Raw genomic sequence first — 57671 nt, 5'->3', positions numbered from 1 at the left:
CGCGAGCGACCACGCCCACAGCCAGCCCGACGCGTCGGTCTCCTTGACCGGGGCGACCGCGTAGCCGTTCTGGCCCTTGACCGGGCTGTCGTCGGCCTCGAGCAGGCCCGCCGCGACTGTGGCGTCGTACCACATCGCCACGCTGCCCTGCTGGTACTGGTTGAGGCACTCGTTGAAGCTGGAGTTGGCGGCGTCGTCCTGGCCGGCGTCCTGGATGAGGTCGACGTAGAAGTTCAGGGCCTCCGTGAAGCCGGGGTCCGTGATCTTCGCCTCGCCGATGGAGCCGTCCTCGTTGGCCGCCCACCACGTGCCGCCGAAGGTGTTGACGACGGTCGTCAGCGACGCGCCGAGGTCACCCCAGCCGGGCTTGCCGCGCAGGCAGATGCCGGCCATCTCGTCGCTGTCGACGGTGCGGGCGATCTCGGCGACCTCGTCCCACGTCGGCTGGTCCGGCATCGTGATGCCGGCCTCGTCGAGGACGTCCTGCCGGTACATGAGGAACGAGGACTCGGCGTAGAACGGTGAGGCCCAGTAGCCGTTCTCGGTCGACAGGCCGGTGCGGACGGCCGGGATGATGTCGTCGACGTCGTACGCCTCGTCGTTCTCGGCGTACTCCGTGAGGTCGAGCAGCCAGCCGTTCTCGCCGAACTGCGGGGCCTCGTACAGGCCGGTCATGACGACGTCGAACTGCCCGCCGCCCGCGCCGACGTCGCGCGTCGTGATCTCGCGGAGCTGCTGCTCCTCGAGGATCGTGAACTCGACGTCGATGCCCGTCTCCGCCGTGAAGTACTCGGGGGTGAGGCTCGCGATGTCCTCCATCTGCGGGTTGCCGACGACGGCGACGCTGATCGAGCGGTCGCCACCGCCGTCGCCGGCCGCGCCGGTGGCGCCGTCGGTCCCGCCGGCGTCGTCGGAGCCGCAGGCCGCGAGGCCGAGCGCCAGGACGACGGGTGCGGTGAGCGCCACGGCACCGACGTGCCGCTTCCTGTGGACGGTCATGTGTCTCCTCGGTGTCTCGCGCCGGGAGCCGGTGGGTCCCGGTCGGTAGGGGGTGCTCGGTTCCGGTGCTCGGTCCCGGGCCCGGAGGCCGAGCCCGCGTCGGTGCCGCGTGCCAGGGGCTCGGGACGGGCCGGCGGTCGTCCGCGACCGCGCCCGGCCCCGTCGCCTCGTCCGCGAGGCTCCTGCGCCGCCGCCCGGCCACCTTCGGCCCGACGCCACCGCCGGAACCCCGGCACGGGTGCACGCTAGACCCGAGTCGGTGGGATGCCAACCCCTGTTCCCACACTTTCGCAGGACCGTGACCTTCCGGACCGCCCGAGTCTGTGGCTACAGTGACCCGCGCCGCCGTGCGGTGGCCGACCAGACAGCCTGTGAGCAGCGACGCCGGGCACCTCCCGCGTGTTGGGCTCCCACGGGCGTGCAGCGACGTACGGAAGGAAACGGGCATGACGGGGACGACCGAGGCCGAGGTCGGGACGCCGGACGGGGCCGCCGTGACGCGGCTGCCGGACGTGCCGCCCGGCGTGCCCGCACCGCCGTACGACCGGTCCCGGGTGACGGCGGGGATCGTGCACCTGGGGGTGGGCGGCTTCCACCGCGCGCACCAGGCCGTGTACCTCGACGACCTGCTCGCCCGCGGCGGCGACGCCCTCGGCTGGGGCGTGTGCGGCGTGGGGATCCTCCCCGCCGACGCCGCCATGCGCGACGCGCTGCGCGCCCAGGACTGCCTCTACACCGTCGTGGTGAAGCACGCCGACGACCGGCTCGAGCCGCGCGTCGTCGGCTCGCTCGTGGAGTACCTGCTGCTGCCGGACGACCCGCACGCCGTCGTCGAGCGGATGGCCGACCCGGCCGTCCGCATCGTGTCGCTGACCGTGACCGAGGGCGGCTACCACGTGCACCAGGTGACCGGTGAGCTCGACGCGTCCGACCCGGCCCTGCAGGCCGACCTCGTGCCCGGGGCCGCCCCGACGACGACGTTCGGGCTGCTGCTCGCGGCGCTGCGCCTGCGCCGCGAGCGCGGGGTGCCGCCCTTCACGGTGCTCTCGTGCGACAACCTGCAGGGCAACGGCGACATCGCCCGGCGCATGGTCGCCGCGTACGCCCGGCTCGCCGACCCCGCGCTGGGGGAGTGGGTGGCCTCCGAGGTCGCCTTCCCCAACTGCATGGTCGACCGCATCACGCCCGTCACCCGCGACGGCGACCGCGAGGCGCTGGCCGCTACCGCCGGCCTGGCGGACCGCTGGCCCGTCGTGTGCGAGCCGTTCACCCAGTGGGTCGTGGAGGAGCGGTTCCCGCTCGGCCGGCCCGCGTGGGAGGAGGTCGGCGTCCAGATGGCCGACAGCGTCGAGCCGTACGAGCTCATCAAGCTGCGCTTGCTCAACGCGAGCCACCAGGCGATCGCCTACCTCGGGCACCTCGCGGGGCACACCTACGCCCACGAGGTGCTCGACCGCGACGACTTCCGGCGCCTGCTGCGCGGCTACATGGACCTGGAGGCGACCCCGACGCTTCACGAGGTGCCGGGCATGGACCTCGAGGAGTACAAGGCGACGCTGCTCGAGCGGTTCGCCAACCCGCAGATCGCCGACACCCTCGCGCGGCTGTGCGCCTTCAGCTCCGACCGGATCCCGAAGTGGCTGCTGCCGGTCGTGCGCGAGCGGCTCGCCGCGGGCGGGTCGGTCGACCACGCGGCCCTCGTCGTCGCGGCGTGGGCGCGCTACGCGGAGGGCGTCGACGAGCAGGGGCGGCCCATCGAGGTGGTCGACCGGCTGCGGGGGCGGGTCATGGCCGCCGCGGCGCGCCACGAGGAGGACGAGCTCGCCTTCCTCCGCGACCCGGACCTGTTCGGCGGCCTCGTCGACGAGCCGGCCTTCACCGAGCCGTACCTGCGCTCGCTGCGGACGCTGCGCTCCACCGGCGCCGACGCCGCGCTGCGGGAGGTCGTCGGCTGACGGTCAGCGGGCGAGCCTCGTGACCACGGCGGAGCCCTGCCGGAGCGCGCCCTCCATGTACGACGGCCACTCCTCGTCGAGGTCGGCGGAGGCGAGCACGACGCGGCCGTCGTGCCACGGCTCGCGCAGCAGCGTGGCGAGCGCGACGGGGTCCGTGCCGGGCAGCACGAGCGGGCCGTAGCCGCCGCGCGTCCACTCCTCGCCCACCCAGTCGCCCTCCACGTACCCGACGGGCTCTCCGAGGGCGTCGGCGACCGCATCGCCGAGGGCCCGCCGGACGCCGGCGAGGAGCGCGGCGCGGCGGGCGTCCGGGCCTGCTCCAGAGAGCCGGCGTGCCTGCGCGCCGACCGCGAAGCCGGTGAGCACGCCGGCGCCGGGCCGGTCCGTGGCGGGGGAGGAGTCGACGAAGGTGCACCACGGCTCGCCGTCCCCGACGACGAGGCCCGAGCGGTCGTGCTCGCGCCAGACCGGGCGCTCCCACACCAGCGCCGCCTTCACGACGGAGGCCATGGGCAGCCGCTGCAGCGCGGCGTCGACGGGTCCCGGCAACGGCGGGTCGAGGTGCAGGCGGACCACGAGGGACAGCGGGACGGCGAGCACGACCGCGCCCGCCGTGGTGACGTCGGGGCGGGCGGGGTCGCCGCTCACGACCTCGACGGCGCCGTCGCGCAGCCGCACGGCCCGTACCGGCTGACCCAGGTGGAGCGTGCCGGGGGGCAGCCGGCCGGCCAGACCCGTGGCGAGCTGCTGCGGCCCGCCGCGCAGCCGGAAGGCCTCGACGTCGGCGAGGGGGCCGTCGCCGTCGAGGTAGCCGTCGAGGACGTCGACGAGCAGCGCCGCGCTCACCTCGCCGGGGTCCGCGCTCGCCTCGTTCGCCAGCGCCTGGTGCAGGAACCCCCGCACGAGCGGGTCCTCGACGTGCGCGGTCGTCCACGAGGCGACGGTCGCGTCGCGCAACGCCGCCGCCGCGACGGGGTCGCGGGTCGCCGCCTCCGCGGAGTCCGCGAGCAGCCGCGCGGCCGCCTGCAGCGCCTCGCCCCGCGCGCCGTCGAACGGCCGGCGCCCGCGGAAGAGCCCGCCACCGCGCTGCTCGACGGCCCAGCCGTCCCGGTGGTGGCCCGCGACGGTCGCCACCCCCAGCTCACGGGCGAGCCCGAGGACCCGGGCGTGCTCCGTGCCGACCCACTGCGCGCCCAGCTCGACCCAGCCGCCGTCCGGCAGTGCGGCGTCGTGGACGCGGCCACCGACCCGGTCGCGTGCCTCGAGGACGGCGACCTCCGCGCCGTCCCGCACGAGGGCCTCGGCCGCGGCGAGTCCCGCGAGCCCGGCCCCGACGACCACGACGTCGATCACGACGACAGTGTCGGGCACCGGCCCGGGGCTCCGGTAGCGGTGAGGTGACGCCCGGTCCGCACGCACGACCGTGTCGTGCGCGACCGTCCTGAGGGAGGTGCGTGTGCTGTCGCTGACGCGCGACCGTGTCGTGCACGACCGTGTCGTGCACGACCTCTCGCGCACGACTGCGTCGCGCACGACTCTGTCGCGCGTGACTCAGTCGTGCATGACCGATGCAGCCCGGGGTGTCCCCCCAGGTGGTCGTGCACGACCGACCCGCGGGCCGGGTCGTCAGACCGGGTGCTCGCGCGGCGGGGCCACGGACTCCCGGACGCGCAGGGGCATGGGCAGGCGCACGTGCGCGGGGCCGTCACCGTGTCCGTCGTGGGCACCGCCGTCACCGCTGCCACCGCCGACCAGGTCGACGAGCACGTCGATGGCGGCGCGACCGAGCGCGTGGTGCGGCAGGGCGACGGTCGTGAGCGCCGGGCGGAGCCAGCCGGCGAGCGGGACGTCGTCGAAGGCGACGACCGACACGTCGTCGGGCACGCGGAGCCCGGCCTCCGCGAGCGCCTGGTACGCCCCGAGCGCGAGGTGGTCGTTGAAGCACAGCAGCGCCGTCGGCCGGTCGTGGGCGAGCAGCGCGCGCGTCGCCTCGTAGCCGTCCGGCGGCTGCCACGCCGTGCACAGCATGCCGCCGGCGGGCCGCTCGCCGACCTCCGCGAGCGCCTCGGTGATCCCGCGCAGGCGCTCGAGGCCGGCGACGGTCCCGGGCGGCACCTCCTCGGCGGTCACGCCGACCCCGACGAGGTGGATGCCGTCGCGGTGACCGGCCGCCAGCAGGGTCCGCGCGGCGGCTCGTCCGGCCCCGAGCTCGTCGGGCACGACCGTCGGCACGCCGGACCCGGCCGGCGCCGCCGCGTTGAGGAGCACCACCGGGACGTGGACGCCCGGGGTCGGGTCGTCACGCTCGCGCGTGTACATGCTCGCGAGGACCAGGCCGTCGACCTGCCGGTCGCCCATCGCGGCCAGGAGGCGGCGCTCGTCGTCGGGGTCGCCGCCGGACTCCGCGATGAGCAGCATGAGGTCGCGCTCGCGCGCCCGCTCGAGCGCCCCCTTGATCATGTTGCCCGCGAGCTGCGACGTGGCGACGGTGTCGGAGACGAAGCCGAGCGTGCCCGTGCGGCCCGTCCGCAGCCCCACCGACACGAAGTTGCGGCGGTACGACAGCTCGCCCGCCGCGCGCACGACCCGCTCCTCCACGTCGCGGGAGATGCGCATCTCCCGCGCGCGCCCGGACAGCACGAGCGAGGCCGCGGTGGACGACACCCCGGCGGCCCGGGCCACGTCCGCGAGGGTCGCCCGCGTCCTCGGCATGCCCACCTCCTCGGGGGCGACCGCCTCGCCCAGCGGTTGACGGTAGTACAACCCGGGTGTCAGCATCGCCGTGCTAACGCGATTTAGCACCGACGGTCGGCCGTCGGCCCAAGACTCGACGACGAGAGGAAGGCCCACATGCGCCCTCTGAGGACGCACCGCCACCCCGTACTCATCCCCGCCGCCGTCCTCGCCGGCCTGCTGCCCCTCGCGGCGTGCTCCGCGCCGGGCGGGTCCACGACCGACGCGGCCGCGCCGGACGACGCGAGCGCCCCCGCCGCGGAGGGCTCCGCGGACCCCAGCGGGGCCGCCGTGGCCTCCGACGTCGACTGCGGCGACGACCCGATCACCATGGAGGCGTACTTCGAGACGGGCTTCCCCGTCGCGACCGCGCTCACCGACGCCTTCATGGAGGAGTACCCCAACGTGACGTGGGAGGTGCGCGAGGACCAGTTCGCCGTCCTCACGCAGAACGCCCCCCGCGTGCTCGCCGACGACCCGCCGGACCTCATGCGCCTGCCGCAGGTGTCCGAGCTCGCCGCCGACGGGCTGCTGCTCAACATGGACCCCTACGCGGAGGCGTTCGGCTGGGACGAGTGGCCGGAGTCCCAGCTGGAGCAGATGCGCGTCGACGACGAGGGGCGCCGCGGCGACGGGCCGCTCTACGCCATGGGCATCAACTCCTCGATGACCGGCATCTTCTACAACCGCGAGCTCGCGGAGCAGGTCGGCATGACGGAGCCGCCCGCCACGCTCGCCGAGCTCGACGAGGTCATGCAGGCCGCGGTCGACGCGGGCATCACGCCGCTCGTGCAGTTCAACGGCGGCGCGACGGGCGGCCTCGCCTTCCCGTTGCAGAACCTCATGGCCGCCTACGGCGACCCGGGGGCGATCAACTCGTGGATCTACCAGCAGCCGGACGCCACCATCGACACCCCGGAGAACCTCGAGGCGGTCGAGCACCTGCAGGGCTGGATCGACGCGGGCTACTTCGCCGACGACGTCAACTCCCTCGACTACTCGATGATGATGGCCCGCTTCATCGAGGGCGACAGCCTCTTCATCTTCAACGGCGACTGGGAGTCGGGGAACCTCGACGAGCAGATGCCGGGCAACGTCGGCTTCTTCCTCATGCCGCCGCTGGAGGAGGGCGGCCCACAGGCCGCCATGTCCGCGCCGCTCACGTTCGGTGTCAGCGCGAACGCGGCGAACCCCGACTGCGCGGCGTTCTTCCTCGACTGGACCGCGACGTCGGAGACGGCCCGCGACATCCTCGTCGAGGTCGGCGGCTCGCGGCCCATGGGTCCCGCCGACGCCTACATGCCGCCGGTCGACGAGGGCAGCGTGACCGCCGAGACGCTCGAGGCGGGCGCGACCATCGCCGAGGACGACGGTGCGATGGACTTCATCGCCAACGCGACCGGGTCCATCTACGCGCAGAGCTGGACGCCGCAGCTGCAGCAGCTGGTCGCGGGGCAGGTCGAGCCCGCCGACCTGCTCGCGACGGTGCAGGCGGACTACGAGAGCCAGGTCGCCGGCCGGTGATCGCGGAGACCCGTCCACCGGCGGCGCGGCGAACGGCCGCGGCCGCGACCGACCGTCCCCCGGTGGACGGGTCGGACCGCACGAGGCGTCGCGCCGCCCGTCGGCGCCGCGACGACCTCGTCGGCTGGCTCCTCGTCCTGCCCGCCGCGGCCTTCTACGGCGTCTTCGTGCTCCGGCCGCTCGCCATCACGGCGCAGTACTCGCTGTACGAGTGGAACGGCGTCGGTCCCTCGACGCCCGTCGGGCTCGACAACTACGTGCGCGTGGTCACCGACCCGACGCTGTACGGCTCCCTGCTCAACGCCGTCACCCTCATCCTGTTCTTCAGCGGCGTGCCGGTGCTGCTCGGGCTCGTGACCGCCGCGACCATCCGGCGCATCGCCACGAGCCGGCTCGCGACGGTCGCCCGGACCGTCGTGTTCCTCCCGCAGGTCATCCCGCTCGTCGCGGCCGGCATCACGTGGAGCTGGCTTCTGTCGTCGACCGGCGCCGTCAACCAGCTCCTGCGGGCGGTGGGCCTCGGCTCGGTGGCCCGGGCGTGGCTCGGTGACTTCGACTGGGCCCTGCCGGCGGTCGGCGTCATCGGCGCGTGGGTGCTGCTCGGCCTGTGCACCCTGCTGCTGCTGTCCGGCATGACGAAGATCGACACGTCGCTGTACGAGGCGGCGCGGATCGACGGGGCCGGGCCGGTGCGGGAGTTCCTCGCCGTCACGGTGCCCGGCGTGCGTCAGGAGATCGCCGTCTGCGTGACCGTGACGGTCATCGCGGCCCTCGCGAGCTTCGACATCGTCTACATCTCGACCCAGGGCGGTCCGGGCGGGCAGACGCTCGTACCAGGGCTGCAGATCTACTACCTCGCCTTCGCCTCGCGCGAGATCGGGCTCGCCTCCGCGCTCGCGGTCGTCCTCGTGGCGCTCGTGCTGCTGTGCGTCCTGCCGGTGCAGTACCTCGTCCGGAAGGGGGACTCGTGATCGTCGGTCGCGGCGAGGCGCTGCTCGGCCGGCTCGTCCTCGTGCTGCTCATGGCCGTGACGGTGCTGCCGTTCGTCAGCCTGCTCGCCACGGCGCTGCACCCGTCCGGCACCTACCCGCAGGGCCTGTCGTGGCCGGCGGACCCGCAGTGGCAGAACTTCGCCCGGGCGTTCACGTCCGCGGACATGGGCCGCCTGCTGTGGTCGAGCTGTCTCATCGTGGTGGGGGTCGTGCCGCTCGCCCTCGTGCTCGGCACGCTCGCCGGCTACGCCTTCGGCCAGCTGCGCATGCGGGGCAGCGGTGTCGTGTTCCTGCTGTTCGTGCTCGGGCTCACGCTGCCCTTCGAGGGCATCGTCATCCCGCTGTACTACCAGATGCGCGACCTCGGGCTGCTCAACACGAGGTGGGCCATCGTGCTGCCGCTCATCGGGCTGTTCATGCCGTTCGCGGTGCTGTGGATGCGCGCCCACTTCGTCACCATGCCGAAGGAGCTCGTGGAGGCGGCCCAGATCGACGGCGCGAGCACGTGGCAGCAGCTGTGGCGGATCCACGTGCCGCTCGCGGCGCCGGCGCTGTCGTCGCTGGCGATCCTGCTGTTCCTGTGGACGTGGAACCAGTTCCTCCTCGCCATCGTGCTCGTCGACGACCCCGGCAAGCGGACGATGGCCGGCGCGCTCGGTGCGTTCCAGGGGCAGTGGGGCACCGACATCCCGCTGCTGTGCGCGGGGTCGCTGCTCATCCTCACGCCCACGCTGCTGGTGTTCCTCGTCTTCCAGCGCCAGTTCGTGTCCGCGCTGCTGCAGGGGTCGGTGAAGGGATGAGCCTGCCCGCCCCGCGCACCGACGTCGTGCGCCCGCCTTTCGACCCGGACGTCGCCCGGGCGCTCGAGCTGCACGCCGACGAGCTCGTGACCGCGATGCTGCCGGAGGAGGTCGTCGCGGTCCGCGAGCGCCCGCCCGCCGACCCGGACCCCGACGACGAGGCGCTGTCGCGCGGCGGCCGCTTCGCGGTGCGCGACGTGGTCGTGCCGGGGGAAGGGGACCAGCCGGACGTCCCGCTCGTCGTCTGCCTGCCGACCGACGCCGACCTGCCCGGCCCCGTGCCGGTCCTGTACTTCGTGCACGGCGGCGGCCTCGTCGCCGGCAACGCACGACGCGACCTCATGCCGGTCCTCGCGCTCGCCGAGGCGCTGCGGCTCGCGGTGGTGTCGGTGGAGTACCGGCTCGCCCCGGAGACGCGCTACCCCGGTCCGCTCGACGACTGCTTGCGCGGGCTCACGTGGCTCGTTGCCGAGGCGCCCGCGCTCGGCATCGACCCCGCGCAGGTGGTGGTCATGGGCGCGAGCGCCGGCGGGGGCCTCGCGGCGGCGCTCGCGCTCCGTGCGCGCGACCGGGGCGCCCCGGCGCTGCGCGGGCAGCTGCTCGTCTACCCCATGCTCGACGACCGGAACTCGACGCCGTCCTCGTTCCAGATGGCAGGCGTGGGGGTGTGGGACCGGACGGCCAACGCCACCGGCTGGGGGGCCATGCTCGGCGAGGCCGCGGGCGGACCGGACGTGCCCGCGTACGCGGCGCCCGCCCGTGCGCGCGACCTGTCGGGTCTGCCGCCGGCGTACGTCGACGTCGGGTCCGCCGACACCTTCCGCGACGAGGACGTGGCCTACGCCTCGGCCATCTGGGCCGCGGGCGGCGACGCCGAGCTGCACGTGTGGCCCGGCGGCTGCCACGGCTTCGACGGGCTCGTGCCGGGCTCGCTGCTCGCCTCGGACGCCTTCGAGGCGCGCTACGCGTGGTTGCGGCGGCTGCTGCGACGCTGATGCCTGACGGGGTCGTCCGTCGTCTCCCCGCGCACGACTGTGTCGTGCGCGACCGTCCTGAGGTGGGGTCGTCCGTCGTCTCTTCACGCACGACCGTGTCGTGCGCGACCGTCCTGGGGTGGGGTCGTCCGTCGTCTCCTCACGCACGACTGCATCGCGCAGGACTGCATCGCGCAGGACTGCATCGCGCACGACTGCATCGCGCACGACTGCATCGCACACGACTGTGTCGGCCGCGACTGAGTCGTGCGTGACACGGTCGTGCGCGACACGGTCGTGCGTAACCGTCACGAGGACAGGACCCTCCTGAGGTGGTCGTGCACGACCTATCCGGCCGCGTCAGGACCGCCGTGGTCGGAGCGAGCGACGGGCTCGTCAGACGCCGTGCTCAGCGGCCACCCGACCCGAGCGGACCGCGGCGGCGAGGGCGGCGTGGTCGGCCTCGGTCTGGTCGGCGTAGGCGCGGGAGAAGCGGCACATCGCCTCGTCGAGGACCTCGCCCTTGCCCACGTAGCCGGCGATCATCGAGGCGCCGCTGGTCCGGGCGTGGCCCTTGGCGAGCAGGCGCCCGCAGATGCCGACGTAGTCCGCGAAGGCGGCAGCGCCGATCCGGTCCAGGGCGAGCGTGCCCTTCATGTTGCGGAACTGCCGGACGTAGAACTGCCGGCCCTCGACCGTCGTCCAGCCCAGCAGCGGGTCACTGACCGTCTGCAGCGCCTGCTGGTACTCCACGACACGCTGGCCCTGGTGGTCGTGCCAGGCGGAGTCGCCGTGGACGTACGGCGCGACCACCGAGCGCCGCGCCTGCTTGAGCTGCAGGAACAGCACGTCGTCGGGGCTGCTGCCCTCGCACAGCGCGACGTACGCGCGCAGCCCGACGCTGCCGACGCCCACGACCTTGTGCGCCATGTCGAGCACTGTGTAGCCGCCGAGCAGGCGCCGCCAGTGCGACGGCAGCGTCTCCAGGTAGTCGTCGAGGCCGACGGCGAGCGCCTCGGCGTGCAGCGCGTCGAGCCGCGTGATGAGCGGCGGCTCCTCGACTATCCGCCGCTCGCCGGCCTCGTCCTCCTGCGTGAACCGCGGCAGCGCGCGGTCGCTCGTGCGGCTGCGCGCCTTGCCGGCGGCGTGCTCGATGGCGCGGGCGAGCTCGTCGTCGTTCGTCGCGGCGAGCAGGTGCTCGAGGTCGAGGCGCTCGAAGGACCGCGACAGCAGCGGCTCCTCCGCCAGGCGCCGGACCTGCGCCCGGTAGGCCGCCGAGCACGACGTGACCGCGGCGGCGCAGTCGTCCTCCGAGTGCCCGTTCTGGCGCCCCGCGACCCACGTGCTCGCGCACAGCCGCCGCAGGTCCCACTCCCACGGGCCGGGGTGCGCCTCGTCGAAGTCGTTGAGGTCGAGGACGAGCTCGCGCTCCGGCGAGCCGTAGAAGCCGAAGTTGCCGACGTGGGAGTCGCCGCAGATGACGGGCGTGATGCCCGTCGAGGGCAGGCCCGCGCAGTCCGCGGCCATGACGATCGCGCTGCCCCGCAGGAAGCCGTACGGCGAGGCGACCATGCGCCCCACCCGCGCCGGCACGAGCCACTCCTCGCGGCCCTCGTGCGAGCGCTCGACGAGGTCGACGGGGTCGGCCCGGTCGTCGGCGACGCCCCACTCGCCGAGGCTCCGGCGCCGCACCCGCTTCCGCAGCGCCTTGCCCATGGCGTGGCGCTCGGCCCGCGGCGTCGGCCGGTCCCGCAGCGTGAGGTACGGCTGCGCGGGGGCGTCGGCGTGCACGGTGTGGGACGGGGCGCTCACGACTCGCCATCCTGTCGTGCCCGGCCGGGGCCGCGCCATGGTGCGCGGCGCGGCCCCCGGTCACCCGCGGCGACGCCTCACGCGTAGCCGAACGCGCGCCGCTCCTTGCGCTCGTAGCCGATGCGCGCGAGGCGGAGGGCGAGGCCGTACCCGGGCGGGGCGTCTGCCAGGACGCGACGCAGGACGGGCTCCGGCAGCTCGTCGGCCATCCACGGCAGCATGAAGCCGAACATGAGCGACGCCGGGTAGCCGGACCGCGCGGCGCGCTCCGTCGTCTCGTGGTCCGCGGCGGTGAACAGCCGCTGCCACAGCGGCAGCGCGTCCGTCTCCTCGTGCGCGAGGTGGGCGAGCAGGGCGGCGCGGGCCGAGGCGATGGTCACGGCGAGGGCGTTGCGGTGGTCGGAGCACGGGTGCTCGACCATGTCCCGCAGCGCCGACCCGCACGCGTGCAGCGCGGGGTCGATCTGGTCGTGCTCGGCCTCCATGGCGTCGAGCACCTCCACCGCCGCCGGCTCGCCGGCCTCGGTCGCCCGCGTCTTCATGAGCGGCCACGCCGTGTCGTCCTCGACGGTGTGGTGGTGGTGCAGCACCTCGCCGAAGCGGTGCCAGCGCTGCTCCAGCGCCCGCCACGTCGCGGCCGCCTCGACGGGGGTCGCCCGGGCGGCAGCCTCGAAGCGGCCGAGGTCGCGGCGGAAGGCGTGGTGCATGAGGTACATGCCGGTCTGGTCGTGCGGGCCGTCGGCGACGTGGGCCTGGCCGGGCAGGTCGACCTGAGTCGTGCCGGAGGTGGTGGTCATGGCTGCTCTCCTCGTGGGGGCCGCCCGGTGTCCGGCGGCCTGGTGGGGCGTCCCGGCCGTCCGCCGGGCGTCGGGACGAGCCTGACCGGCGCCCCTTGGGTCGGGCTTGGGCCGGGCTTGCACGTTGCCGGGTACGACGGCCGGGTCGCCGCCTACCGTGTGCGCGTGCGCCTCCTCGTGCTCGGGTCCACGCGGGTCCCCGGCCCCTCGGGCGACGGGGGAGCGGCGGCCGCACCGGTCGGCGCGCGCAAGCCTCGGGCGCTGCTGGCGGCCCTGGCGATGACGCCGGGGCGTCCCGTGTCCCTCGACGCGCTCGCCGACCTCGTCTGGGACGGTGCGCCGCCGCGCGCGGTCCGCTCCGCCGTCCACGCGTACGTGTCGGGCCTGCGGACGGTGCTGCGCGGGTCCGCGGCCGACGGCGGCGCCGCCATCGTCACCACCGACCACGGCTACGTCCTCGACGTGGCGCCCGACGAGGTCGACGCACACGCCTTCGCGCGCGAGGTCGACGACTGCCTGCGCGTGCTCGACCCGCTGCCGGCCCGGCTGCCGGGCGGTGCCGGCCCGCCGCTGCCCGGTCGCGACGTGGTGCTGGGGACGGTCGAGCGGCTCGAGGCCGTCGACGCGTGGTGGGGCGGGACGCCCTACGCCGACCTGCCCGCCCACCTCGACGTCGAGCAGGAGCGCGCGGGGCTGGAGCGCCGCCGCGCCGAGGGCCGGCTCGCCCGGGCGACGGCGCTGCTCGCCACCGGCGACGCGTCCGGCGCCCTCGCGTGGACGGCGGACGCGACGGCCGAGCAGCCGCTGTCGGAGCAGGTGTGGGCCCTGCACGCGCTCGCCCTCTACCGCTCGGGACGCCAGGTCGAGGCGCTCGACGCGCTACGGACCCTGCGCGAGGCGCTCGCCGACCAGCTCGGCCTCGACCCCACCCCGCGCGTGCAGGACCTCGAGCGGCGCGTGCTCCGGCAGGAGGCCGCCCTCCTCGTCCCTCTGCTGCCCCCGCCGCCCGTCGCCGCGCCGGCCCCGCCGGCCCCGCCGGCCCGGCAGAGTGAGCCGGCGAGCGCGCCGTCGAGCGAGGTACCGGGTGAGCCGTCGGGCGAGGCGCCGGGCGACCTGCCGAGCGGGCCCTCGAGCGAGCCGTCGAGCGAGCCGGCGTCCGTGCCGGGACCACCGGCTCTCGTCGGACGGGCCGAGGAGCAGGCCGCGCTCTCAGGCCTGCTCGACGCGGCGCTCGCAGGCCGTACCGCCGTCGGCGTGGTCGTGGGGGAGCCAGGCATCGGCAAGAGCGCGCTGCTCGGCGACCTCGCCGCCGCGGCCCGGGCCCGGGGCGTGACGGTCGCGACCGGGCGCTGCTCGCAGGACGACGGCGCGCCCCCGCTCTGGCCGTTCCTGCAGGTGCTGCGCGACCTCGGCGCCGGCGCCGCCTCACCGCTCGAGCTCGTCCCCACCGGCGACGCACCCGCCTTCGGCACGTGGGAGCGCGTCGCCCGCGGGGTGCTCGACGCGGCGGCCGAGCGCCCCGTCCTGCTCGTGCTCGACGACCTGCACTGGGCCGACGAGGCGACGCACCGGGCGCTCGCGCACCTGCTCGGCAGCGCCCCCGACGACGCCCGCCTCGCCCTCGTCGTGTCCCGCCGCGCGCACCCCGAGCCGTCGGGCACGCTCGCGCTCGCCGCCGACGCCCTCGCGCGGCGCCAGAGCGTGCGCCTCGACCTGCGCGGCCTCGGCGTCGCCGCCGCGGCCGAGCTCGTGCGCCCGCTCGCGCACGCCGACGTGCCCGACGGCGAGGTCGCCGCCTGGCACCAGCGCTGCGGCGGCAACCCGTTCTACCTCGCCGAGCTCGCCCGGGTCACCGCCACCGGCGGCAGCGCGGACGCCGTGCCCGGAGGCGTCCTCGACGTCGTACGACGCCGGCTCGGGGACCTGCCCGAGGTCACGCAGGAGCTGCTTCGCACGGCCGCGGTCGTCGGACGCTCCTTCGGCTCCGCCCTCGTGGCCGCCGCGAGCGACGCCGAGGAGGACGCGGCCGAGGACGCGCTCGCCGTCGCCGTCGCGCAGGGGCTCGTCGCGGAGACCGGCACCGGCACGTGGGCCTTCGCGCACGCGCTGACACGGGACGCGGTGCTCCGCACGCTCGGAGCGTCGCAGCAGGCACGTCGCCACGCCCGGCTCGCGCGGCTGCTCGAGGAGGCGGACGCCCGCTACGTGGAGCCCGACGAGCGCACCACGGAGCTCGCGCGGCACTGGACCGCGGCCGGCCCGTCGCACGCCGACCGGGCGTGGCCCGCGGCGCGCGCGGCGGCCGACCAGGCCCGAGCCCTGTCGGCGCACCTGGAGGCGTTCAAGTGGCGGGAGGCGGCCGTGGCCGCGCAGCGCCGCAGCTCGCGCTCGGACCCGATCGACCGCTACCGGCTCCTGCTCGACCTCGCCCAGGACGCCGCCCTCGCCGCGGTGTGGCCGCCGGTCGTGGAGGCGTGCACGGAGGCAGTCGCGATCGCGCGGGGGGTCGGCGACCCCGAGCTCGCCGCCACGGCCGCGGCGGGCCTCAACCGGTACGCGCTGTGGACACCGCAGGAGTGGGACGTCGTCGACGGGCCGACCTGCTCGAGGACCTGCGCTGGGCGCTCGAGGCGCTGCCGAGCGGCGACAGCCCCGCGCGGTGCCGCCTCCTGCTCTCCCTCGCGGTGCAGCTGTACTACGACCGAGGGGCCGCGGCGGAGCGCGCCGCCCTCGTCGAGGCGGGTCTCGCGACCGCCCGTCGCCTCGACGACCCCTGGCTGCTGTGGTGGGCGTACCGGGCCGCCTGGCACGCGACGTGGTTCCCGGCGCGCCTCGACGAGCAGCTCGGGTACGCCGAGGAGGCCCTGCGCGCGGCGGAGCGGGCGGGCGACCCCGCCGCGGAGTCGGTGGCGGCACTCGCTCTCGCCGGCAACCGGCTGGAGCGCGAGGGGCCCGACGGGTGGGCGGAGCTCGCCGAGCGCGCCGACGCCCTCGCCCGCCGCCACCGGCTGCCCTACGTGCGCATGGCGCGCCACCTCGTCGAGTCGAACCTCGCGACGCTGCGCGGCGACGCCGCGGCCCTGCAGGAGTCGGTGACGCTGTACTACGACGCGCTGCGCGACGTCGCCGTCCCGGGGCCGCAGCGTGAGGCGAACATGGACGCGCTGCTGCTCCACATGTGGGACGAGTCCCTCGCCGAGCACAGCGCCGTCATCGACGCGGCGGCCGACCTGCACCCCATGCTGTGGCCGATCCTGCACGCCGCTCTCGCCCGGTCCGACCGGCCCGACCAGCTGCGCGTGGCGCTGGCGCACCACCCGCTGCCGGACCTCGCCGGGCTGTGGTCGAGCACGTGGACGCACTGCTGGGAGGCCGAGGCGGCGGCCGCCGCCGGCGACGCCGCACGGGCGGCGCGCGTGCTGCCGCTGCTGCGGCCGCTCGCCGGACGCATGTGCGTCGCCGGCATCGCCATCGCGCAGGGGCCGGTCGACGGGTACCTCGCGCTCGCCGCCGCGACGGCGGGGGAGCGGGACGAGGCACGGCGGCACGGTGACGTGGCGGAGCGCCTCGCGCGGGACTGGGGGCTGGACCGCTACCTGGACTGGCTGCGCGAGCGTCGCGCCGACCTCGGCTTCTGAAGCCGGATCGGCTTCGAGGGCGGCCCGTCCGCCGGCCGGTCGAAGCCGGTCGAAGCCGGTCGAGGCCGGTCATGGTCGGTCGTGCACGACCTGCGGAGGGAGTGGTGTGTCCCGCTCCGCTCACGCACGACTGTGTCGCGCACGACTGTGTCGCGCACGACTGTGTCGCGCACCACACAGTCGTGCGCGACACAGTCGTGCGTCGACGGTGCTCGGAAGGACCCGCTCTCAGGTGGTCGTGCACGACTGTTGTGAGTCGCCGTCCGCTGGGTCCGACCCGTCACATCGCGCACGCGTGACCGTCCGGGGCCGCGGGCTCACCCGTCGTGGTCGGGCACGTCCGTCCGGCTCGCCCGACGGACGAGCCCGCTCAGGCGGTGCCGGCTCCTGCGCCGGCCGGCACGGCTCCGGCGTCGGCACGCTCGTCCTGCTCCTCGGCCCGCCAGGCGGTCACGGTGTCGCGCACGTAGGTGGCGAAGTCGCGCGGCTCGCGGCCGAGCAGCTCCCGGGTGGCGGCGACGTCGCGCGGCTTCGTCGGCATCGAGATGCGACGGAGGACACGGAAGGACGCCGTCCAGTCCGCGAGGCGGTGCCCGGACAGGTACCGCGCGAAGGTCCGAGCCATGAGCTCGTCGTCGTCGCCGAGGTAGGCGACCGGGTGCCCGAGCTCCGCCGCCCACACGGCCGCGGACTCGGCGCCGCCGATCGACGCTGGGCCCGACACGTCGTACGCGCCGGGCGCGAGGTCGCCGTCGACGAGCGCGCGCGCCACCACGTCGCCCACGTCTCGCAGGTCGACCCGGTTGACGCCCTTCGCGCTGAGCGGCGTCACGTAGCGGCCGGCGCGGATCTCGTCGGCGAAGACCTCGTCGTTCTGCATGAAGTTGCCGGGCACGACGAGGACCGGGCGCAGCGGGTGCCGGGCGACCTCGCGCGCGAGGGCGATCTTGCCCCGGTAGTGGGGGAGCACCCGGCCCATGACGACGCGCATCACGGCCTCCGTCACCGGGTTCCGGGCGTGGACGTGGACGCCGGTGAAGACGAGCCGTACGCGCTCCGCCTCGCACGCCGCGAGGACGGTCCGCGCGAGCTCCCGCTCGTCCGTCTCGTGCGGGGTCACGTAGAAGGCGGCGCCGGCGCCGCGCAGGGCCGCGCGCAGCGAGGCGACGTCGCGCAGGTCGCCGCGGACCCGCTCGACGCCGGCGGGCACGTCGGCGCGGTCGGGGTCGCGCAGGAGGGCGCGGACGCGCGCCCCGCGGGCGAGCAGTGAGGCGACGACGTGCCGGCCGACCTGGCCGGTCGCGCCGATGACGAGGACAGGCGCGCCCGCGGGCAGCGGGCCCTGCAGGACGGGGACGGTGGGGCGGGACGGTGCCACGGGAGTGCCTCTCGTTCGGGGGCCGGGCTCGTCCCGGCGCTGCACCGAGCCTCGCCCCGCCCCCTTGCGCCGGCCTTGGCTGGTGCTTGGGCCCGGCCGTCAGCCCCAGGCGTCCGCGGGCTCGCGCACCTTCGGCACGTACCGGTCGAAGTACACGCGGGCGATGAGCTCGCGCCGGCTGCGGACGCCCGCCTTGTCGAAGACCGACTTGAGGTGGTCCTGCACCGTCCACGCCGACAGGTGCAGGCTCGTGGCGATCTCCTTGGTGTCGAGGCCCTGCAGCACGAGCTGGGTGACGTCGCGCTCGCGCGGGGTCAGGTCGTACGCCGCCACGACGAGCGGGACGACGTCGGGCGGACGCGCGTCGTCGATGGTCACGACGACGTCGCCGACGAGGCCGCCGGAGCCGTACATGGGCGAGGCGTGGAGCACGTGCCACATGCCGGTGCGCGAGCGGACCCGGGCGCGCGGTGGCAGGTCCACCTCGCCGCGGGCGTAGCGGCGGGCCGCGCCGACCAGCGACGTGATCATGCCGTCGGCCTCGGGCGTCGAGATGACGCCGAGGAGCTGCGAGACCCGCTCGGCGGCGCCGGCGCTGAACTGCTTCACCTGCCCATCGGGTCCCACGATGATGACCGCCGGCCCGCTCGCGACCGACGTGGTCTCCTCACCGGCGGACAGCAGCAGCCCCGTGCGGATGCCGAGGCACAGCGACGACGACAGCGCGTCCATCGTCGCGACGTCGTCCTCGTCGAAGCGCCCGCTCTCCGGGTCGCGGAACAGGGCGATGCCGCCCCACGCCTGGCCACGGTCCTTGGCGACGACCCGCAGCTCGTCGGTGTAGCCGTAGTGGGGCCGCATGAAGTCCTCGACCCGCCGGGTCGCCGCCTGCTCGTCGCGGCGCACGAGGCCGACGGCGACCGCAGGGTCCGGGCGCCGGGCGAGGTCGCGGAACGACGTCGCGTCCTCGGTGCCGTACTCGCGCAGGCCCCACTCGTGGTCGTGGTCGTCCCTGCCCCGCAGGTCGCCGAACTTCCACGTGCCGGTGAGCAGCAGGGTCGCCGGGTCGACGGACGCGACGCACGCCGCGACGAAGGGCACGGCGCGCGAGAAGGAGTCGAGCGCCTCGCCGAGGAAGGTCTCCAGGTCGAGCCCGGCGCGCGCGAGCACGTCGACGTCGCGCAGGACCCGCTGGGTGGTCAGGCCACGTGCCACGGAGGGAGTGTGGACCTCGCGGGCGCGCGAGCACCATCCCCAGTTCGCTGGGGGGTCGCCCGTTCCCACGGGAGCCCGGAGGGAGGTCCCCTCGCCCGGGGGACTGACGCATGTACGTGAACCGGCCCACGCTCCTCCTCGAGACGGCCCGCCCACCGGCGGGCACCAGACAGCAGGAGGAAGCACCGTGTCCGTCAGCACCCCGTCCGTCCCCGTCCCCGCCGAGCCGCCGGCCGCCGAGTCCGTCGAGACCAGCGAGACCGCCGAGACCGCCGAGACCGCCGAGGCCGTCGCCGTCGCGTCGGTGCTGGCGCTGCGCCACGAGCTCGGCGAGCTCGTGCGGCTGCCGAGCGACGACGACTTCGACGCCGCCCGCACGCCGTGGAACGTCGCCGTCGCCCAGCACCCGGCCGCCGTCGCGCTGCCGCAGACCGCCGAGGACGTCGTCCGCGTGGTCCGCGCGGCCGCCCGGCACGGCCTGCGCGTCGCCCCGCAGGGCACCGGCCACGGCGCCGGTCCCCTCGGGGAGCAGGACCTGAGCCGCACCGTCCTGCTGCGCACCACCGCCCTGCGGGACGTGACGGTCGACCCGGTCGCGCGCACGGCGCGCGTCGGCGCCGGAGCGGTGTGGGACGACGTCGTGCCGCTCGCGGCCGAGCACGCCCTCGCGGCGCTGCACGGGTCCTCGCCCGACGTCGGCGTCGCCGGGTTCTGCCTGGGCGGCGGCATCGGCTGGTACGCGCGCGCCCACGGCCTCGCGACCAACGCCGTCCGGGCACTGGAGGTCGTGACGGCCGGCGGCGACCTCGTGCGCTGCGACGCCGACACGGAGCCCGACCTCTTCTGGGCGCTGCGCGGCGGGGGCGGTGGTCTCGCGGTCGTGACGGCGCTCGAGATCGGGCTGCTGCCCGTCGCCGACGCGTACGCCGGCATGCTCCTGTGGGACGGCGAGCGGGCTCCCGACGTCGTGCGCGCGTGGGCGCGCTGGACCGCCGACCTGCCGGAGGACACGACGACGTCGTGCCGCGTCCTGCGCCTGCCGCCGCTGCCGGAGCTGCCGCCGTTCCTGTCCGGGCGCACCGTCGTCGTCGTCGACGGTGCCGTGCTGGCCGACGACGCCACCGGCACGGAACGCCTCGCTGCGCTGCGCGCCCTGGCCCCGGAGATCGACACCTTCGCGCGGACGCCCGCGACCGCGGTCACCAGGATCCACATGGACCCGGAGGGTCCGACGCCCTCCGTCGGCGGCTCGCGCCCGCTCCGCGCCCTGGAGGCGGACACGGTCGAGGCGTTCCTCGCGGCCGTGGGGCCGGGTGCGCCGACGTCCCTGCTCGTCGCGGAGCTGCGCCACCTCGGTGGCGCCCTGGCCCGTCCCGCGGCGGGCGGCGGGGTGCTCGACCACCTGCCGTTCGGCTACGTCGCGTTCTTCGCGGCCGTCACGCCGTTCCCGGAGGCGGTCACCGCCGGGCGCGCCGACGTCGCCGCCGCGCGCGACGCGCTGGCCCCGTGGGACGCCGACCGCGTGCTGCTCAACTTCGTCGAGGACGCGGGCGACACGTCGAAGGGCTACGCGCCGGCGGCGTGGCAGCGGCTGCAGGCGGTGCGGGCCGCGGTCGACCCGACCGGTCTGCTGCAGCCGAACCACGTCGCGCGCTGAGGCCCGGTCGGCCCCGCTCGAGCGGTGGACCGGTCGTGCGCGACCTTCCTCGGCGGGACGGGGTCATGGTGCCGCTCACGCACGACCGTGTCGCACACGACACGGTCGTGCGTGAGGCGTCTCCGCTGCACCCGTCCTCCGGACGGTCGTGCACGACGGTCCGGGCGGCGGTTCGGAACCGTCACCGGAGGTCGCGCCGCATGACGAGGCGCGGCAGCTTCGACGCGACCGCGTCGGTCTGCCCGACCACCTCGAACCCGGCGGCGGCGAACATCGCGCGCGTGCCGACGAACGCCATCGTCGTGTCCATCCGGCCCGGCGGGTCGACGGGGTACGCCTCGACGGCGGGGGCACCGTGGTCGGCGGCGTACGCGACGGCGCCCTCGAGCAACGGCGTCGTGACGCCCTGCCGTCGGTGGCCGCCGCGCACGACCACGCAGATGACCGACCACACCGGCACGTCGTCGACCGGGCGGATGAGGCGGCTGCTCACCAGCCGCGGGATCTCCGTGCGCGGTGAGATGCTCGCCCAGCCGACGGGCACGCCGTCGCGGTAGGTGACGACGCCGGGCGGGTGCTCGCGCTCGCACAGTCGGCGCATCGCCTGCTCGCGGCTGCCGCCGCCGAGCTGCGCGATGTCGCGCTGCGGCAGGCGGTGCGACAGGCACCAGCAGTGCGTCGCACGTCGGTTGGGGTTGATGACGTCGGCGAGGTCCTCGAAGCGGTCCGGCGTCACCGGGTGGGTCTCCCACGTCATGCCGGCCAGCATGCTGCGGGGCGCCGACAGCCGCTGCGCTGTCGGTGCCGCGTGGCACGGTAGGGGCGTGGCGGACAAGGTCGCGGCCGGCAGGCCGCAGGAGCAGGAGCTGACCGTCCCCGACGTCGAGGCGTGGCGGGCCTGGCTCGCGGCCAACGTCGACGACGAGGTCGGCGTGTGGCTCACGCTGGCGAAGAAGGGCACGACGAGCCCGACGAGCCTCACGTACGCGCAGGCGCTGCAGGAGGCGCTGTGCCAGGGGTGGATCGACGGTCAGACGAAGAGCGTCGACGAGCGCGTCTACCGGCAGCGCTTCACCCGCCGGCGCGCGCGGAGCCTGTGGTCCAAGCGCAACGTCGGATACGTCGCCGAGCTCACCGCGGCCGGTCGCATGCAGCCCAACGGTCTCGCCGAGGTCGAGCGGGCCAAGGCCGACGGCCGCTGGGACGCCGCCTACGCCGGGCCGGCGACGATCGAGGTGCCGCCCGAGCTGACGGCCGCGCTCGACGCGGAACCCGCCGCGCGGGCCGCCTTCGACGGGCTCAGTGGCCAGAACCGCTACGCCGTCCTGTTCCGCGTCACGACCGCAGCGAAGCCGGAGACGCGGGCGCGGCGGATCGAGACGCTGGTCGCCATGCTCGCGCGGGGCGAGACGCCGCACTGAGCGCACCGTCCGGCGCGGCCGGCGTCTGCGGGCACGTGGCTACTCTCGTCGTCGTGAGACGTGCCGAGGCGGTACCGCTCCCGGCGGGGTTGTCGGCAGACGACCTGCGGGCGCACCTCCGCGCCGCGGGTGCGGTCGTCGCCTTCCTGCACGGCAGCAGGGTCGCCGGGACCGCGCGCCCGGACTCCGACGTCGACGTCGCCGCCTGGTTCGGTCGGTCGGTCCCGGGCTGGGACGTGCCGTTGCCCACGGGCGTCGACCTCCTCGTCCTCGACGACGCAGGGCTCGAGCTGGCCGGCCGCGTCGCGCAGTACGGAGCGCTGCTCCTCGACGACGACCCGCCCACGCGCGTGGCGTGGCAGGCCGACCGCGCCAAGCGGTACCTCGACGAGGCCCACCGGCGCCGGGAGATCGCGGACACGGTCTTCGGGCGCCGACGCTGATGGTCGACGAGGGCCGCCTGGCGCGGCTGCTGCAGCGCCTCGGTGAGCAGACGGCCCACCTGCGCGCACGAGCCTCGCAGGACCGGGCGGCGTTGCTGCACGACCCACGGGCGGCAAGGTGACGATCAACCAGGTGTACCGGAGCGCGTTCACGGGTGGTGGCGTGGGGGCGGGGCTGGACTTCTTCACCAGGGAGGTTCCCGGCTCCTACGACCGTCTCGTCCGGCGCAATGAGAAGTAGGTCGGCCGCCCCTCGAGACCGCGGTCGAGTGGCACGACCAGCCCTGGCCCTCGCGGCCGTGATGCTTCTGGCCGCGTTGCTCCCGGCGTCTCGGGCGGACTCGACCCCGGCTGCGGTCGTCGTGCTGCTGACGGCGGCCGTGGTGACCGCCGCCGTCACGACGCTGCGTCGACCCACGCCCCGGGCCGTGGGTGTGGGCGTCTGCTTCCTTGCGGGCGGTGTCGCCGTGCGGCTCGTGAGTGGTGACACCGACCTGGCCGCCACCTGGTTCCTCGCGGCGCTCGGTGGAATCGGCCTCGGGGCGATCGTGAGCGCCCGCCGCGGAGCGCGGTGACGACCCTCAGTACGTCTCGCCCACGGTGTTGCTCGGCCGCTCCCCGCGCGCGAGCTGCAGCAGCTGCTCGCGGGCGACCGCCCACGCGCGCTCGTCGGAGCCGGCGGTATGCCCACCGACGTGCGGGGTGAGCAGCAGGCCGGGCGCGTCCCACAGCGGGTGCTCCGCCGGCAGCGGCTCGGGGTCGGTGACGTCGAGCGCGGCGAGCAGGCGTCCGGCGCGCAGCTCGGCGAGGAGCGCGTCGGTGTCGACGACCGGGCCGCGGGCGCCGTTGACGAGCACCGCGCCGTCCTTCATGCGGGCGAGGAACGCGGCGTCGACCAGCCCGCGCGTGGCGTCGGTGAGCGGCACGACGAGCACGACGGCGTCGGCGCCGGGCAGCAGGTCCGGCAGGTCGTCGACCCCGCGGACGCCGTCGCGGGCGGTGCGGGCGACGAGGGTGACGGTGCAGCCGAACCCGTCGAGGCGGGCCCGCGTCTGCTCGCCGAGGTCGCCCGCGCCGACGACGACCACGTGCGCGCCCTGCAGGCCGGGGCTGCCCACCTCGCGCCACTCGCGGCGGTCCTGCTGCCGGACGAAGCCGGGGACGGCGCGGCGCACCGCGAGCAGGACGGTGACCGCCCACTCCGCGGTCGACCCGCCGTGCGCGCCGCGCCCGTTGACGAGCGCGACGCCGTCGGGCAGCCGCCCGAGCCACGCCTCGACGCCGGCCGAGAGCGTCTGCACGACCTCGACGCCGTCGACGGCCTGCACCACGTCGAGCACGCCGTCGGTGGACTCCCCGGCCGTCACGACGGCGCGGGCCCGCTCGGGCCACGTGCTGCGGTCGGCGGTGTCGACGAGCACGGGCTCGAGGTCGTCGAGCCCGCTCAGCTCCTCGAGGCCGCGCTGGGTGAAGACGATGACGGTGGAGGGCACCCGTCGACCGTACGCGGGGACGGGGACGGTGGTCCGACGGGCCGGTCGGGCCGGTGCGGTGCGGGCGGCCGGTCAGCCGGCGCAGTCGACCCGCGGGTTCCACGGCGCGAAGACGCCGTCGGGGTTGGTCTCGTACAGCCACACGTGCATGTCGTAGTGGATCGGCATGCCGGGCGCGTGGCCGAGCATCGGGCCGTCGAACCCGCGGCCGAACAGCGACGGCCGGTCCTCGTCGGTGTCGAGGTCCTGGTCGGCGTCGACCGACAGCCACTCGACGCCCAGCAGCCGGGCGCCGCCGTCCGCCGTGGGCTCGTAGAGCACGACCGTCGGTGCCGAGGGGTCCGTGCTGCCGACCAGGTCCAGGTTCGTGTAGTGCACGCCCATGCCGCCGGCGTCCGACGTCTCGCACGGCGACGCCGGCACGTAGCCCTCGGCGAGCGCGACCTCGACGTCGGCGAAGCGCGCGAAGCGCTTGCGCGCCGCGGCGAGGTCCGCGCCGTTCCCGGCGCGGCTGTGCGTGCCGTCGGCCCGGTGGCCCTCGTGCCCGGCGTGCTCGCCGGTCGCGTTCCGGCCGAAGACGGCCGCGGTGGCGCTCGCCGCCTCGGTGCTGCCCTGCCCGGAGGCCGGACCGGCGAGCGCGACCGTGCCGGCTGCGAGCAGCGCGGTGGCGAGGAGCGGCAGGGCGACGGCGTGGGCGGACGTCGTGCGGCGGGCGGTGCGACGGGTGGTGCGGGCGGTGGTGCGGTGGGAACGGGTGCGGAGCACGTGGCTCTCCTCGGGTGCGGCGCCGGTCGCGGCGCGGTCGGTACGGGCGGTCGCCCGTCTGCCGAGGAGCCTCCGGGGCCCGGCTTGAGCACGGCTTGCATGCCGCTTGCCGGACGCTTGGGTGGTGCGGCCGCGGCCGACAGGATCCGTACGGGGGACCCGACCACACGACCCCGTCGCGGACCGAGCCCGACGTCTACGGTGCACCCGTGGGCCTCGCGAGGCGGTCGACGCCGCCCGGTCACCCGGACGTCTCGCGGCGCGAGGCCCTCAACCGCAGCATGCTGCGGGTGCGCGACGCGATCGACCGCCGCTACGCCGAGGAGCTCGACGTCACGGCCCTGGCCGCGCTCGCGCACGTGTCGCCGGACCACCTCATCCGCTCCTTCCGCACCGTCTTCGGGGAGACCCCGCACCGCTACCTGCAGCGGCGCCGGGTCGAGCGGGCGATGCACCTGCTGCGCACGACGACGACGCCCGTCACCGAGGTCTGCCTGCACGTCGGGTTCACGAGCCTCGGCACCTTCAGCCGCACGTTCCGCTCTGTCGTGGGGGAGTCCCCGACGGCGTACCGCTCGCGCGGGCGGGTGCCGGCGGTCCCGTCGTGCTTCGGCATGGCGTGGACGCGCCCGAGCACGGCCGCGGTCGTCGCCGTCGCCTCGCCGGACCCGTCGGACCCGTCCGACCCGCCGGACCCGCCGGACCCGCCGGACCCGCCGGACCCGCTGGACCCGCTGGACCCGCTGGACCCGCTGGACCCGCCGGGCCTGCCGGACCCGTCGGTTTCGGAGAAGCGCGAGGGCGACCAGTCTCCCTAGCGTCGGCGACGTGCTGAACCGCATCGTCTCCTCGCAGCTCTACGTCCTCGACCAGGACGAGGCGCTCGACTTCTACGTCGGCGTCCTCGGCCTGCGCGTCCACACCGACGCCGACCTCGGCTTCATGCGGTGGCTCACCGTGTGCGTGCCCGACGACCCCGACCACCAGATCCTGCTGGAGCGGCCCGCGCCGCCCGCGGTCGACGAGGCGACGGCGGCGTCGGTGCGGGAGAACGTCGCCAAGGGGGCAGGCGGCGGCTGGCTCATGTTCACCACCGACGACGCGCGGGCGACGTACGAGCGGCTGCGCGCGAAGGGCGTCGACATGACCTCGGAGCCGACCGAGCAGCCGTACGGCACCGACTTCGGGCTGCGCGACCCGTTCGGCAACGCCATCCGGATCGGCCAGCTGCACGGGCCGGCCGCCTCGTGACGCGGCAGCGGGGCCGGTGGCTCGCGGGGGTGCTGCTGAGCGGGCTCGTCGTCGCGTTCCTGCTGCTCGACGCGGTCGGGCACGTGCTCGGTCCGGCGCCGGTCGTCGAGGCGTCCGCCGCGATCGGCTGGCGGGCCGACCAGATGGTCGTCGTCGGGGTCGTCGCCCTCGCGTGCCTCGTCGTCCACGTCGTGCCGCGCACGGCCGTCGTCGGCGCCTTCCTGCTGACGGCTTACCTCGGGGGAGCGGTCGCGAGCAACCTGCGGGCGGACATGCCGCTGCTCACGCACGTGCTGTTCCCGGTGTGGGTGGCGGCGGCGCTGTGGGGCGGGCTGTGGCTGCGGGACGGACGGGTCGGTGAGGTCGTCCGCGCGGCGCTCGCGCGGCCGCGGGCGCCTCAGCGCAGCGCGTCGGCGAGCGCGTCGAGCAGCCGGTCGACGTCGCCGTCGTCGGTGTAGGGAGCGACACCCACCCGTAGTCCGCCGTCGTCGCCGAGCCCGAGCCATCGGCTCGCCTCGAGGGCGTAGAAGTGCCCGGCCGGCGCGTTGACGCCGGCGTCGGCCAGCGCCACCGCGAGGTCGGCGGCGGGACGCTGGTCCGAGGTGGCGAGCAGCGTGGGCGTCCGGCGAGCGGCGCGGGACCGGACGGTGAGGCCGAGGTCGAGCAGGCCCTGCTCGATGCGGGCGCGGAGCCGGTCCTCGTGCTGCTCGACGAGGTGCATCGCGGTCCGGAGCCGCTCGCGGCGGTCGGCGCCGCCCGGGCCCGCCGGCGCGAGCGAGGCGAGCAGGTCGACGGCCGCGGTCGTCCCGGCGAGCAGCTCGTACGGCAGGGTCCCGAGTTCGAACCGCTCCGGCACGGCGTCGCTGCTCGGCAGCAGCTTGTCCGGGCGCAGGCTCTCGAGCAGGTCGGGCGTCGCGGTGAGCACGCCGCAGTGCGGGCCGAGGAACTTGTACGGCGAGCACACGAGGCTGTCGGCGCCGGTCGCGGCGAGGTCGACGGGGGAGTGCGCGGCGAGGTGGACGGCGTCGACGTGCACGAGCGCGCCGGCCGTGTGCGCGGCCGCGGCGACGGCCGGCAGGTCCGGCATCGTGCCGATGAGGTTGGACGCGCCCGTGACGGCCACGAGCCGGGTGCGGGGGCCGAGCGCGGCGGCGACGTCGGCCGGGTCGAGCTCGCCGGTCGCGGGGTCGAACGGCACCCAGCGGACGACCGCGCCGACGGCCTCCGCGGCGAGCACCCACGGCCGGATGTTCGCGTCGTGGTCGAGGCGGGTGACGACGACCTCGTCGCCCGGCGCCCAGCTTTGCGACAGGGTGCGCGCGAGCTGGAACGTGAGCTCGGTCGCGCTCCGGCCGAAGGCGACCTGGTCGGGCCCGACGCCGAGCAGGTCGCCCATCGCCTCGCGCGCCGCGACGGTGAGCGCGTCGGCGTTGCGGGCGGCCTGCGTGAGGGCGCCGCGGTTGCTCAGCGGCGCGAGCAGCGCGTCGCGCACGGCGTCGGCGACGACGTCGGGGGTCTGGGTGCCGCCCGGGCCGTCGAAGTAGGCGGTCCCGTCGGCGAGCTGCGGGAAGTGCGCGCGCAGCGCCGCGACGTCGTAGGTGTCCTCGTGCACGCGGCGATGGTGCCAGCGGGTCAGGGTCGCGGAGGGCGCCGCCCCCTCACGTCCACCGGATCGAGCGGCTCGGGCCGGCCCCGGCCACGTAGCCCGCCCTCGGGACCGGGACGACGCGGTAGGCGAGCGTGGCGGCCGAGGACGAGCGCGACCGCGACACGGTGAAGCGGTAGGTGCTGCTGCTCGAGAGGGTCTGCTGCGCGACGGTGGTCCAGCCGCTGGAGCCCTTGACCTGGAGGCGCACGGGCAGGCCGGCGTGGTTCGGTGCGACGCCGCCGCTGAGGGTCGCGGTCGTGCCCCGTCGCGCCGTCGACGTGCTGAGGGCCGTCGTGACCGCCGTGCGCACGGCGAGGGGGCGCACCGGTGACACGGCCCCCGTCCGCCCGTCACCGCCGGCGAAGACGTAGCGGTACTCCGTGCCGATGAGCGGCCGGTGCCGCAGCTGAGCAGTGCCCAGGTACGTCGTCGCGCGGGCGAGCGTCGACCACGCCGCGCCGGAACCCGCGCGGCGCCCCTGGAGCGAGACCCGGACGCCGTGGACGGGGACGCCGTCGTCCTCGACGAGGGAGACGGTGTGGGCGACGTCCTGCGTCGTGCCGTACGTGACCGCGGAGGCGGGCCGACCGTCGAGGACCGTGCTGATGGTGGCGCGGGTGCCGACCGCGCGCACGACGCTCGTCGGACCCAGGTTCCCGGCGCGGTCGCGTGCGCACAGGGAGAAGGAGTACGTCGTGCCGGGCGTGACGCGCACGGACACCCACGTGCCGGTACCGCGGTACACGACGTCGGTCCCGGGCGACGACAGGCACCCCGCCGCGTCGGGGCCCTGACGGCGCGCGACGATGACGTCGGCCGTGTCGGGGTCCTCCGGTCGCGTCCAGCGCAGGGTCACCGAGTCGGTCGCGAAGGACGTGGCACCGACACCCACCCGTCCGGGTGGCACGTCGTCGAAGGGCACGACCCAGGGGGTGAGCAGCGACGACTCGCCGGGGCCGGGGCTGCTCGCCGCGACGACGGTGTAGCGGACGGGGACGCCGTTGGGCGCGGACAGCACCACCGACCGCTGGGTCGCGGGGATCTCCGTGGAGGAGTACGGCTCCCCGTCCTCGTACACGCGGTAGCCGTAGAGGGTGGCGCCGCGCGTGTCGACCGCACCCCAGGAGACCGTCACCTGCCCGTCGCCGCGCACCACGCGCACGTCGGGGGGCGCGGCCGGCGGTGCGGGCCGGAGCGTGATGCGGGAGACGGTGGTGTCGAGCGGCTGGTCCCCCAGCAGGAAGAGGTCCTCGGAGACCCCGGCGTGCAGCACCGGCGGGAACGGGTCGAGCGACGGTCCGTCCACCCGTCGGGCGGCGTGCCCGAGAGCCGGGTCGAGGGCGGCGCCGACCGTCCCGTCGAGCCGGTACGGCCGCAGCGTGGCGCCGGTGCTCACGTACACCCAGCCCACGAGCCGCGGCGCGAGCGACGGGGACCACCCGATGCCCACCGGGACGCCGGTCGACGACTCCGTGCCCGAGGCGGGGTCCCACACCCGAGCGGTCTCGGAGCCCTCGACCGCGAGCAGGACCTGGCCGTCGGGCATGACGGCGACCCGGTGCGGCGGTGCCCCGATGCCGTCGGCACGGGCGACCGTCCCGGTGGTGAGGTCGAGGTACTCCAGCGGGCCGTCGTACCCGGTGGCGAGGTAGACCCGTCGCAGCTTGGCGTCGGGCACGACGAGACGGGCGGCCGGACGGACGTCGGCGTCGGGCCACGGGACCGTCGACCACTCGGTGGCGAACGGCTCGCGGCGGCGGAGGACGCACGTGTCGACGTCGCGGCAGACGACCGCGACGACTGTCCCGACACCGACGACGGCGGCACGCCACGTGACCGGCCCGGTCCACCCGAGCCCCTCGGCCGCCTCGGCGGCGGTCGCGAGGACGCTGACGACGTCCTGCCGCCTGAGGTCCTCACCCATGTAGCGGACGTCCGTCGTGCTCACCACGGCCACGCCGCCGGAAGGACTGCGTTGCAGGTCGTAGGACGTGGACGACAGGTACGCCTGGCGGGGTGCCGTGCCCGGCGGGGAGGCGACGGTCGTCGTGACGTCCTCCCCGCGCCCGGCCAGGGGGGTCCCGGGGCCGCCGGCGTCCGCGCCGTCCACCCGGTAGGAGCGCAGGGACCACGCGCACGCGAGGAGCACCGTCGTGGCCTGCAGCAGCGGGCGCGGTTCGGTCCCGCAGCCGTCGTTCCGACCGGTCGACCACGGCTCGGACACGGTGCGCACCGTGGCGGCGGCACCGGCGACGACACGCAGCACGTACTGGTTACGGTCGAGGCGGTCCAGGACCGCGATGCGACCCGTGCTGTCCACCCCCAGACGCACCGGCTGCATGGCTGCGCCCACGGCGGGCACGCCGTCCGGGCGCTCGAGGGTGTCCGCCCAGCGCGCCGTCGTGCCGGCCACGAGCACCGGAAGACCTTTGCCGTGGCGGTACACGCCGGCGCCGTACGCCTCGTACAGCGTGCCGCCCGGCGTCTCCGCGAACACGCCCGGCTCGCGGTCCAGCAGCGTCCTGAGGGGTGTCGTGGCCGTCCAGCCGGCGGGAAGGGTCGCCGTACGGATGCCACCGTCGTGCCGCTCGGCGAGGACGAGCGAACCGTCGTAGCGGACCAGCAGCGGCCAGGACCCGCCGCTGCCCTGCGGGACGACGCGCACGGAGACCCGGTGGGTGAGCGGGTCGATCCGCAGCACGTGCAGGCTGTAGGCGAGCCACAGCGCGCCGTCGGCCGTCGACCACATGTCCGTCGGCGCCGGCAGGGCGACGTCCCGGGCGTAGGCGCCGTGCAGGGTGGTGACGGTCTCGGCGTCACCGCGCCGGCCGCTGCCGTACAGGTCGGTGACCCGGCCGCTGCTGTCGAGCACCCGGATCTGCTCCGACGCGTGGTCGTACCAGGCGAGCTCGCCGCGCGGCAGCGTCACGACGGTGCGCCAGCCCGGCCGCGCGAGCGCGTCCGTGCCCGGCCCGCCGTCGCCGACACCGCCACCGGCGTAGTGCACGGCCCGCCAGGGGGGAGCCGCCTCCGCCGCCCGGGCGTGCGGCAGCGTCGCGTCCGCCGTGAGCACCACGACGGCGAGCAGGGCGGCGAGCGCCGCCGCGACGACGCGGCGGACGTGCGCGACGCGGCCGGCGGGTCCGGACGTCGACATCGGTGTCCTCCCGGGAACGCCAGGGCCCGCATCGGGCTCGGTCAGCATGCACGTGGGCGGGCGGCCACGTGGCCCTTTTCGAGCACGTGCACCCGGCGGACTCCTCGAGCGGTCGCGTCGACGGCGGCCCGGCGCGAAGGTTGTCGTATGGCCGCGTCGAACGCCGACCTCGTCCGTGTCCTCCTCGAGCGCCACGGCACCACGTACGCCGCCGAGGCGGGCATCACGTTGAAGGACACCCCGTCACCGCTGTTCCGGCTGCTCGTGCTCGCGAACCTGCTGTCGGCGCGCATCGACGCCCGCCTCGCCGTCGGCGCCGCCCGGGCGCTGTCGAAGGCCGGCATGCGCACCGCGGAGCGGATGCGCGACGCGACGTGGCAGCAGCGCGTCGACGCGCTCGGGGAGGGCGGCTACCGCCGCTACGACGAGCGGACCGCGACCATGCTGGGGGAGGGGGCGGACCTGCTGCTCGAGCGCTGGCGGGGCGACCTGCGGCGTCTGCGGGACGCCGCCGACGACACCGACGGCGTGCGCGCCCGGCTCGAGGAGGTGCCCGGCATCGGCCCGACCGGGTCGGCGATCTTCTGCCGCGAGGTGCAGGCCGTGTGGCCGGCCGTCGCGCCGTTCACCGACGACCGCGTGGTCGAGGGCGCGCGGGCGGTCGGCCTGCCCAGCGACGCCGACGCGCTCGCCGACCTCGTGTCGCGGCGGGACCGGCCGCGCCTCGCCGCGGCGTGCGTCCGGGTCACCCTCGACGACGACGCCGCCGACGAGGTCCGCGCCGCCGCCGGCGGCTGAGCGGCGGTCCGGGCAGCGGCCGACCAGGACCGACCGTCAGCCGCGGAGGACGGCCCGGGCGGCGGCCTTGCCGCTGATCCCCGCGACGCCGCCCACGGGCGCGACCGACGCCCCACACGTGTACAGCCCCCCCACACCCGGCACGGTGCTGCGGGACAGGCGCCGCGTGGGCCGCAGGACGGACAGCTGGTCGAGGCTGATGTCGAGGTACATCGGGTGCGCGCCGGGCCAGCGCAGCTGCTCCGCCATGCGCGCGGGCGTCCACACGTCACGGCCGAGAACACTGCCGCGGAAGCCGGGCGCATGCTCCTCGACCTGCTCGACCATCGCGTCGGCGAACGCCTCGCCGTGCGCGTCCCAGCCGCCCTCGACGTCGAAAGGTGCGCTCGGGCACGCGAGGTAGACGGTGTGGTGCGCGGCGGGGGCGAGGGAGTCGTCGTAGGCGCTCGGGGTGAAGCAGTACACGGGCGGTCGCTCGGGCAGGCGGCCGGCGGCCGCGGCGAGGAAGCCGTCGGTGAGCTGAGGGAGGGTGTCGACGAGCGACTGCAGGCCGTTCCAGTCCCCGTCGCGCGCCCCGCGGTACGGCGGCAGCCGGTCGGTGGCGAGGTGGACGACCATCTGCACGGCGTTGCCGCGGTGCGCGGCCCGCAGCTCCGCGCCGTCCCGACCGGCCAGCGGCGGGTCGAGCAGGTCGAGCAGGGCGGTGCGCACGTCGACGGCGCTGACGACGGTGTCCGTCCCGACGCGCTCGCCGTCCTCGAGCTCGACGGCGCGCACCCGCCCGCCGGGTGCGTCGATGCGTCGGACCGGCGCGCCGGTGCGGACGGTGCCGCCCCACTCAGTGAGGCGGTGCACGAGGGCGTCGGTGAGCGCCTGCGACCCGCCGCGGGCGTGCCACTGCCCGTACAGGTGGTAGACCGCCTGCCACAGGACGAAGAACGCGCTGCCGGGCTGGTGCGGTCCGGCGCTCGCATGGCTCGCGAAGGACGCGACGGGCGCGCGGGTGAGGTCGCTGCGCAGCGCCCGTTCGAGCAGCGCCCCGTACGGCGACAGCACGTCGCGGACCAGGCCGGTGGCGCCGGAGCGACGTACGGCACTGAGCAGGCTGCCGGCGCGGGTGACGGCGGTGCGGGCCTGGCTCGTGGGCGAGCTCGCGTGGTCCAGGCCCGCCGCGACGGCCCGGACGAGCGGGACGGCCCGGTGCATGAAGTCGCGGTAGGCGGCGGCGTCGTCGGGGTCGTGCTCGGCGATCGAGGCGACGGTCTGCTCGATCGAGCGGTGGAACCGGACCACCCGCCCGTCGGCGAACGCGCCGGTGGCGAACGGCTCCATCGGCAGGTACTCCAGCCCCGCCCCGGCGAGGTCGAGCTCGTCGGGGATGGCCGTCATGTTGATGATGTTGTGGGCGGCCGAGTGGGTGTCGAAGCGGTAACCGTTCACGGTCTCCTCGGTACGTGACCCGCCGCCGACGGCGTCGGACGCCTCGAGCACGAGCACGCGCCGGCCGGCGCGGGCGAGGTAGCACGCCGCCACGAGCCCGTTGTGCCCGCCGCCGACCACGACCACCGGTGCGTCCGTCATGCCCTGTGACTACCCGTCCTGGTCCGCGGCACCACCGCGCGCCGCGATCGCGCCGCGCAGCCCGGGTCAGGGGAGGAGCAGCCAGGCGCCCAGCAGCGCCCCGCCGACCGTGAGCGCGAGCAGGAGCAGCAGCCACAGCAGCTGCGGCACACCGGTGACGCGGGCGAGCTGTGCGGGGTCCGAGCGGGGGTCCCGCCGGGCGCGGCGGCCGAACAGCTCCAGGACGGTCCGCGGCGCCGTCAGCAGGAGCGCCCACACGAGGAGGGTTGCGACCCAGCCCAGCGCCACCGCCGGCAGGTACCAGCTCGCGAGCGCGAGCGCCCCACCGAGCACGACCAGGACGAGCAGCCCGTACAGGTTGCGGACCGCGAGCACGAGGACGGCCGCGGCGAGCACGAACCCCCACAGCAGGCCGGCGGCGTACCCGGCCGCGACGGCCGCCGCCCCGAGCACGCCGACCACGGTCGGGGCCGGGTAGCCGGCGAGCAGCGTCGCGACCATGCCGGGACCGGCGGGGCGTCCACGGGACAGCGTGACGCCGGAGGCGTCGGCGTGCAGGCGGATGCCGCTCACCCGACGCCCGACGAGGACCGCCACGACGGCGTGGCCGGCCTCGTGCACGACCGTCACCGCCTGCCGGACGAGCGGCACCTGCGCGAGCAGGAGCGCGACGGCGCCGAGCAGCAGGACGGGCACGAGTCCGGGGCGGGCACCGGGTGTCGTCGCCGCGGCCCAGACCTCGCCCAGGACGTCGGTCACGACGGCTGGTCCGGCGTGCGGCGTCTGCTCATGGGGACGTCGGGCGCTCCTGGCGCTCCTGGCGCACGCCTGGGAAGCGATTGAGGTCGTCGTCGAAGGACACGACCGTCGCCCGGTGCTCCCGGGCGAGTGCCGCGAGCTGCGCGTCGTCGACGAGGTTCGCGGAGGCGCCGGTCGTCGAGGCTGACGGTCGTGCGCACGGTGAATCGTAGGGTCAGCACGTGTGATGCCACGGCATGAAACGGTGCTCGGGTGGCGTCGCGGCACTCGCTCACCGGGGCTACGAATGCGTCGGTGGTCGTCAGTCGCGGGTGACGATCACCTGCGACTCCCCGATGCGGACCTGCTCCGTCGCCTGGGTGGTGTTGGTGAGCGTGCCGCCTGCACCCGAGTTGGACGACCACTGCGCGACCCAGTACGCGGTCGCGGTCACGTCGAACGAGTCGCCGGACCGGCCCGCGCTGGTCTGCTCGTACCGGTGTCCGCAGTCGGGGCTCGCGGTGGCGCCGCGGGCCGGCGTGTACGGCGTCCCGGGACCGGTGCACGTGACGACGGTGCCGTCGCCCATGTCCCACTCGATGCGCTCGACCCGCGCGGTGAGCGACACGCTCACCGGTCCGACGGACAGGTCGATCGACGCGGGGCCGAACGTCGTGGCGTCGGGGTCCTCCACCCACATCCAGACCGGGAGGCCGACGAGCCCGAGCGTGTCGGGGCCGGGCTCGGGCGCGAGGCCCATGCTCACGGGGGCGATGTCGATCTGCTCGTAGGCGTAGAGCGCGAGCACGCCCGGGTCGATGGCCGGCCCTGCGTCCGTCTCGCCGTCGCCGACGACGTAGTCGACGTACGGCAGGCCGTCCGGGCCGTTGCCGTTGGGGAAGTAGCAGCGCCGCACCTCGCTGGTCGCGGGATCGCGCCCCGCCCAGATGGGGTCGTCCGGACCGGGCTGCGGAGTGACTGGCTCGCGGCGCTGGCAGTAGTCGTTGTCGTTCCAGCGGTCGGGTTGAGCAGGGCGACCGCTGTCGCCTTGGGCCGGTCCATTGACGGGACGCGTGTCGGCTTCGGATCCGCCTCTGGGTTGAGTGTTCCTCGTCCCATCTTCGTCCCTTGCCAATCCGCCCCCGCAGCCGAAGCCGAGACCGCTGACGCACTTGTCGTCGGATCCGGGGGATGAGACAGCCGCTGGCGACGCCCAGGCAGGCGCCGCGACAACTGTGCACGCGGCCGCCAGCGACACCGCCCACGTGGCGGTGAACCTCGTCAGCACTGGACTTCCGGGTCGTCCGCGACGGACTGGACGTACCAACCGTCGAAGGGGTCTTCGTCGAGCTTTTCCACTCGCACGCTGCCGCCGAAGTTTTCGTCAGACTGATCTTGCGCGAACTGCTCAGCGACCGAGCCATCACTGAGGACGATGCTGAAGTCAGCGCTCTGGGTCCAGCAGACTTCGAGGGTGACGAATGGTCGACCTTCTTCGGGGTCCAGGACCGTCTCTGTCGGGCTTAGGGAGATGACGTCGATCGTCCCTACCTGAGACCAGTCGCGGTTGTCGTACTCAATGACCGCAGAGACGAGCCGCCCTTCGGCCTCGTCGAAGCCGTACTGGCGGGTCGCTTCGGTGAATGCCTCGAACTCCTCGTCGCTCGACTCCTCGGTGAAGGGGAGCGGCGCCTGCAGCGACTGGTTCTGCCAGTCCAACCACGCCCGGTAGGCGGCCTCGGCGTCTGCGGCCGCCGCCTCGGCCGGTGACAGCGACGGCGCCTCGCTCGGGGGTGCGCTGCTCGGAGCGGGAGCAGGGCTCGGGGCGTCGCTCGTGGTCGCCGGCGGAGCCGCGCTCACGGTCGTGCCCTCCGTGTCCGGGTTCGCCTGTGTGCAGCCCGCCAGGGCGACCGCTGCCGCCAGCCACACGCACAGACCGCCTCGAGCTGCTCGCCCCACCGTCGGCTCTCCCCTCGCCTCTCTCGGCGCATGATGCCTCATCGTCAGCAGCGGCTCGGCCGGTTGTCCACAGGCCCCGACAACCCGTTGCCGAGGCCCTGCGTCAGGCGCAGGTCCCACGGCCCAGCTCGGCGAGTCCTGCGAGGTCGCCCGCCTGGAACTGCCGGGCGTCGTTGGTCTCCCGGTACATGACCTGGGAGTGGTCGTCGACGTGGTCGAGGCCCACGAGGTGCCCGGCCTCGTGCCGCAGGACGGACACGTACACCGGTTCCTGCCAGGGCAGGTGCGGGACGTCGACGACGTCGCGGTCGAGGACCACGCGACCGCTGCTGTAGCGGTACCGCCCGTCGCGTCCCGGCGACATGACGGTGGAGGCCAGCCCGGCGACGTCGTCGGCGAGGTCGGGGACGCTGTCCGCGTCGGCCACGGCGAAGAGCACCGGGTCGACCCCCGCGAGGAACGACGCGCGATCCGCGTTGAGCCCCCGCTCCGCTGCGGTCTCCGTCGTCGTGCCCTCGTAGGAGAAGGTGAGCCCGCTCGCGGCCGTGACCTCGTCCAGCACCTCCCGCACGGCGGACTCGAAGTCGTCGGGTGCGCCTTCGGGGTTGACGACGTACCGGATCGGCGCGCACGGGGACCACGCGACCACGTACGGGCGACCGCTCAGGTCCGTGCCCTCGTCGAGGTAGGCGAACTGTGCCGGCCGTCCACCGTCGCTGTCGGCCGCGGTGGCGCGGGGTCCGTCCTCGGCACGCTGCGACAGCGGCCAGGCGGCCCCGAGGATGGCGACGACCACGAGCCAGGGCGCGAACGCGCGCCAACGCACCCGGCGCCGGGGCTCGGGCGGCGGCCGCTGCGGCTCCCACTGCGGCGTGGGCGAGCCGACGGTCGACCTGCGCGCCGCCTCGTCGAGCACCCACTGGGGGACCCGCCCGGACGGCGAGCGCGGCAGGTCGTCCCACGTCACCCGCGAAGCATGCCTGGTGCGCCCGAGCGGCACGGGGCGGTCCGGGCAATGCGCCCGATCGGATCGACGCGGGGGACTTCTCCGGTCCGGTGGGTGGGGAGCGTCGTGTCGGGCCCGCGACGGCTCACGACGAAGGGCGCTCGGCGCTGCCCCGCGAGCGGGCGACGAGAGCCTCGAGGGTGACGAGGTAGCGGTCGAACGACGTCCGGCCGTCGGCGGTGAGGCGCACCCTCGTGCTGCCGCCGCGGCCCCGCTCCTTGCGGAGCTCGAGGTAGCCCGCGGCCTCGAGTGCGCTCAGCTGCTTGGACAGCGCGGAGTCGCTGGTGCCGATGCTGTCGCGCAGGTACGCGAAGGTCACCCAGTCCGCCGGCGCGAGCAGCGACATGACGCTCAGCCGCGCGGGCGTGTGGAGGAACTCGTCGATCGCGCCGGGCCGGGGAGGTGCGGCCGGGGCCGGCCGGCCAGCGGGTGTCACGGGCGCACCGTGACGGTGCCGCGACGCTGCAGCGGCCACACGAGCACGAGCACGACGACCCCGAAGGCGGCGGCACCCCACGTGTTGGGCAGCGGCAGGTCCGCGGAGCGCACGACGGCCTGGACGGCGATGTCGGCGCCGAGCGCCACCACGCCGGCGGCGAGCAGCGTGAGGTCGCGGCGCCACGAGCGGCGATCGGTGCGCAGCTGCACCTGTCGGCGCACGAGCGTGACGGCGAGCACGCCGACGAGGGCGGCGAAGAGCCACACGAGGTCGATGTCGATGAGGTAGCCGAGCACCGGCAGCGCGAGGGCGACCGGCACGACGTGCTGGGCCGACCACGGCGACGTGCCGGCGGCGACGGTCTGCTGCTCGCGGCGGCGGTGCTCCGCCAGGGCCGCCGCGGCCTGCTCGGGGGTCAGGTCGGCGGTGTGGTCCTGTGTCATGTCTCCTCCTTCGTCCGTCACTTTCCTGAGGAGAAACTACTCAACGCTTTCCTGTCGGGCAAGTCGCTGATCGAGTCGTCACATCGGCCGACGGAGGCGGGTCGCGCCGCTCCGGGAGCGCCTCACCAGTCGTCCGACTCGTCGGAGAAGTCGGCGGGGTGCCAGCCGTGCGTCGGGTCGTCGTGACCACCGCGCCCGTGCGAAGGGTGGGTCGGGTGGCCGTAGGCGGACACGTCGGCCTCCCAGTCGTCGTCGTGGTCATGGTCCTCGGAGAGGTCGTCGCTGCCCGGCCGCGTGCGGTCGGGGTCGACGTCGCGACGGTCCCGCTCGACGGCACGAGCCTTGGACTGCTCGAGCCGCTCCGTGTACCGCCCGGACACGTACCCGTCCATGAAGGCGCCGTCGGGGTCGTCGGCGTCGGTCACCCGGTCGGCCACGTACGCCGCGAGCGAGCCGGAGGCCGCCGCGCCCCCCGCGGCCGTTCCCGCGGCGGCACCCGCTCCGGGCCGCGAGCCCACGCGCCGCTGTGCTGCCGGCGGCGCCTGCGCTCTGTCACCGCGGGGCTCCCGCCCCAGCCACCACAGCACGAGCACCAGCGCGGCGACGCCCACCACCCACTCCATGCGCTCGACGCTAGGTCGACCCCGGGACACAACCTGCGGTCGCGAGTCCCGCCGGCGGAACGGCGTCGCGGCCCCCGGCGGCCGTCACCCTGTCCACACCGTCGACGTCCCAGATCGGTGGGGGACCGGCCTGTCCCACCCGGTGGCGGCGGAAGGTCCCCTCGCCCGCGGGATACCGCCCAGGTGGTCGGGAACACGAGCCTCTCCTTCGGACACACCCCGCGCCGACACCGGCGCCCACCACCGAGGAGAGACCCATGCGTCACCTGCCCACCGCCGTCACCGTCGTCACCGCCGCGGCCGGCCTCGCCCTGGCGCTCAGCGCGCCCGCGCTCGCCCACGACGGCGCCCACGACGAGCCCGCCGCCCACGGCGCGAGCGCCACCCACAGCCGCTCCGGCGCGGGCGCCGAGCTCGCCCGCATGCGCCGGGACCTCGCCCGCTACACCGACGTCGAGGTCGCCCTCGCCGACGGCTACGTGCCGGTGAGCCCGTGCGAGGTCTCCGACGCGGGCGGCATGGGCGTGCACTACCTCAACCCCGCCCTCGTCGGCAGCACGGACCCGGCCGCGCCCGGTGTCCTGCTGTACGAGCCCACCGCCGACGGCGGCGCCCGCCTGCTCGGCGCGGAGTGGTTCGTGCCCGACGCCGACCAGGACACCTCGACCGACGAGGACCGTCCGTCGCTGCTCGGCCGGCCCTTCGACGGCCCGATGCTCGGCCACGGCCCCGGCATGCCCGTCCACTACGACCTGCACGTCTGGCTGTACGAGACCAACCCGGCCGGCGTGTTCGCGCCGTGGAACCCCCGGGTCGACTGCCAGGGCTGACGGCGTCCGCCGGAGGGGTCCGCGAGCGTCGCTCGCGGGCCCCTCACGCGTTCGACCTGGGCGTGCCCTGGGTCGCCCGGCGACCCCTGCGACCGATCAGGCGCAGGACAGCAGACAGCCGGGGAGGGGCGCCTCGTCGGACGAGATGACGCCGGAGGGCGCGGACGGTCGGGGCAGCGGCACCAGCCCGGACGCGCTCACCGCCGCCATCCGGTTCGTCACCCCGAGCTTGGCGTAGGCGTGCTCGAGGTGCTTGTCGACGGTCCGGCGCGCGACCCCGGACCGGGACGCGATCTGCGCGTTGGTGAGACCGGCCGCGACCTCGGCGAGGACCCGCCGCTCCGCGACGGTGAGCCCGCCCGTGCCGGTGACGCTCGCGGTCCGGCCTGCGGCGCAGGCGACCGTCCGCCACGCCGGGGTCGGGCCGACCGTCAGGACCCGGTGGACGGCGCCGGGGCAGTGAAGCCGGGCGAGCGCGGCGGTCAGGTGCGGCCGGACGAGCAGCAGCAGCGCACGCTGCCGCGCGGTGAAGGAACGACCGTCGGTCACGAGGCTGACGCCCTCGGTGAGCGGGCCGCGGCGGCGCAGCGTCGTCGTCATCTGGTCCTCCGTCCGCAGCCGGCTCAGCGCCTGCGAGTACACGGCGGAGGAGCGCCAGGTCCGCCGCGTCATGAGGTCGGAGAGCCGGAGACCCAGCACGACGCCGCCGCCGGCGGCCACGACGAAGAAGGGGTGCGCGTGCTGCACGTCGGCGTACGCGGCGATCGCGTCGAGGTCGACCATCGCGTCGGGGAAAAAGAGGTTGCTCTCCTCGCCGCGGGCGAGGTCGACCTCGTGCAGCACAGCGGCCGGGGCGTCGACGAACCGACACAGGTGCGGCAGCAGGATCGTCCGCACGTCGTCGTAGTCGCGCACCGTGGCGGCGTGCGCGGCGAAGTCCAGCGCCGCGCTGAGGTCCCGTGTGGCCACGACGGACATCTGCCCCCCGATCCTGCTGCGACGGAGCGTAGGCGGTCGGTGACCTCGGCGACAGGCGTACGTAGTTCTACGCACAGACAGTCGCGGCCGGGCCGCGCATCCTTCGCGTCGTGAGCACACCGAGCGCGACGACCGCGGCCGTGCCCGGCCGCACGCGTGCCCGGCGGTGGCTACGGCGGGAGCAGGCTGCGTGGGTCGCCTGGGTTCTCGCGGTCGCCGGTGGGGTCTTCGTCGTGTTCGGGCTCCTCAACCTGGGCGGCTGGACCGAGACGAACGCACTCGGTCTCGTCGCGCTCGGCACCGTGGTGGCGTACGTGTCGCTCAGCGGCCAACGCCTCGGCAGCCTCAAGGCCCTTGGCGTGGAGGTCGTGTTCGAGAAGGCGGTCGAGGCCGGGGCCGACCCGCAGAAGCTCGTCGCGGCCATCGAGGACGACGCCCGGGTGCCCGACGACGTCAAGGCAGGCGTCGCGATGCTCTGGCGGGAACGGCGCGACCGCGCGGTCCGGCACCAGCGGGATGTCGGGAAGGCGCTGGAGAAGGTCGCCGGTTCTCACGGGTGGACGGTCGAGACGGTCCTCGGCGCCCGGCGCACCCACGACTTCGTCGTCACCTCCGGCGCCCGGTCCGTGCTGGTCGACGCGCGGTGGAGCGCGGACGAGCCGGATCAGCAGCGCGTCCGGCGGTGGGTCGATGACGTCGGCGCGCCGAACGACACCGTCCTGGTCGTGACCTCGGGCGGCACGGGCACCGAGGTGAAGAAGGGCAGGGAGGCCGTACCGCTGCGAGACACCTCCGGGATCGAGAAACTTCTCGTCGGAGCGCTGACCGCGCCCGCAACCACGGCTGGGCCGGCACAACCATGACGTCGACCTTCCGCCTGCTCCTGACGGTCCTCCTCGCGGCCTCTGCGGGCGCCGGGTGCGTGGACGACGACCCGCCGGACCCCGGGCCGGTGCCCGTCACGACAGTGCCCTCGACGCAGCCCGTGCCGCCGGAACCGGTCCCGACGGACCCGTCACCACCCGAGCCCGAGCCGCCGGACCCGTCGACCGCGGAGCCGGTGCCGCCGGAGCCGGAACCCGAGCCCGAGCCCGACCCGTCGGACATGGCCCTCGCCACCCAGTTCGGCCTCGGCGAGCTGACGGTCGGGGCGCCGGTGTCGGCGCTGGAGGCGGCCGCGGGCGCGGAGATGACGGTCGAGCGGGTGGAGGGGGACTGCGTCGTGCGGTACCTGGAGTCGCTGCAGATCGCGACGGTCGACAACGACGGCGCCATCCAGACCTACCTCGTGACGGGCGGCCCCATCACGACCGTCGAGGGCGTCGGCATCGGCAGCACGTACGACGACATCGTGGCGGCGTACCCGCTGTGGGTCGCGGGGCTGAGCGGGGAGACGACGTCGTTCGGCGGCCGCTACGTCCCCATCGAGATCAGCAGCCCTGGGGTCGGCGCCGACTACGGCGCGACGGGCCGGCACATGATGTTCGAGATGGACGCCGACGACCGGGTCGCGCGCTTCCGCGTCGGCGCCCCGCCGTACGTGTTCCACACCGACATCTGCTCCAGCCCCTGAGCGGTCGGCGGGGACATCGGCGGTCCTAGACGCCCAGCCGGCGGACGTTCCCCGCACGACGCTCGGCCTTGACCTCGTACATGCGCTGGTCGGCACGGTGCAGCAGCTCACGGAACGTCGTGCCGTCCTCCGGGCACAGGCCGATGCCGACGCTCGCGCCGACCTCGACGCGGCCCGTGCCGAGCTCGACGGGGCGCGACAGCTCCTCGACGATGCCGTCGGCCACCCTGCGGGCGTCCTCGGCGGCCTGGGCCGGGTCGAGCCCGGGCAGGGCGACGAGGAACTCGTCGCCGCCCAGGCGGGCGAGCAGGTCGGTGCGGCGCACGCGGGCGCGCAGGCGCTGGGCGAGGGCCACGAGCAGCTCGTCGCCGGCCGCGTGGCCGTGGGCGTCGTTGACGCCCTTGAAGCCGTCGAGGTCGCAGAAGAGCAGGGCGAGACCGTGGCCGCCGAGTCGCGCCTCCCACAACGCTGCGTCGACGCGCTCCTCGAGGCCGCGCCGGTTCGTGAGCCCGGTGAGGGGGTCGGTGTAGGCGAGGTGCTCGATGCGGGCGAGGTACGTGCGGGCGCGGTCGCGCTCCTGCTCCAGCTGGCGCAGCGTCTCCACCCGGGCCGTCACGTCGTTCTGCACGCCGATGTACTGCAGCAGCCGGCCGTCCTCGCCGCGGACTGGCGCGAGGTAGATCTCGTTCCACCAGGGCGTCCGGTCGGGCCCGCGGAAGTTGAGGAGCGTCACGCGGTGCTCGCGGCCCTCGCGGATCGCGGCGCGGATGCCGTCGACCGCCCCCGGGTCCGTGTCGGGTCCCTGCATGAAGCGGCAGTTGCGACCGAGGACGTCCTCGGCGCGGTACCCGGTCAGCTGCTCGAACGCGCGGTTGACGTAGACCAGCGGCTGGTCGGGGCGGCGCATGTCGGCGATCGCGACGCCGCTCGAGGTCGCCGCGAGCGCGCGGTGCAGGACGGACTCCTCCCCGCCGGGCCGGCTGCCCCGGTCCGTCGACGGGGCCGGTGGGTGCGCGACGGCGGACGCCTCGCGCTCGACCGGCTCAACCGGGGTGACGGTCGCCGGCGGCAGCTGGGTGCGCGGCGCGACGCGGGCCAGCAGGCACCGGGCGGCGTCGACGACGGTGGCGCGCTCGTAGGTGAGGGCGTACTCGAACGTGCGCTGCGCGTCCGGGCCGGTGTCACCGAGGTCCCGGGCGAGCAGGGCCGCCCCGAAGTGCGGGCCGAGGACGACGACGTCCCACTCGCCGCGGACGGGGTCGTCGGTCGCGAGCGTCGTGCCGCGCAGCCCGGGCAGGGGCTCGGCGGGCAGGTCCTCGCCCAGCGCGCAGACGAACGCGGTGCGCTCCACGAGGTCCCGGTAGCGCCCGGCGGTCGCGGGGGTGAAGTGCCGCGCCTCCTGGAAGGTGGCCGCGACGACGGCGGTCTCGCCGAGCCGCAGCGCCTCGCGCTCCAGCTGCTTGCTCAGCTCGATGAGCAGCTGCTTGGGAGCGCGTCGCACCTCGTGGTGCGGTGAGAGCAGCGCGAAGGGCGAGGTGCCCGCTGGATCGGCGACCGGTGGGGTGGGCAGCCGGAGCTCGCCGACCGCCAGGCCCGTGGCGGGGGTGGGACCGGGACGGCCGAACAGCCAGCCCTGCCCGAGCCGAGCGCCCAGCCCGCGGGCGACCCGCAGGTGGCGCTCGTCCTCGATGCCCTCAGCGAGCACGAGCGCGCCCGTGCTCTCGGCGTAAGCGTTGACGGCGTTCATCACCTGCGCGACCGCCGGACCGGGACGTTCCTGCACGAGGCGCAGGTCGAGCTTGACGACGTCGGGACGCAGCAAGGGCATGAAGGCCAGCGACACGGCGTCGGCGCCGACGTCGTCGACCGCCACGCCCCAGCCGATCTCGCGGACCCGGTCGACGGTGCGGAGCAGCTCCGCGGGCCGGGCGGCGAGCGCGCGCTCCGTGATCTCCACGACGACGCGGAGGGAACCCGGGGCCCCGCCGGCGATGGCGAGCAGGTCGTCGAGCGGTGCGCTGTCGAGCACCTCGGGCTCGACGTTGACGAAGAGCGTGAGCGGCGCCAGCAGCCCCTGCTCGATCGCGCCGCGGAAGGCCGCGGTGCGGCAGGCGGCGTCGAGCTCGGCGAGGACGCCGGCCTCGCGGGCCGCGGCGAACAGCTGGTCGGGGCGCTCCAGCGCGCTGCCGCGAGGGCCGCGCGCGAGCGCCTCGTACGCGACGACCGCCCCGGTGTCGAGGTCGACGATCGGCTGGAACACGCTGCGGATGCCGTCCGCGACGGCCGCCTCGACCTCCGTCGCGGTGCCTGCTGCCGGGACTGGTGCTGACGCTGTCGTCACGTGGTTCCTCCGCGCCATCGGTACTGGGAGCGACGCCGCGAGCCGGACGTGTCCTGACGAGTGGTCGGCCGACCGCGCTGCCGGCTGTGCGCGGGGCGACGGCACCACCCGTTCGGCGCAGTCGCGGCACCAGAGTTATCCCGGGCGGTCGACGGGTACTGCGGACGGCATGGGCGTCGCCGAGGAGCTGCTCGGGCTCGAGCGGCAGGGTTGGGACTCGCTGTGCCGGGGGACGGGGGACGCCTTCTACGGCGGGCTCATGACCGACGACGCCCTCATGGTGCTCGCCGACGGCACGGTGCTGGACCGCGAGGCGGTGGTCGCCAGCCTCGCCGACGCGCCGCCCTGGGACGACTACGACATCGCCGACGTGCGCACCGTGCGGCCCACCGGCGACGTCGCGACGCTCGTCTACACCGGCACCGGCCGGCGCGGCGACACGACCTTCATCGCGGTCATGTCGTCGACGTACGTTCGTCGGGACGGCCGGTGGCGGCTGGCGCTGTACCAGCAGACCGTGCGGCCGTGAGGCGGCCTCGGTTGTGGCAGTGGCGAGCCCCGGGCCATAGGCGCCTCCTCACACGCCGACGGCCTTGCGCGCCGACGCCGGGCACGGGCCGGCGTAGCGACGCAGCCGGTGCGGGTCGAGGACGATGCGTCGGTCGCTGCGCAGCCAGCTCGTGCCGCGCGAGCGCGCCCAGCCGTCGCGGGGGACCGCGACCCAGCCCGGACGACCGGACTTGTCGGTGCTCGTCAGGTACAGCACGACCACCCGCAGCCCGTGGGTCTCGACCACGAGGCAGGGGCGGTCCTTGCTGCCGGTGCCGTCCTCGAACGGCACGTCGGCCCACCAGATGTCGCCGACCGTCGGGGTGGTGCGGGTGCGACGGGCCGGGCGCCGCGTGCGGCGGGACGCGCGCCGCAGCCGGTCGAACCACACGAGCAGGAGGAGGGCCGCGACGGCCAGGACGGTGGGGAGCGCCCCGTCGAGGGTGCTGAGGTCGTCCACGAGCGACGTCACGGGGAGAGGGTGGCAGGACGAGCCGACGACGTGCCCGCGATCCGCCCGCACCACAAGGTGTCCCGGGCCCGGGTGAGGGCGACGTGCAGGCGCCGCTGCCACTCCTCGGCCCGCTCCGCGTACGCCTCGTCGCTCTCGGCGGACTTCCGCGGCGGCAACGGGTGGGTGTCGAGGACGACGACGTGCGCGAACTCCAGACCCTTGGCCCGGTGGACGGTCCCGACCTTGACGGCGTCGACGGGCGTGCCGTCGTAGGAGGTGAGCGGGACCGCGGGCTGACCGGCGCCGCGGAGCAGACCGAGCCACCGCCCGACGTCGCGGTTGCCGGGCACGAGCACGGCGCAGTCGCCGCAACGGGCGCCGCCGACGATCGTGTCGACGAGCCGGCGCAGGAGCGCCTGGTCGAGCGTGGGTGCGGAGGCGGCCGTGACGGTGTGCACGGCACCGCCGTCGCGGGTCGCGACGGCCCCGGCCGTGTCGGTGGCCTCGCCCGATGTCGTCTCGTCGAGGTCGACGGGGGTCGCGGCCACGGTCGCGACGTGGGCGAGGATGGCGGCGCCGTTGCGGTAGTTGCGGCCGAGCCGCACGGAACGGCCGACCACGTCGACCCCGGCCTCCTTGAGCCGGAAGCCGCCCGGGTACAGCGCCTGCGTCGAGTCGCCGACGAGCAGCAGGCCGTCGGTGCGGTCACCGACCAGCGCGTGCAGCAGCTGCACGCCGACGAGGGTGAGGTCCTGCACCTCGTCGACGACGACGGCGGTGTACGGCTGCTCCAGCGGGTGCGCGCGGAGCTCGTCGCGGGCCAGGCGCAGGACGTCCGCGAAGTCGTGCCGTCCGGCGGCGGCCATCGTCTCCTGGTAGGCGCAGTACACGTCCCAGACCGCTTGGCGGTGCTCCAGCCGCAGCGGGGTGCGGCGCCCGACCCGGTCGAGGGCGGCGTAGTCCTCGAAGCGGTCGATGCCGCGGCCCTTGATGACGTACTCGATCTCCTCCTGCCAGTACGGGGGCAGCACGGGCAGCGAGGCGAGGGCAGTCCTCTTGCCTACGGCGAGCCACGCCTGTGCGAAGGCCGTGTCGGCGCGGTCGGCGTCGAGCCGGTGGTGGACGCGCCGCTCGCGCAGGAACGCCCGGGCCCAGCCGTGCACGCTGCTCGCCTCGACGCTCTCGTCCGCTCCGTCGGTGAGGCGCCCGACCAGCGTCCCGAGCACGACGGGCAGCGTGCGGACGAACGACGCGAGGAGCACACGCGCACCCGGTTGCCGGGCGGCGAGAGCCGCGCGGTGCAGGGCGACGACGGTCTTGCCCGTGCCTGCGGGCCCGCTGAGCCGGGCCGGCCCGTGAAAGGCCCGGGTGACGAGCGGTGCCTGGTCGGGGTGCAGCCACGTCATCCACCGCTCGATGGGGGAGGAGGCGGCCGCGGCCCGGTCGGCGTCGGCGAGCGCGGTCACGTCGAAGAGGTCGGCGGTGTCCGGCTGAGGCTTCGGTCGGGGTCGCGGCGGGGCGACGGTCGTGCGGGACGCGCGGCGCCCGCTGGTGCGGTGCGGTGGGAATGCCGTCTCGAGGTGTCCGACGACCCGGTCGACGTCGCGGGTGGCCAAGCGGCGGCCGCGGCGCAGCAGCCAGGGCGCGACCTCGGCCTCTCCGACGACGACGGCGCCGGACACCTCGGTCGCGGGAAGCCGGTGGCCGGCGAGGACCGCGGCGACGGCGACGGCCGCGGGTGCGTACCCGAGGTCGCCGAGCGCGTCGGCGACGACGCCCGCTGCGGTGTCGAGCAGCGCGGTGAGCATCGGTGTCTCGTCGGCGTCACCGCGGTACAGCCGCCCGGCCTCGACACGCGGCTCGGCCCACCGCTTGACGTCGACGACCACCACGCCGCCAGGACCGACGAGCAGCAGGTCGATGTTCGCGGCCGAACGAGGCCACTGCCGGTCGGCCAGCACGCGCCACCCGTAGCCCTCGAGGGCGTGCAGGGTGGCGGCGACGGACACCTCACCGCGCTCGGCCGCCTCGAACCGGGCGGCGCGCTCGAGCCACTGCTTGCGCTGCTGCGCGCACTGCTCGGCCCGGTCGCGGCACGCAGCGGCCTCCGCGCGCAGCGAGCCGCCCGCGGTCCCGACGGCGTCGGCGGTGCTGGTCATGTCATCACCCCGGGGACAGCATCGGCCGCGTCGAGGGTCGGCTGCAGTCCTTCGGGTGTATCAACGCTGACGGACCGCCGGCGCGGTCACCGCAACAGGTCGTCGGCCGTGACCAGGCGAGCCAGCCCGTCCGGGACCGGACCGGGGGTCCGCCCGACCGCGAAGAGGACGGCTTCAGCGGCTCCCGGGACGACGGCTCGCGCCTGGGCGAGGGAGGCCACGTCCCGGTGACCGACAGGTGCCCGCTCGCGCCACTTGATGGTGCCGAGGGCGAGCGGCTGCGTAGGCGGAGAGGGGGCATCAGCGAGGACCAGGTCGACCTCGACGCTGTGGTCACGGGTCCAGAAGCGGCCAACGGACCTGGCGTCCGGCAGACCCTGCACGGGCGGACCGCCGGCGAGGCACCGCGCGACCAACGGTTCGACGGCTGCACCGCGCCACGACGCCCAGTCCCGCAGAACGCTGGCCGCCGCCTCGTCGCCACGGCCGCGCTCGACGCGGTCCAGGGCCCGGGGGACGTATCGCAGCCAGAAGCGCAGGTAGTTGTCGTGCACGCGGTAGAGCGCGAGGCGCGTGGTGGCGGTGGACAGGGGTCGATCGACCGCCAGGAGCCGCGACTCCAGCAGCTGCTGCAGCGATCGGTGCAGCGAGCCCTGGTTCAGTCCGGTGCGCTCGGACAGCCGCTGGAAGGTGGTGGCGCCCGAGCCGACGGCACGGAGCACGCGCTCGGCCTGCACGGTGGTCGGGAACTCGGCGCGCAGATAGCGCTCGCCCAGCACGACGAGCGGGGACGTGGCGTCCTGCAGCTGCTGCGCCACGAAGTCCTCGACCCGCTGGGCGCCGCCGGCCCGCCACTCCTGCGCGAGACGAGGCAGGCCGCCGGTGACGACGGTCGCCTCGATGGCGTCTCCAGCCGGGAGGTCGAGGAGCGCCGCGACGTCGCGCGGCGCCAACGGGTCCACGCGCAGCTCCCCGGCGCGGCCGAATAGCGGGTGCCCGTGGCTGGTCAGAAGTTCCATGACAGTCGTCTCGCTGCCGATGAGGACGAGCAGGACGGGGGCGCGGCTGAGGTGGCGGTCCCAGACCCGCTGCAGGACCCCTTCGAGTCCCGGGTCGCCGCGCAGCAGGTACGGCAGCTCGTCGATGACGACCACGGAGGGTGTGGTCGTGCTCGCGGCCAGGAGGCGAAGGGCCGCCTCCCAGCTGGCAGGACGCGCGTCGCCCATGACGGCCGCAGCCTCCAGCGTCGAGCCGGCGACCTCGTCGACGAAGGCCCTCAACTCCTCGCCTGGTGTCGCCCCGGCGGCCGCGGCGAAGAACACCGACGGGACGTCGACCTGTCGGCGGAACTGCTCGAGCAACGTGGACTTGCCGACCTGTCGGCGGCCGCGGACGACCAGGATGCGCCCGGCGTCGCCGCTCCGGCCGAGCTCGGACGTCAGCCGGTCCAGTTCCGCACGTCGTCCGACGAATTGCATGCGCTAATGTTACCTGCATGAGTGCAACTTGCAGAGATGCAACCTGCAGCCGGGTACGTCATGGAGGTGGCGGTGCGGCGGGGCCGCCCGCTACAGCGTCAGGTAGCGCGCCGTGAACAGCGCCGCCCAGGCCCGCAGGTCCTCCTCCTCCGACGCGGCCTCGACCATCCGCTCGAACGTGACCCGGCGCAGGCGCCGGTCGGGTTCGCGCAGCAGCTCGTGCATGCCGTCGACGGCTTGCGTGGCGTGCGGGTCGTCGTCGAGGCAGAGCACCAGGACCGTCCCCGACCCGGCGTCGGTCTGCAGCTCCGTCGTCTGCGCGAGCATGAGCGTGCGCCACAGCTGGTTGGTGGCGGAAGTGACCGCGGCCCGGGCTGCGTCCTTGACGAACCAGCCGTCCGCGCGCTCGGTCACCTGGTCGTAGCTGTCGCGGCGGTACTTCGTCGCGCTGAACGGCTCGGTGTACTTGGTTTCGACGCCGACGAAGGCGGGCGCGCCGTCGATCGTGAGGGCCAGGTAGGCGTCGAAGGCGCTGCGGTCGCCGAGGGTCGCCTTGGCGGCAGGCGGGGTGTGCTCGACGAGGACGTCGTCGACCCGGTCGACGTGTTGGTCGAGGAGACGAGTGAGGAGACGCGCCGCTGCGTTCGGGTAGGCGGCCAGCTGTCCGAAGACGTTGAAGCACAGCGGCTGGCTCGACAGCAGGTTGCCGAAGAGGCGGCCTCGCTCGATCGCCTCGCCGTCGCGCTCCGCCTGCGGCAGACGGTCGGCGACGTACGCGGCGACGTGGGGCGTGAGCCACTGAGCCGAGTCGGGAGCGTCAGTCCGCAGACGGCTGCCGACGTTCCGGGCAGGAGCCGACTCGCCCGGGGGCAGACCGAGGACGGTCTCGCGCCACCGGGACTGCGCCCGCCGGTAGCGACGAAGTCGAGCGGTGTCACTGGCGACCGTAAGGGCGTCGCTGTCCCACCGAGGGTCCATGGGCGAGAGCATGGCGCACATCGGTATTCGTTGACTCGCCCACTGCTGGGCTACTGGACAGAACTGGCTATACGGAGAACGCAATTTGTGCGCGGCACTCGCCTGACTGGATCGCGGGCTAGGGGCGTAGGGCCGAGGGCCAAAGCCGAGGGCAAGGAGCCGCAGGCGGTCGCCCGCGAGCCTCGCCCCGGCGGTAAAGGCCGACGTCATGCGGTGCCGTCGACGGGCCCTTGGTCGTGTCGCCGACGACGAGCTACGCGCTGGCGTCGGCGCGGTTCCCCGTTCATGCCGGCGTGGCCGACGCTGGAGACGAGGCCCTTGCCGGACGTGACGTCGACTCCGGCCAGCGACTGCTACCGCAGACGGGCCCACGTCGTCGAAGCGCCTCGATACCTAGTCTTCCCGAACACCGGCAGGAGCGTCGCCGTGATGACAAGCTGCCAAGCGTGGCGGGGGAGTCGTTGTTCGAAGGCGTGTACGAGCGTCTGATGACGACTCGGCTGAGAGACGCCCTGACGGAGCGCGCCGATCTGCACCCGGTCGAGGATGCGGTCGAGCCGGCGCAGCAGGCGACGGTCCTCGCTGAGCACGTCGCGCGCCGCCTTGCGTGGGCGCTGGTCGACCTCGAGCCGGACGCGCGCCTCGAGCTCGTCAACCGCCTGCTCGCCGACATCGACGGCGACCCAGTGCTGCCTGGTCCTCGGCAGCTCCTCGCCCTCGCTCAGCGCGAGGCGGCGGGGGTCTACCGGCTCAGCGCCCTCCGTCCGGAGGTGCCGTTGTCGCGGCCTGCGCTGCTCACCAACGCTCGCAGCGAGCCGAAGCTGGGCGCCGAACTGCGGGCCGAGCTCGCAACGGCCGACCGGGTCGACCTCCTCTGCGCCTTCGTGAAGTGGCACGGGCTGCGCGTGCTCGAAGATCAGCTGACGACGCTGAGGCGCCGAGGCGTTGACCTTCGCGTCGTCACGACGACGTACATGGGGGCGACCGAGCGCGTCGCCCTCGATCGGCTTGTGCGCGACTTCGGCGCGCACGTCAAGGTCAACTACGAGACGCGGTCGACCCGGTTGCACGCGAAGGCCTGGCTGTTCCGCCGTCGCACCGGCTACGACACCGCCTACGTCGGCTCATCCAACCTCAGTAAGGCGGCCCTGCTCGACGGGTTGGAGTGGAACGTCCGACTCGCCGGGGCCCACACCCCCGAGCTGCTCACCAAGTTCGAGGCGACATTCGACACGTATTGGGCCGACCCTGCCTTCGTCGACTACGACCCCGACGCCGATCGTGACCGGCTCGACGAGGCCCTGGCGCGCGCTGACGGTGGCAGGTCCGACGCGCCGCTCGTCATCAGCGGCCTCGACGTTCGCCCCTACCCACACCAGCAGGAGATCCTCGATCGCCTCGACGTCGAGCGGACCGTGCACGGCCATCACCGCAACCTCGTGGTTGCCGCCACCGGAACCGGAAAGACCGTCGTGGCCGCCCTCGACTACGCCCGCATGCCGCACCGGCCGTCGCTGCTCTTCGTCGCGCACCGCAGCGAGATCCTCGAGCAGTCGCTGCGCACCTACCGCGAGGTCCTCGCCGACGGCTCCTTCGGCGAGCTGTACGTCGGCGGGCGCCGTCCCACCCGCTGGCAGCACGTCTTCGCGAGCGTGCAGAGCCTCTCGGCCGCGGGCGTCGACTCGTTAGCGCCCGACCGCTTCCAGGTCGTCGTGGTCGACGAGTTCCACCACGCCCAGGCGGCGACCTACCGACGCCTGCTCGACCACCTGCGCCCCACCGAGCTGCTGGGGCTGACCGCCACCCCCGAGCGCGGTGACGGCGTCGACGTGCGGTCCGTCTTCGACGGCCGGACCGCCGCCGAGCTGCGGCTGTGGGACGCGCTGGACGCCGACCTGCTCTGCCCGTTCCACTACTTCGGCGTCAGCGACGGCACCGACCTGTCCAGGCTGGACTGGCGCGCCGGCGAATACGCCACCGCCGACCTCGAGCGGCTCTACACCGGCACCGACGCGCGCGTCCGCATCGTGCTGCAGCAGGTGCGGGACAAGGTCCCCGACCCTGCCCGCATGCGCGCGCTGGGCTTCTGCGTGTCCATCGCTCACGCCCGGTACATGGCCGAGCGCTTCACCGCCGCCGGCATCCCGGCGCTGGCCGTATACAAGGACACGAGCCCGAAGGCCCGGGCCGATGCGCTGGCGGCGCTGCGGAACCGGCGGGTCAACGCGGTCTTCACCGTCGACCTGTTCAACGAGGGGCTCGACGTCCCCGACGTCGACACGCTGCTGCTGCTCCGCCCGACCCAGAGCGCCACGATCTTCCTGCAGCAGCTGGGCCGCGGACTGCGCCGGACCGCCGACAAGCCCGTTCTCACCGTGCTCGACTTCATCGGCCAGCAGCGCCGCGAGTTCCGTTTCGACCTGCGCTACCGCGCCCTCACCGGCGCCAGCCGCACCCAGCTGCAGCGGCAGGTCGAGAACGGCTTCTCCTACCTGCCGTCAGGTTGCGAGCTCGTGCTGGACGAGGTGGCTCGTGAGGTCGTCCTCGACAACGTCAAGCGACAGCTGTCGCTGCGCCGTGCCGAGCTCATCCGGGAGGTCAGCAGCCACGGCGACCTAGACCTGGCGGGCTGGTTGCGTAAGTCCGGTCGCGAGCTGGCGGATGTCTACCGGCGCGGCTCCTGGACGGCGCTGCGGCGGGAGGCCGGCTTCCCGACGCCGCCCGCCGGGCCGCACGAAGAGAAGCTGCTGGCCCGGACCGCGACCATGGCGCACGTCGACGACCCCGAGCGGGCGGAGGTCTACACGCGGCTGCTCAGCGGCCCCGTCACCTATACGACGCTGGGAGAGCGGGACCAGCGCTACGCCCGGATGCTTTTCTTCGCCGTGTGGCCCGACGGCGGCGGGCACGACACCTACCAGGACGGGCTCGACGAGCTGCTGGCCCACCCCGCCGTGTGCGACGAGATGCGGCAGCTCATCGCGCTCGGGCTCGCTCGCGCCGAGCACGTGCCCCTGCCATTGGAGGCCGGCCTGCAGCAGGTGACGCTGCAGACGCACGCTCGCTACAGCCGCGACGAGGTGCTCGCCGCGCTCGACTGGGCGGACATCGAGACGGCGACGCCGAGGAGGACGCAGGGGCACGCGGCTGGGGTGGTGTGGGCGGGGGCGGCTCGTGCTGACGCGTTCTTCGTGACGCTGGTGAAGGACGAGAAGCACCACTCCCCGGACACCATGTACCGCGACTACGCCATAAGCCCCGACCTCTTTCACTGGGAATCCCAGAACCGGACGAGCGTCGACTCCGAGGTGGGACAGCGGTACCTGCGTCACCGTGAGCGGGGGACTCACGTGCTGCTCCTGACGCGGCAAACCCGAACCAACGCATGGGGTGGTGCCGGCCCGTACTCGCTGCTCGGGCCGCTGACCTACCAGCACCATGATGGCGACCGACCTATCGCCATCACGTGGAAGCTGCGTCGACCGATGCCGGTCGAGATCTACCGAGCGTCGTCGGTGGTGGCGTAAGCCGGCCGATGCAGTGTGGTCCTGTGTTCTGCGCGTCGAGACCGCCCGGCGAGCTCAAGGGGGTCGCGATTGCGGGCTTAAGGGCCGGCACCCTTCGCGAGCATCGACCCGGCAATGCAGTGCAGAAGTTGGCAGGGACCGAACCCGAGCCGCCTAGGTGCTGAGGGCCCGAGTAGCACCGTTGCTGGTGCCGGGCCGTCGAAGCAGGACGCCCTCAGCGGTATGCACATGTCGGCGACTAGTATTCAGAATGTGGTTCAAGCCGCTCCGCCCCTGCTTCCGCTGCTCCGCAGCGCGGCGCAAGCCCGCGTGATGGCGACCGTTCTGCTGAACCCCCAGCGTGACTGGTCGGTCTCGGAGATCGCCGGTGCCGCGGACGTGTCGCAGCCCACTGCTTCCCGGGAGGTCCGTCGCCTCGAGCAGGCGGGGGTCGTTCAGGTGCACGGTGGCCGCAACCAACGATCGGTGCGCGTGGACAGCACCGCGGTCCTGTACCCGGAGCTGGCAGGCCTCGTGTTGAAGGCCTTCGGTCCGCAGGTGGTGCTCTCAGAGCTCCTCAGCACCGTGGGGGGCATCTACTACGCCGCCATCTTCGGCGGCTGGGCCGAGCGCTATGCCGGGACGGCGGGCCCGCCACCGACCGACGTGGACCTGCTCGTGGTGGGTCGACCGGACACGGACGCCCTCGCCGACGCGGTGACGGCGGCAGGGGAGCGTCTCGGGCGCGAGGTCGCGCCGACCCTCCTCTCGCCCGAGGAGTGGAGGAACGACCGGTCCGGCTTCCTCGATGCGGTCCGCGCCGGCGCCCGCGTCGACGTCGTCGGAGCGGACGTCTCGTGAGCGTCGAGGACCCGATCCGCGCCGGTCGACTCGAGCGGGTCACCGTGGACGGCGACTCCGCAAGGGAACGCCTGGAGCTCTGCGCGCACCATCTCGAGAGCGCCGGTCTCCTCGCCGCGCTGGACCCGGCCATGGCGTACGCCGCTCTACGACGCGGCGCGGAAGGCAATCACCGCTCACATGCTCGCGCGGGAACTGCGCTCGACGAACCGCTCCGGCGCTCACGAGGCGGTGGGGCTGTACGCCTCGGCTGCGATCGTCGACGAATCCGGCGCCGTACGACGCTTCCGGGCCATGCGGCTGACATGGAACCGCAGCGAGTACAGGGACGTGGCGATCGGCACGCAACAGGTGCAGTCCGACCTGACGTCCGCGCGGGTGATCGTCGACGCCGTCCGTGCCGACCTCGCCGCGGATGACGTGTAGCCGTCAGGGCCATGCGCCAGACTCCGACCACGTCGTCGGGCCGAGCGAGGTCGGGTCGTCGCAACGAGGACCTGGCGTCGGAGGGGCACCGCCCGTTGTCCCCTGCGCGGCGGCGATGGTCGGCACCCTTTCCACCGATTCCTTCTCCTCGACCCACGGCTGAGGGCCAGACTCGCGCCATGAACGACGTCGCCCGCGGGGGCTCCGGGAACGAGGACGCAGACAGGTTCGATCCGTACACCGACGCGGTGCCGTCCGGACCGCAGTCGGCGGACCGCGACCGGCACCCCGACTCGCCGGACACCGTCGAGATGCCGCGGCCGTCCTTCGACGACCGCGTCATCGAAGGCCCTGTCGTGTCCGAGGGGTACCACCCGGGGCCGGCCGCCCCGCCCGCCCCGCCCGCCCCGGCCCCCGCGGCCGGCCCGGTCGTGCCCGTCCCGCAGCCGCTGCCCGCGGTCCGCACGGCGCAGGGAGTGGCGCCGTACCGGCCCCGGGTGGGCGGCGGCCACATCGCAATCGCGTGGGTGATCACCGTCCTGACGCTCGGCTACATGCTGCCGTGGGCGATCGCCGCCACCCGTCAGCGCTCGAACGTGGGCGCGATCGCGCTCCTCAACGTGCTCGTCGGGTGGACGTTCATCGGATGGGTCGCCGCGCTCGTCATGTCGTGCATGAGCGACCCGGTCGCCACATTGGCCGCGCCGACGTACGTGCAGGTGAACGTCCCCGTCGCGCCGCCCGCACCGGCGTGGGCGCCCGGCTGGTACCCGGACGGCCAGGGCGATGTCCGGTACTTCGACGGTCGGGCGTGGACCTCGCACGTGCAGTGAGGGGCGAGGCCCGGACGACGGACTCGGCCGCCTCGTCAGAGGGCGAGGAGCCGCCGCAGCAGGGTCTCGACCCCCCGCACCGCACGTAGCTGGTCGCCGCGAGCCCGGACCTGTCCGGCTCGACCTCGACGTGCGTGACGGCCTCTCGCCGCGTCTCACCAAGCGTCCCGGCCGAGGTCGTCGTCGGCGGGCTCGAGGTGGTCACGGTGGGAGCCGTCGCTCGCCGCAACGCCAGCGCCTCGCCGGTCGTGCTTCGCGACCTCGCTCCTGCAAGGTCGGCTCTCAGCGTGTGCCCCCAATGGGGGCACACGACGTGACCGCGACAGTCGTCGGACGGCCGCAGAGCCCGCACGCGTGTGGCGCACCTCGCACACCCGCGAGCCCGCCGACGCGGGTCGACCCGCGCTCCCGCCGCGGCCCGGGCCTCAGCCGGCGGCCACGCGCTCCTTGCGCGCCTGCAGCAGGAACAGCGACGCGTCGTGCAGGTCGGTGAAGCCCGTCCCCACGAGGCCCACCAGCAGGTCGTTGCTCCACACCACGGCCCGCCCGACCGTGATGGCCGAGGAGTCGATGCGCGGCAGGTCGAGCCCGAACACCTGCTTGGCGATGGAGCGCTTGCCGCCCTGCGTGCCGCCGTAGCCGAGCACGGGCAGGAAGCGCTCCGGGTGCGCCACGCACAGCGTCCGCGTCAGCAGCGTCTCCTTGAACCCCGCCATGCCCACCACGTGCGTGCCCTGCACGAGCTGGGTGAGGCGCTGCTCGAGGGGGAGGTGCGCGGGACCGTGGAGCAGGTAGTGGATCGTGCCGCGCGTGAGCCGCGCGGCCTCGTAGTCCCCGAGCGCGTCCCACGCCGCGAGGAACGCGTGCGAGCTCCCCGAGCTGACGCCGAAGGGGCTGGTCGCGAACTCGCGCAGGTCGGCCGCGCTCGCACCGCCGAGGCCCTCGGGGGAGAACAGGGCCTGGTAGCGCGCCTGGTACTGCGCCGCGCCGGGCCTCGGGGCACGGTCGCGTGCGAGGTAGCGCGCCTTGGCGGCGGTCACCTTCGCCGCCACCTCGGGCGAGACCTGCGACGCCCGGTCGAAGACGGCCTGGCTGCTCGTCGACGAGCGCCCGGGCGGACGACCGGACGGCACACGCCGCGCCTGACCCCGCAGCCACCGGTGGCCGCACTCCTCGCAGCCGAGCTCCTTCTGCCCCGACGCGGTCTGCGCCACCAGCCGGACGTGCTCGTCGGGGGCCGTGCACGCGGGACAGGAGAGGTCAGCCATCTCCGAAGTGTCCTCCCTCCGCCGGCCCGCTCCCGCCAGTCCGGGACCGCAGCGGTCGACGGCCTATCGCGACGGGCGGCCGGCCGCCGTCCGAGGACCTCACGGCACGAGCACGATGCGTCCCCGCGCCCGACCCTCCTGCAGCCGCTGCATCGCGGGCACCACGTCGGCGAGCGGGTACGTCCGGTCGACAACCGGCCGCAGCCGTCCCTCGGCGACCAGGGCGGCGAGGCGGTCCAGGCGCTCGCGGCGAGGCGTGGTGCGGCCCGGACGCGGCAGCTCCGGCACCACCAGCGACGCGGCGAGCAGCCCGAGGATCGGCCCCATGCTGCCGGTGATGCGGTTCATGCCCCGCCCGTAGTGGTCGTGGCCGACCCGGATGTACCGCCCGCCGTCGGCCACGACCGGGCGCCACTCGCGGAACGGCCGGGTGCTCGCGACGTCGACCACGACGTCGTAGCGCTCGAGCCGCCGTGTCACGTCCTCGGCCCGGTAGTCGACGGTCACGTCGGCGCCCGCGGCGCGGACGAGGTCGAGCCGGTCGCCCGCGTCGACGCCGACGACGCGGGAGGCGCCGAGCGCCCGTGCCAGCTGCACGACGTACCCGCCGAGCGCCCCCGCCGCACCGTTGACGAGCACGCTGTCGCCGGCGCGGAAGCGGGCCTGGTCGACGAGCACGTCGTACGCGAGCACCGCCGGGGTGCCGAGCGCGGCGGCGGCGGTGTCGTCGAGGGCGTCGTCGCACGCCACGAGCCCGTCCTCGGGGGCGGCGACGAGCTCGGCCCACGCGCCGCCGTTGCGCCACTGGATGCCGCGGACCGTCTCGCCCCACACCCGCTGCCCGGGCCGGAACCGCGTGACGGCCTCGCCGACGGCCTCGACGGTCCCGGCGACGTCGGTGCCGGGCACGCGGCGCCGGGGTGCCCGGACGCCGTTGCCCATGAGGCGCAGCGCGTACGGCAGGCCGGTCACCGTGTGCCACACGTCGACGTGGACCGACGTCGCCGCCACGCGCACGAGGACCTCGTCCGGCGAAGGCTCGGGCTCGGGTACCTCGCCGAGACGCAGCAGGTCGACGGGGCCGTAACGGTCGTGGAGGACGGCGCGCACGCCGCGATCCTCCTTCGTCGCGCGGCCGGCGGACCATGGGGCCAGCCGTAGCCCGCTTGGGCCGCGGACCTGCCCGAGGAGTTCCGTG

Annotated in this window: 51 protein-coding genes (1 of these 51 only partly in view); 23 read left to right on the top strand and 28 right to left on the bottom strand. The window is 74.8% G+C overall.

All coding sequences use genetic code 11. The annotated features are described in order from the left end of the window. On the bottom strand, positions 1–999 hold the 5' portion of the coding sequence (locus WAA21_RS01990; protein WP_336921060.1) for an ABC transporter substrate-binding protein. It extends 399 nt beyond the left edge of the window; 999 of the gene's 1398 nt are visible here — the first part of the coding sequence; it begins with the start codon at positions 997–999; its stop codon lies off the left edge, out of view. A 446-nt stretch (positions 1000–1445) separates the two neighbouring features. Between WAA21_RS01990 and WAA21_RS01985 the strand changes: the two genes are divergently transcribed. Then, positions 1446–2954 (top strand): mannitol dehydrogenase family protein, encoded by a 1509-nt coding sequence (locus WAA21_RS01985; RefSeq protein ID WP_336921059.1) that lies wholly within the window; start codon positions 1446–1448, stop codon positions 2952–2954. 3 nt (positions 2955–2957) lie between these two features. On the opposite strand, the gene WAA21_RS01980 is transcribed toward WAA21_RS01985, so the two are convergent. Together WAA21_RS01980 and WAA21_RS01975 are read right to left on the bottom strand one after the other, a co-directional pair. After that, the gene (locus WAA21_RS01980; protein ID WP_336921058.1) at positions 2958–4307 is read right to left on the bottom strand and encodes a flavin monoamine oxidase family protein; all 1350 of its coding nucleotides are present in this window, start codon (positions 4305–4307) and stop codon (positions 2958–2960) included. A 273-nt stretch (positions 4308–4580) separates the two neighbouring features. Continuing rightward, a complete protein-coding gene (locus WAA21_RS01975) occupies positions 4581–5666 on the bottom strand; it encodes a LacI family DNA-binding transcriptional regulator (protein ID WP_336921057.1) in 1086 nt (361 codons plus the stop codon). A gap of 138 nt (positions 5667–5804) precedes the next feature. Between WAA21_RS01975 and WAA21_RS01970 the strand changes: the two genes are divergently transcribed. The 4 genes from WAA21_RS01970 to WAA21_RS01955 all read left to right on the top strand — a co-directional run bounded on the left by WAA21_RS01970 (position 5805) and on the right by WAA21_RS01955 (position 9998). Next, positions 5805–7211, top strand: coding sequence for an ABC transporter substrate-binding protein (locus WAA21_RS01970; protein WP_336921056.1), 1407 nt, complete (start codon positions 5805–5807; stop codon positions 7209–7211). Positions 7212–7273: 62 nt separating this feature from the next. Next, the gene (locus tag WAA21_RS01965; protein ID WP_336921055.1) at positions 7274–8182 is read left to right on the top strand and encodes a carbohydrate ABC transporter permease; all 909 of its coding nucleotides are present in this window, start codon (positions 7274–7276) and stop codon (positions 8180–8182) included. Further along, positions 8179–9003, top strand: a complete 825-nt coding sequence (locus WAA21_RS01960; RefSeq protein WP_442893211.1) for a carbohydrate ABC transporter permease — start codon at positions 8179–8181, stop codon at positions 9001–9003. The genes WAA21_RS01965 and WAA21_RS01960 overlap by 4 nt, the downstream gene beginning before the upstream one ends. Next, a complete protein-coding gene (locus WAA21_RS01955) occupies positions 9000–9998 on the top strand; it encodes an alpha/beta hydrolase (protein WP_336921054.1) in 999 nt (332 codons plus the stop codon). Before WAA21_RS01960 ends, WAA21_RS01955 begins: the two co-directional genes overlap by 4 nt. A gap of 375 nt (positions 9999–10373) precedes the next feature. Here the strand turns inward: WAA21_RS01955 and WAA21_RS01950 are convergent, their stop codons facing one another. Further along, positions 10374–11789, bottom strand: a complete 1416-nt coding sequence (locus tag WAA21_RS01950) for a DUF2252 domain-containing protein (protein WP_336921053.1) — start codon at positions 11787–11789, stop codon at positions 10374–10376. A 77-nt stretch (positions 11790–11866) separates the two neighbouring features. After that, positions 11867–12586, bottom strand: coding sequence for a hemerythrin domain-containing protein (locus WAA21_RS01945; RefSeq protein ID WP_336921052.1), 720 nt, complete (start codon positions 12584–12586; stop codon positions 11867–11869). A 165-nt stretch (positions 12587–12751) separates the two neighbouring features. Between WAA21_RS01945 and WAA21_RS01940 the strand changes: the two genes are divergently transcribed. Together WAA21_RS01940 and WAA21_RS01935 are read left to right on the top strand one after the other, a co-directional pair. Beyond that, a complete protein-coding gene (locus tag WAA21_RS01940) occupies positions 12752–15682 on the top strand; it encodes an AAA family ATPase (RefSeq protein ID WP_336921051.1) in 2931 nt (976 codons plus the stop codon). Further along, a complete protein-coding gene (locus WAA21_RS01935) occupies positions 15610–16224 on the top strand; it encodes a hypothetical protein (RefSeq protein WP_336921050.1) in 615 nt (204 codons plus the stop codon). Before WAA21_RS01940 ends, WAA21_RS01935 begins: the two co-directional genes overlap by 73 nt. Before the next feature lie 370 nt (positions 16225–16594). Here the strand turns inward: WAA21_RS01935 and WAA21_RS01930 are convergent, their stop codons facing one another. Then, positions 16595–17602, bottom strand: coding sequence for an SDR family oxidoreductase (locus WAA21_RS01930; RefSeq protein WP_336921049.1), 1008 nt, complete (start codon positions 17600–17602; stop codon positions 16595–16597). A gap of 99 nt (positions 17603–17701) precedes the next feature. Beyond that, a complete protein-coding gene (locus tag WAA21_RS01925; protein WP_336921048.1) occupies positions 17702–18817 on the bottom strand; it encodes a response regulator transcription factor in 1116 nt (371 codons plus the stop codon). Positions 18818–19004: 187 nt separating this feature from the next. Between WAA21_RS01925 and WAA21_RS01920 the strand changes: the two genes are divergently transcribed. Continuing rightward, the gene (locus WAA21_RS01920; protein WP_336921047.1) at positions 19005–20474 is read left to right on the top strand and encodes an FAD-binding oxidoreductase; all 1470 of its coding nucleotides are present in this window, start codon (positions 19005–19007) and stop codon (positions 20472–20474) included. A gap of 181 nt (positions 20475–20655) precedes the next feature. Here WAA21_RS01920 and WAA21_RS01915 read toward each other — a convergent pair whose 3' ends face one another. After that, complete coding sequence (locus WAA21_RS01915) at positions 20656–21231, bottom strand: GNAT family N-acetyltransferase (protein ID WP_336921046.1); 576 nt, start codon at positions 21229–21231, stop codon at positions 20656–20658. A gap of 67 nt (positions 21232–21298) precedes the next feature. Between WAA21_RS01915 and WAA21_RS01910 the strand changes: the two genes are divergently transcribed. From WAA21_RS01910 to WAA21_RS01900, 3 genes are all read left to right on the top strand, one after another. Then, complete coding sequence (locus WAA21_RS01910) at positions 21299–21895, top strand: YdeI/OmpD-associated family protein (protein WP_336921045.1); 597 nt, start codon at positions 21299–21301, stop codon at positions 21893–21895. Between the two features lie 53 nt (positions 21896–21948). Further along, complete coding sequence (locus tag WAA21_RS01905) at positions 21949–22338, top strand: nucleotidyltransferase domain-containing protein (RefSeq protein ID WP_336921044.1); 390 nt, start codon at positions 21949–21951, stop codon at positions 22336–22338. 317 nt (positions 22339–22655) lie between these two features. Next, positions 22656–22913, top strand: coding sequence for a hypothetical protein (locus tag WAA21_RS01900; protein ID WP_336921043.1), 258 nt, complete (start codon positions 22656–22658; stop codon positions 22911–22913). 6 nt (positions 22914–22919) lie between these two features. Here WAA21_RS01900 and WAA21_RS01895 read toward each other — a convergent pair whose 3' ends face one another. Next, complete coding sequence (locus WAA21_RS01895) at positions 22920–23831, bottom strand: 2-hydroxyacid dehydrogenase (protein ID WP_336921042.1); 912 nt, start codon at positions 23829–23831, stop codon at positions 22920–22922. Positions 23832–23903: 72 nt separating this feature from the next. Continuing rightward, positions 23904–24596, bottom strand: a complete 693-nt coding sequence (locus WAA21_RS01890) for a hypothetical protein (RefSeq protein WP_336921041.1) — start codon at positions 24594–24596, stop codon at positions 23904–23906. A 209-nt stretch (positions 24597–24805) separates the two neighbouring features. On the opposite strand from WAA21_RS01890, the gene WAA21_RS01885 reads away from it, so the two are divergent. The 3 genes from WAA21_RS01885 to WAA21_RS01875 are packed head-to-tail and all read left to right on the top strand — an operon-like array spanning position 24806 to position 26305. Then, the gene (locus WAA21_RS01885) at positions 24806–25414 is read left to right on the top strand and encodes an AraC family transcriptional regulator (protein ID WP_336921040.1); all 609 of its coding nucleotides are present in this window, start codon (positions 24806–24808) and stop codon (positions 25412–25414) included. Between the two features lie 10 nt (positions 25415–25424). After that, positions 25425–25847 (top strand): VOC family protein, encoded by a 423-nt coding sequence (locus tag WAA21_RS01880; RefSeq protein ID WP_336921039.1) that lies wholly within the window; start codon positions 25425–25427, stop codon positions 25845–25847. Then, on the top strand, positions 25844–26305 hold the full coding sequence (locus WAA21_RS01875) for a DoxX family protein (protein ID WP_336921038.1): 462 nt from the start codon (positions 25844–25846) through the stop codon (positions 26303–26305). The genes WAA21_RS01880 and WAA21_RS01875 overlap by 4 nt, the downstream gene beginning before the upstream one ends. Here WAA21_RS01875 and WAA21_RS01870 read toward each other — a convergent pair. Together WAA21_RS01870 and WAA21_RS01865 are read right to left on the bottom strand one after the other, a co-directional pair. Next, positions 26245–27459, bottom strand: coding sequence for a cysteine desulfurase-like protein (locus WAA21_RS01870; RefSeq protein WP_336921037.1), 1215 nt, complete (start codon positions 27457–27459; stop codon positions 26245–26247). The two genes, WAA21_RS01875 and WAA21_RS01870, sit on opposite strands and share 61 nt — an antisense overlap. A gap of 46 nt (positions 27460–27505) precedes the next feature. After that, complete coding sequence (locus WAA21_RS01865) at positions 27506–30652, bottom strand: hypothetical protein (RefSeq protein WP_336921036.1); 3147 nt, start codon at positions 30650–30652, stop codon at positions 27506–27508. Positions 30653–30799: 147 nt separating this feature from the next. Between WAA21_RS01865 and WAA21_RS01860 the strand changes: the two genes are divergently transcribed. After that, on the top strand, positions 30800–31450 hold the full coding sequence (locus WAA21_RS01860) for an endonuclease (protein WP_336921035.1): 651 nt from the start codon (positions 30800–30802) through the stop codon (positions 31448–31450). 36 nt (positions 31451–31486) lie between these two features. Here WAA21_RS01860 and WAA21_RS01855 read toward each other — a convergent pair whose 3' ends face one another. The 8 genes from WAA21_RS01855 to WAA21_RS01820 form a co-directional block, all read right to left on the bottom strand. Beyond that, on the bottom strand, positions 31487–33031 hold the full coding sequence (locus WAA21_RS01855) for a phytoene desaturase family protein (RefSeq protein ID WP_336921034.1): 1545 nt from the start codon (positions 33029–33031) through the stop codon (positions 31487–31489). A 66-nt stretch (positions 33032–33097) separates the two neighbouring features. Further along, positions 33098–33790, bottom strand: coding sequence for a M50 family metallopeptidase (locus tag WAA21_RS01850; protein ID WP_336921033.1), 693 nt, complete (start codon positions 33788–33790; stop codon positions 33098–33100). Between the two features lie 301 nt (positions 33791–34091). Next, on the bottom strand, positions 34092–34685 hold the full coding sequence (locus WAA21_RS01845; protein ID WP_336921032.1) for a hypothetical protein: 594 nt from the start codon (positions 34683–34685) through the stop codon (positions 34092–34094). A gap of 365 nt (positions 34686–35050) precedes the next feature. Further along, positions 35051–35629 carry a hypothetical protein gene (locus WAA21_RS01840; protein ID WP_336921031.1) on the bottom strand — a complete coding sequence of 193 codons (579 nt, stop codon included), beginning with the start codon at positions 35627–35629 and terminating at the stop codon, positions 35051–35053. 202 nt (positions 35630–35831) lie between these two features. Beyond that, on the bottom strand, positions 35832–36695 hold the full coding sequence (locus WAA21_RS01835) for a matrixin family metalloprotease (protein ID WP_336921030.1): 864 nt from the start codon (positions 36693–36695) through the stop codon (positions 35832–35834). Positions 36696–36819: 124 nt separating this feature from the next. Beyond that, entirely contained in the window at positions 36820–37170 is a 351-nt protein-coding gene (locus WAA21_RS01830) for a transcriptional regulator (protein WP_336921029.1), read from the bottom strand. Next, complete coding sequence (locus tag WAA21_RS01825; protein ID WP_336921028.1) at positions 37167–37616, bottom strand: hypothetical protein; 450 nt, start codon at positions 37614–37616, stop codon at positions 37167–37169. Before WAA21_RS01825 ends, WAA21_RS01830 begins: the two co-directional genes overlap by 4 nt. Before the next feature lie 122 nt (positions 37617–37738). Further along, on the bottom strand, positions 37739–38239 hold the full coding sequence (locus WAA21_RS01820; RefSeq protein ID WP_336921027.1) for a hypothetical protein: 501 nt from the start codon (positions 38237–38239) through the stop codon (positions 37739–37741). Positions 38240–38496: 257 nt separating this feature from the next. Here WAA21_RS01820 and WAA21_RS01815 point away from each other — a divergent pair, with 257 nt between their 5' ends. Next, positions 38497–39069 carry a hypothetical protein gene (locus tag WAA21_RS01815; RefSeq protein WP_336921026.1) on the top strand — a complete coding sequence of 191 codons (573 nt, stop codon included), beginning with the start codon at positions 38497–38499 and terminating at the stop codon, positions 39067–39069. Between the two features lie 96 nt (positions 39070–39165). Here WAA21_RS01815 and WAA21_RS01810 read toward each other — a convergent pair whose 3' ends face one another. Beyond that, a complete protein-coding gene (locus tag WAA21_RS01810) occupies positions 39166–40038 on the bottom strand; it encodes a helix-turn-helix transcriptional regulator (protein ID WP_336921025.1) in 873 nt (290 codons plus the stop codon). Between the two features lie 119 nt (positions 40039–40157). Here WAA21_RS01810 and WAA21_RS01805 point away from each other — a divergent pair, with 119 nt between their 5' ends. Beyond that, positions 40158–40910, top strand: a complete 753-nt coding sequence (locus WAA21_RS01805) for a hypothetical protein (RefSeq protein WP_336921024.1) — start codon at positions 40158–40160, stop codon at positions 40908–40910. After that, entirely contained in the window at positions 40907–41620 is a 714-nt protein-coding gene (locus WAA21_RS01800) for a hypothetical protein (RefSeq protein ID WP_336921023.1), read from the top strand. The genes WAA21_RS01805 and WAA21_RS01800 overlap by 4 nt, the downstream gene beginning before the upstream one ends. Positions 41621–41645: 25 nt before the next feature. Here the strand turns inward: WAA21_RS01800 and WAA21_RS01795 are convergent, their stop codons facing one another. Beyond that, the gene (locus tag WAA21_RS01795; RefSeq protein ID WP_336921022.1) at positions 41646–43961 is read right to left on the bottom strand and encodes a diguanylate cyclase domain-containing protein; all 2316 of its coding nucleotides are present in this window, start codon (positions 43959–43961) and stop codon (positions 41646–41648) included. Positions 43962–44130: 169 nt separating this feature from the next. Between WAA21_RS01795 and WAA21_RS01790 the strand changes: the two genes are divergently transcribed. Continuing rightward, on the top strand, positions 44131–44490 hold the full coding sequence (locus WAA21_RS01790) for a nuclear transport factor 2 family protein (RefSeq protein WP_336921021.1): 360 nt from the start codon (positions 44131–44133) through the stop codon (positions 44488–44490). Between the two features lie 48 nt (positions 44491–44538). Here the strand turns inward: WAA21_RS01790 and WAA21_RS01785 are convergent, their stop codons facing one another. The 4 genes from WAA21_RS01785 to WAA21_RS01770 form a co-directional block, all read right to left on the bottom strand. Further along, positions 44539–44982, bottom strand: coding sequence for a type II toxin-antitoxin system PemK/MazF family toxin (locus tag WAA21_RS01785; RefSeq protein WP_336921020.1), 444 nt, complete (start codon positions 44980–44982; stop codon positions 44539–44541). Beyond that, complete coding sequence (locus WAA21_RS01780) at positions 44979–47123, bottom strand: UvrD-helicase domain-containing protein (RefSeq protein ID WP_336921019.1); 2145 nt, start codon at positions 47121–47123, stop codon at positions 44979–44981. Before WAA21_RS01780 ends, WAA21_RS01785 begins: the two co-directional genes overlap by 4 nt. Before the next feature lie 86 nt (positions 47124–47209). Next, the gene (locus WAA21_RS01775) at positions 47210–48601 is read right to left on the bottom strand and encodes an ATP-binding protein (protein WP_336921018.1); all 1392 of its coding nucleotides are present in this window, start codon (positions 48599–48601) and stop codon (positions 47210–47212) included. Positions 48602–48691: 90 nt separating this feature from the next. Further along, complete coding sequence (locus WAA21_RS01770; protein WP_336921017.1) at positions 48692–49579, bottom strand: PGN_0703 family putative restriction endonuclease; 888 nt, start codon at positions 49577–49579, stop codon at positions 48692–48694. A gap of 461 nt (positions 49580–50040) precedes the next feature. Here WAA21_RS01770 and WAA21_RS01765 point away from each other — a divergent pair, with 461 nt between their 5' ends. The 4 genes from WAA21_RS01765 to WAA21_RS01750 all read left to right on the top strand — a co-directional run bounded on the left by WAA21_RS01765 (position 50041) and on the right by WAA21_RS01750 (position 55205). Beyond that, on the top strand, positions 50041–53106 hold the full coding sequence (locus WAA21_RS01765) for a DUF3427 domain-containing protein (RefSeq protein ID WP_442893212.1): 3066 nt from the start codon (positions 50041–50043) through the stop codon (positions 53104–53106). A gap of 222 nt (positions 53107–53328) precedes the next feature. Beyond that, a complete protein-coding gene (locus tag WAA21_RS01760) occupies positions 53329–53946 on the top strand; it encodes a winged helix-turn-helix domain-containing protein (RefSeq protein WP_336921015.1) in 618 nt (205 codons plus the stop codon). Between the two features lie 180 nt (positions 53947–54126). Further along, complete coding sequence (locus WAA21_RS01755; protein WP_336921014.1) at positions 54127–54372, top strand: hypothetical protein; 246 nt, start codon at positions 54127–54129, stop codon at positions 54370–54372. A 179-nt stretch (positions 54373–54551) separates the two neighbouring features. Further along, positions 54552–55205 (top strand): superinfection immunity protein, encoded by a 654-nt coding sequence (locus tag WAA21_RS01750; RefSeq protein ID WP_336921013.1) that lies wholly within the window; start codon positions 54552–54554, stop codon positions 55203–55205. Between the two features lie 425 nt (positions 55206–55630). On the opposite strand, the gene WAA21_RS01745 is transcribed toward WAA21_RS01750, so the two are convergent. Both WAA21_RS01745 and WAA21_RS01740 read right to left on the bottom strand, forming a co-directional pair. Beyond that, positions 55631–56473, bottom strand: coding sequence for a hypothetical protein (locus WAA21_RS01745; protein WP_336921012.1), 843 nt, complete (start codon positions 56471–56473; stop codon positions 55631–55633). A gap of 99 nt (positions 56474–56572) precedes the next feature. Then, positions 56573–57583 carry an NAD(P)-dependent alcohol dehydrogenase gene (locus WAA21_RS01740; protein ID WP_336921011.1) on the bottom strand — a complete coding sequence of 337 codons (1011 nt, stop codon included), beginning with the start codon at positions 57581–57583 and terminating at the stop codon, positions 56573–56575. Between the last annotated feature and the right edge of the window lie 88 nt (positions 57584–57671).

Source organism: Aquipuribacter sp. SD81, assembly GCF_037153975.1.
GTDB lineage: Bacteria > Actinomycetota > Actinomycetes > Actinomycetales > JBBAYJ01 > Aquipuribacter.
This window is presented reverse-complemented; position numbering and strand designations above follow the sequence as displayed.

Excerpts from the sequence above, each read along its gene's own strand:
- WAA21_RS01750 (WP_336921013.1), top strand. The coding sequence starts at position 54,552 with ATGAACGACGTCGCCCGCGGGGGCTCCGGGAACGAGGACGCAGACAGG.
- WAA21_RS01985 (WP_336921059.1), top strand. The coding sequence starts at position 1,446 with ATGACGGGGACGACCGAGGCCGAGGTCGGGACGCCGGACGGGGCCGCC.
- WAA21_RS01855 (WP_336921034.1), bottom strand. The coding sequence starts at position 33,031 with ATGACGGACGCACCGGTGGTCGTGGTCGGCGGCGGGCACAACGGGCTC.
- WAA21_RS01915 (WP_336921046.1), bottom strand. The coding sequence starts at position 21,231 with ATGACGTGGGAGACCCACCCGGTGACGCCGGACCGCTTCGAGGACCTC.
- WAA21_RS01770 (WP_336921017.1), bottom strand. The coding sequence starts at position 49,579 with ATGGACCCTCGGTGGGACAGCGACGCCCTTACGGTCGCCAGTGACACC.
- WAA21_RS01955 (WP_336921054.1), top strand. The coding sequence starts at position 9,000 with ATGAGCCTGCCCGCCCCGCGCACCGACGTCGTGCGCCCGCCTTTCGAC.
- WAA21_RS01745 (WP_336921012.1), bottom strand. The coding sequence starts at position 56,473 with ATGGCTGACCTCTCCTGTCCCGCGTGCACGGCCCCCGACGAGCACGTC.
- WAA21_RS01760 (WP_336921015.1), top strand. The coding sequence starts at position 53,329 with ATGCACATGTCGGCGACTAGTATTCAGAATGTGGTTCAAGCCGCTCCG.
- WAA21_RS01815 (WP_336921026.1), top strand. The coding sequence starts at position 38,497 with ATGCGTCACCTGCCCACCGCCGTCACCGTCGTCACCGCCGCGGCCGGC.
- WAA21_RS01780 (WP_336921019.1), bottom strand. The coding sequence starts at position 47,123 with ATGACCAGCACCGCCGACGCCGTCGGGACCGCGGGCGGCTCGCTGCGC.
- WAA21_RS01865 (WP_336921036.1), bottom strand. The coding sequence starts at position 30,652 with ATGTCGACGTCCGGACCCGCCGGCCGCGTCGCGCACGTCCGCCGCGTC.
- WAA21_RS01820 (WP_336921027.1), bottom strand. The coding sequence starts at position 38,239 with ATGGAGTGGGTGGTGGGCGTCGCCGCGCTGGTGCTCGTGCTGTGGTGG.
- WAA21_RS01790 (WP_336921021.1), top strand. The coding sequence starts at position 44,131 with ATGGGCGTCGCCGAGGAGCTGCTCGGGCTCGAGCGGCAGGGTTGGGAC.
- WAA21_RS01775 (WP_336921018.1), bottom strand. The coding sequence starts at position 48,601 with ATGCAATTCGTCGGACGACGTGCGGAACTGGACCGGCTGACGTCCGAG.
- WAA21_RS01935 (WP_336921050.1), top strand. The coding sequence starts at position 15,610 with ATGGCGCGCCACCTCGTCGAGTCGAACCTCGCGACGCTGCGCGGCGAC.
- WAA21_RS01825 (WP_336921028.1), bottom strand. The coding sequence starts at position 37,616 with ATGACACAGGACCACACCGCCGACCTGACCCCCGAGCAGGCCGCGGCG.
- WAA21_RS01970 (WP_336921056.1), top strand. The coding sequence starts at position 5,805 with ATGCGCCCTCTGAGGACGCACCGCCACCCCGTACTCATCCCCGCCGCC.
- WAA21_RS01755 (WP_336921014.1), top strand. The coding sequence starts at position 54,127 with ATGCTCGCGCGGGAACTGCGCTCGACGAACCGCTCCGGCGCTCACGAG.
- WAA21_RS01860 (WP_336921035.1), top strand. The coding sequence starts at position 30,800 with ATGGCCGCGTCGAACGCCGACCTCGTCCGTGTCCTCCTCGAGCGCCAC.
- WAA21_RS01975 (WP_336921057.1), bottom strand. The coding sequence starts at position 5,666 with ATGCCGAGGACGCGGGCGACCCTCGCGGACGTGGCCCGGGCCGCCGGG.
- WAA21_RS01945 (WP_336921052.1), bottom strand. The coding sequence starts at position 12,586 with ATGACCACCACCTCCGGCACGACTCAGGTCGACCTGCCCGGCCAGGCC.
- WAA21_RS01800 (WP_336921023.1), top strand. The coding sequence starts at position 40,907 with ATGACGTCGACCTTCCGCCTGCTCCTGACGGTCCTCCTCGCGGCCTCT.